Raw genomic sequence first — 57,671 nt, forward strand, 5'->3', positions numbered from 1 at the left:
TTTGAAAAATTTCAGGCGCAAAGATGGAAACCACAAAAGCAAAGATTACCGATATACCTCCTAACGTAAATGCTACCGGATATCCTCTGAGAATAAGAATGAAAATAGCAGCAAATAATAATAACGCCAAATACTCCATGGTTTACTTCTTTTTTAAAATTATTTGAAAAGATTTGAGTATTTGTGAGGTACACTGTATGAGAAGAAGCATAAATCCTAATGTAATAGAAAACTTAAGCACGTATAAAGCTGGTAAGCCACCTGCCTGAGGCGAAGCTTCTCGAACCAAAAACGAGGAAAGACTATAATACCAGGAAGAGACAATAACGACATAACACCAGGGTATCAATAAAAAGATTCCGCCAATGAGGTTTATCCACGCCCTTCCCTTTTCTGAAAGTTTGTTGTAAAAAATATCAACACGCACATGCTTATCGTATTTAAATGTATACCCTGAAGCTAATAGGAATAGCATTCCGAAAAGATAAATTTCAACTTCGATTATCCATACGTATGTGAATTTGAATACATAACGAATAATGACATCAAAACCGATCATTAGCGCTAACAAAGCAACAATCCAGCTCACTACTGTGCCTATTTTTTCAATGAGCCCATCCAAAAAAGTTATAATTCTCTGCATCTTTACGTTGTGTGATTCTCAAATTAAAGTTGAAGATACTGAAAATTATACCAAAATGAATAGGTAAAAAGACCAAAGATACGACGTTACTGTATTTGAGCTATGGTTGGTATACTGGCCTTATGGCTTCTGGCTATCGTATAAATACAGGTTCATTTTTGTTTACAGTGTGCTGCTCACTAAACGCATATCCGTCGTAGTTAAAACCTTTAAGGTCATCTAGGGTTTTAGCACTGGTGTCCATTACATATCGTACCATCATACCGCGTGCTTTTTTTGCATAAAAGCTAATGACTTTTAGTGTATCGTTTTTCCAGTCTTTAAAAACAGGTGAGATAACCGGTACTTTTAATTCTTTTTTATTGATGGCGTTAAAATATTCGTTACTCGCCAAATTGATAAACAGTTCATCATTTTCCAATTCATTATTCAAAGCAGCTGTAATTTGATTTTTCCAAAGTCGATATAAATCATCATTTCTATCTATCGCTAATTTGGTTCCCATCTCTAAACGATAAGGCTGAATAAGATCAAGGGGACGTAATAGCCCGTACATACCCGATAAAATTCTCAATGTATTTTGAAGCGTATCTAATTGATCTACTGGTAACGTATAGGCATCTAAACCGGTATACACATCTCCGTCAAACGCGTAAATTGCAGGTCTGGCATTTTTTTTGGTATGCTCTTCCTGAAAATCCTGATATCGGTTATAATTTAAATCGGCTAATTTATCACTGATACTCATCAAATCTCCGATCTCATTTTTCGACATTCGAGCTAATTTTCGATTAATTTGAGCTGCAGTATCCAAAAATTGCGGCTGGGTGCCTCTATCAGTAGGCAAATTGTCATTAAAATTTAGTGATTTTGCCGGAGATATAACTATTTTCATAAATCTGATCTTTTATTCTAGTCAAAAATACAATTGTGCTTTCATATTAGAAATGAATCGAACTATTTCTTTTCTATATTATACCAAATCTACTATAAAAAAACACAAATCTACTTGTTCATTTTCTCTTCTTCGAAGCCGTAAAATAATTACGTAGCTATGGCTATGCAATAATTTTACGGCTTCGAAGAAGAGAAAAGCAACTTCGCATCTTTTATGCCATTTTATAGTAGATTTGGTATTAGTATTAAAAAAAGTTATTTTGAGTTCGAAAAATCGTATTCCTTCATCTGTCTGGTAAAAGTTGCTTCATCTTTTAACGCTAAAAGGTTGCCATCTGGATCAAAAAATTTAGCAACGGTGCCCCAATCATGTTCTCTATAATCTATATCCAGCCCTTTAGCTTTTAGAATGTTTACCCACTTTAAAACTGAATCTACATGAATACGTAGACAGCTAAACGCTTTTTCATGATCATCGGTAAGAACTAAAAACTCATTCCTGTCTTCTTTTTCTACCATTAGATAAGTTCCAAAAAGATCAAAACAGGTCAATTCGTTATTTTTAAACAGAATATTTAACTCCAGGATATTTTGATAAAACGCAATACACTCGGTATACTTTTTTACATATAAAATATATCCTATTCGACGAACATCCATATTGAAAATTTATAGTCTAAATTATTGAAAAATAGCAACACTATATTAAAACATTTATATACAGTAACTATCGTTATATAATTTGAGATTATTTTAGGTTCAAAATAAAAAAGCCCACTCAAAAGCGAGCGGGCTGTACTAAAAAAATTAATTCGTATATATTAAATCACTTTAACATTTACTGCGTTTAATCCTTTTTTACCTTCTTTAAGGTCAAACTCAACTTCATCTCCTTCTCGAACCTCATCGATTAATCCAGAGATGTGTACAAAGTGATCTTTGTTTGATCCTTCTTCTGTAATGAATCCAAATCCTTTGGAATCATTGAAAAATTTTACTGTTCCTTTATTCATTATAAATTATTAAAAGACAAATGTACTATTAATTGTCTAGGAATCCGTATTTATTTCAAAATAAAACTTTTATTAACCTTAATTTAATACTTTGAAAAGTATAAAATTGTCTGGTTATGATCAACGCAATTCATGTTTCCAGTATATTTTGCTATCGGTTTTTGGCATAATTTCTCCATCGCTCAACACATTGTGCCATATCCTCCGGAATTTCAGTTTCAAAAAGCATTTTTTTGCCAGTAACAGGATGCTCAAAGCCTAGTGTTCTTGCATGTAGTGCCTGCCGCGGCAGTACTTTAAAACAATTTTCTACAAATTGCTTGTATTTTGTGAACGTGGTACCTTTTAGTATTTTTTCGCCTCCGTATCGCTCGTCGTTAAAAAGAGTATGACCCATGTGTTTCATATGTACTCTTATTTGGTGGGTTCTACCGGTTTCTAGTCGACAAGAAACCAGCGTGACATAACCCAAACGTTCGATTACTTTATAATGTGTTACTGCAGGTTTACCTTTCTCTGCATCCTCTCCTTCAAAAACTGTATTTTGTAATCTGTTTTTGGGATGTCTGCCTATGTTACCTATAATGGTTCCTTGGTTTTCTGTGATAACTCCCCAAACCAAAGCAACGTATTCCCGTTCACTGGTTTTATCAAAAAATTGTTTTGCCAGATGGGTCATTGCTTTTTCGGTTTTGGCAATTACCAAAAGACCGCTCGTATCTTTATCAATACGATGTACCAAACCAGGACGGTTACTACTATTATTAGGAAGATGATCAAAATGATAAATTAAAGCATTGATCAACGTACCAGAATAATTACCGTGACCAGGGTGTACTACCATTCCTGCTGGTTTGTTCACGACCAATACTACCTCATCCTCGTATACAATGTCTAACTCAATATTTTCTGGAGTAAGTAGATTCTCATATGGCGGATGAGAGAAGAGCACTTTAACTACATCATGGGGTTTGACTTTGTGGTTTGATTTTACAGGGATATCATTTACAAATACACTTCCATTTTTTGCAGCTTGCTGTATCTTATTACGGGTTGCATTTTCTACAAAATTCATTAAAAACTTATCGACACGCAAAGGTACTTGTCCGGCTCCTGCTACAAAACGATGATGCTCGTAAAGATCATCTTCCGTTTGATCAAAATCTTTACTTTCTGGATGTTCTTCCAAGACAAATTGTATTAATTAGAAAGATTTAATTTAAGTCCTTTACCATCCCCAACGACCAGATCGATCGTAGAAGTTTTCATTAACATAGAACCCGGTTCTAATTTTTTTCCTTTGTGCCTTAATTCTAAAACCTGGTCAGACATGTTAGGTTTGTAGGTAACTGTTCCTATTTTAAATCCGATAGCTTTCAATTTCGGTTCGGCTTGTCTACGTGTTTGAAGCACTACATTAGGCACTTCAATCTTTCTATACCCAGAAGGATTGAGCGTTACATATATTTTACGATTCTCTTTCACTTCACTACCTGGTACAGGATTTTGTTCAATAACAGAATACCTAGGGTAGTCTGGATTAAAACTGGCAGAATCTTGTACCTCGTACCGTAAATCTTTTTCAGAAAGAATCTTTTCTACCTGGTCCAAATTCTTTTTACTTAAACTAGGAACTACGATACGCTGATCATGATTGGTTGTACTTTCTAACCACTCTAACGCGATATACGAGAGTATAGCCAGCATCGCAATAGCTATCACCACCTGTATCAAGAATATTTTGCTATAAATAAATTTAAAAAGTCCTTTAAAAAAATCGACAACTTTATTCATAAACGTTTGCATAATTTGGACAAATATATAAAAACGGAAGGTTATACCCCTTTGTTATGAGATAAATGATATTTTTGTTAATGAAATCATCTTGACTTTTTATAATTAGTAGCAAAATGATCTTTTTTACGGAATCAAAAAAGTCAATATAAGTTCAATAAAAGCAACTTGAATGAAGAAAAATATCGCTATTTTAATGGGAGGCTATTCCAGTGAATTTGATATATCGATTCAAAGCGGAAATGTCGTATACAAACATCTGGACCGCACAAAATATAACCCTTATCGAATATATATCACAAAACAGAGTTGGTATTTTCTAGATGATCACGAACAAAAACATGTTGTTGATAAAAATGATTTCTCATTGTTACATAACGGGACTAAAGTTAACTTTGATGTTGCGTTTAATAGCATTCATGGCACCCCGGGTGAAGATGGTTTGATACAGGCTTATTTTGAACTAATAGGTATTCCTCAAACATCATGTGGATTTTACGCTGCGGCTCTTACTTTTAATAAAAGAGACTGTATAAGTACATTAAAACCCTATGGCATACCGACTGCAATCAATTACTTGTTGAATAAAGGTGATCATATAAACGTAAATGAAATTTTGGATCGAGTAGGCCTACCCTGTTTTGTAAAAGCAAATAAAGCGGGTAGTAGTTTCGGAATTTCTAAGGTTAAAAAGGCTGAAGAGCTACTTCCGGCTATCGAGCTATCTTACCAGGAAGATGATGAGATCATTATTGAGTCTTTTTTAAGCGGAACGGAAGTATCTGTAGGAGTAATCACATATAAAGGAGAGTATGTAGTGCTTCCGATTACTGAAATTGTTTCAGAAAATGAATTCTTTGATTATGAAGCCAAATATCAGGGCAAATCACAAGAAATTACTCCGGCTCGACTTACACCCGAAGACACAAAAAAAGTACAAGAACTCGCCTTACGTATATATCGAATACTCAAGATCAAGGGGTTTTCGAGAAGTGAGTATATTTTTCATAAAGGAGAACCTCATTTTATCGAAATTAACACTACACCCGGATTTAGCGAAGCTAGTATATTACCACAACAAGCATTAGCAGCTGGCATCAGTATACAGGATTTATTATCGAATACTATTGAAGAAGCTATTATAATTCAGAATTCTGAATTCTGAATTTAGATATATCATTTTAAATTCATTCCTATCTTTGCATATACACCAATCATTACTTACTCATGAGAAGAGCTGTTTTTCCCGGGTCTTTTGATCCCATTACATTAGGACATTACGATATTATTAAAAGAGGGTTAACCCTTTTTGACGAGATCATTATTGCTATAGGAATCAATGCCGATAAAAAATATATGTTCTCATTAGAAGAAAGAAAACAGTTCATCGAGAAATCCTTTATAGGTGAATACAAAATAAAGGTTATGACGTACAAAGGACTAACCGTTGATTTTTGTAAACAACAGCAGGCGAGTTTTATATTAAGAGGACTTCGAAATCCGGCAGATTTTGAATTCGAAAAAGCTATCGCACATACCAATCGTAAATTGTCTGAAATTGAAACCGTATTCTTATTAACCTCATCGGGTAAAAGTTACATCTCGTCTTCTATCGTTCGAGATGTGATTAGAAACGGAGGAGATTTTTCAGGACTAGTTCCAGATACGGTAAACATTAAATAAGCCGTGATTGATAAGGCTATTTTGCTATTGAACTGGTTTGAAATTTTTTAGGGTTACCCATCTAAGTCTCAGATACTACTTTCCGGGATATTTATGATCAGTGATAGCTTACACTTCTCTACATCTGCTCTCAAGAGGAGACTTTTGCCTCCCTTCCGTTGAAGACGATGGCACGGTAGCGACAGATGAGATAGAGCGCTGGAGTCTACGTCAAGCTGAATACTGAAACGAGTTCAGCACAGGCTTGTTTCAGCTTTTCATCTCAATGTCTGAAAATAAACGTAATGAGATCCTGAAATGAATTCAGGATGACTTCTCAGTTAAATTTTAGGTATAATAACGAACAATCAATAAAGAATTTAAACGTATGAAAGAATTACATCAATTTATAAATAATTATTTCGGAGTTACTGTTGAAGAAACGAATCAAATTTCCAGATTCTTTTTAGAACACACATTGCCAAAAGGAGAGTTTTTTGTAGAAAAAGGAAACTATTGTAATCAACTAAGCTTTATACATTCGGGGTATCTAAGAGTTTTTGCAGAGACTGAACATAAAGAAGTTACACAATGGATATCAACACCAGGATATTTTGTTACCGATCTCTCGAGCTTATTGTTTGGCACCCCTTCCCGTTTTAATATTCAGGCGTTAACAGATTGTAGTTTGTATACTATTAAACGATCAGACTATCAAAACCTTGGTAACTATATCGCCAAATGGGATACTATTGAAAAATTATTTATAGCGAAATGTTTTGTCACTTTAGAAAATCGAATTTTTCATCAATTATCCAAATCGGCAGAAGAACGTTATCAAGAACTGTTTTCTGAAAACCCTATGCTTTTTAATCAAATTCCTTTACAATACTTAGCATCAATGTTAGGTATGACTCCAGAAACTTTAAGTCGAATTCGTAAAAAAGGAACTTCTTGATATAGATCAAGTATTTCTAGTTTGTAGTATTTGAAATTTGTAGAAATAATAATGAACTCATCTTAATTTTTTCCGTTTCCTTAAAAACAAAAAGTCAAGATAGGTTCAGTAAACTACCTCGGGGTAAGCTCACGAGGCAATCGTTGAAATAATTTTTCAATTTCAAGGCAGCCTAGAGGTATTATCCAGTAAAAACATACTACTATGGAAATTAAAACTGAAATTAAAATTAAAGCCACTTCTCAAAAAGTATGGCAAATTCTTATGGATTTTGACAACTATCCGCAATGGAATCCCTTTATAAAAAAGATACACGGAGAGCCAAAAATTGGTCATACGATCAAAATAGTACTACCAGAGATGACGTTTACTCCTGTAGTCACCTCGCTTAAGATGAATAATGAATTTAAATGGTTAGGGAGTTTTTTATACAAAGGCTTGTTTGCTGGTGAACACAGATTTAAGATTGAAGATCACGGTAACGGAACTCTTACTTTTTTACATTCAGAAAAATTTAGCGGGATTTTAGTTCCTATATTCAAGAGGAAGCTGCTTACCTCTACGAAACAAGGCTTTGAAGCGATGAACAAAAAAATTAAAGAAATTGCTGAAAAATAGCGCTTTTAATTTAGCTCTAATAAAAAAAATCTCTTATCAATTCTAGTGTAGCTAGCGATTATTTAATAATTTTAAAAAACTAGAAATGATCTTATCATATGCAAATACATGAAACCGCTTTTATCGTCTCAACCTATAGATCGCATCATGAAGATGTTAGTAAAGATATTTATGCCAAAATGTGGAACAACGCTGCAACAGATGCCATTATTCACGAAATATTTGAAAAAGTATCCATATACGAGGCAATTTTGCATAGCCTAAGAAACCGTTATTTTTATGAGCGGATGAATGCTTTTTTTTCTAATCATAAGGGAGGAACATTCATTAACTTCGGATCAGGATTTAGTATGTATCAATTTTCATTAAGTAATGCTGTGGCTACCATTGAAATTGATAAAAAAGATATTATTGAGTACAAAAAACAGAAAATAGCACGTTGGATAAAAGATGGTAAATTACCAGCTCGCCAATTAGATTATGCGGCTATTAACTTCAACAAACATAGTTTTAATGACATCGTAAAAACAATAAAATCTCTTATTAAAAAAGATCCTACCTTTATTTTATTGGAAGGAGTATTATTTTTCTTGGATCTTGAAACTACCCGTATGCTGTTCGACGTATTTAAAAAGTTGCAAAAACCAGGAGATATTGTGGGTGTGGTAACATACCTACCTGAAGTTGAACATACGGCCGTATATAAACGTTTATTACATTATTTTGATAGTAATAATGACACTCATGATTCATTTCATCACCAAACTCTAGAGGAATCATATTTTCATGCCATAAGCGGATATAAAGTAATTGAAAAGATTGATGAATTTGAATTATCAAAAATTTACCTATCTGAATATGATATCCAAAGTAAATCTGAAATTCTTAATGAAACGATGTTTCTTTTAAAAAAAAATTAGAATCCAGACATCATCACTCCACAAATCCCTAATCCAACAACTAAGTAAATTCCGGCTAATATGAAAAATACTTTGCCGGCTTTACGTTGGCGATTGTAAAACAATAAAAACCCGATAAAAGAAAGAAACGCCGGTGGCCCTAGAAGTATTGCTAAAATTATATAAATTATACCGTCAAGACTTCCAGGCTCAAATAAGATTGCATCTAGTGTCATATTGTTTCGTTTCTAAGTTTTTCAAGGTACTTTTGTTTATCATCTCTGTAGAATAAATTCATGGTTTCAAAAGGAATAATTTTGTAATCTTTATTTACGATATGAACGCAAGATTTTTTTATCGCCCGTACATCAAAATTGTAGGCATCTATGAATTGCATAATTATGATTCGAAACAGATTATCATACCCTAAGTCAGGAGCATCGATCTCTGGAAGGCAACACATAATAGATTTCAAGTTTTCTGAGGCTACCGCTACCGAATTTCCGGTACTAAATAATTCTAAAACTTTACCATGCAGTTCTTGATCTTGCTCATAAACAATGGTATTCTTGCCATTATCCAATAAATCAGCAGGGTTTATATATCGGGTTAGTGGTAAAATACCATCTTCATTTTTTAAAGCATACCCCATAACCAAAGCATCTGGATTACAGGGTACAGGAATCAAATCATCGGCATTAAAAACCGGAAATTGTTCCAAAATTTTTCTTCTTACCTCGGTAAGCGTGATTCTACTGGTTTGTGCGTCAAAATCTTCAAGACGCCCAGCTATTTGTGTAGGCTGAAAAGTAACACCACGTACACATTTTTGCTTAATTGCATAAGCAAGTATATCTCCTATCTCATCATCATTAAGACCTTTTTCTAAAGTGACCACCAAAGTAGTAGAAAGATTAAACTGATTAAGGTTGGCAATGGCCAGCTTTCGAACGGTAGTTACATCTTCTCCTCTTAGCTTTTTAAGCACTTCTACTTGTAAAGAGTCAAATTGCAAATAAATCTCAAAATCTGGCATATAACCTGCCAGGCGTTCAGCAAACCTTTTATCTTTTGCAATACGAACTCCATTTGTATTCAACATAAGGTGTCGAATAGGTAATGATTTGGCATAGTCTAAAATTTCAAAGAATTGAGGGTGTACCGTAGGTTCGCCCCCACTAATTTGTACGACATCGGGTTCTTTTTCGTTTTCGACAATCGCATCCAACATTTTTTTGATTTCTTCGATAGTACGATGGCGACCGTAATGCGGAGAAGAAGAAGCATAACATGTAGGGCAGGTTAGGTTACAACGATCTGTAACTTCGATAATCGTAAGACAAGAATGTTGCTCGTGATCAGGGCATAAACCACAATCATAAGGGCAACCATAATCTGTTGTCGTATTGAATTTAAAAGGAAACTCTGATGGTTTATTATAATTCCGAAGGTTTTTATAATACGCTACATCATCTGCAATTAAGACCTTTGATCTACCATGCTCGGGACAACGTTTGAGCATAAACACCTTATCATCTTCAAAAACTATTTTGGCGTCTACTCTTTTAAGACACGTAGGGCACAAACTTAAAGTGAAATCGTAATACGTATAGTTTCTAGTTGGCATACAATGATTTTCGGATCGTTTTATGATAATAAATCCAGCATAAGATACACAAATACTGAATACTACTCAATCCGAAAATATAAAATGTATTGGGTTTTAAGAATTCTATCATGAATCGAAATGTAAAATAAAGGATCATAAAATACTGAAATAACCATCCATTTGGTAATGTTCTACTATTCTGAAGATACCTCAAAAAGACCCATAAAAGTATCAGGAAAATAATTTCGTAGAGCGCAATAGGGTGTCTTGGTAACCCATCACCAAGATCCATCGCCAGGAAAAAATCAGTTTTATTGCCGTAGGTAAATTCGTTGATCCCTGCAAAAAAACAACCTATTCGCCCGATGAGAATCCCTAGAATTATAGGAAAAGTAAATACATCGCCCGAGGATTTTTTTTCACCTATTACTTTTTTTGCTAGTTCGACCCCGAGAAGTCCGCCAAATAGCCCTCCCATAATCGTTTTTGTATTGAGTACCATCAAAAGACCATCTAGATCTGAAGAGAAAAAAGGATGCTCTAAAAACCCGAAGATTCTAGATCCTAGAAAAGCTCCAAAAATTGCACCTATTACAATCGATAATCGATTTGTACTTGAAATAGGATCATGAGTTCTTTTTTTAAGGTATACGTAATATCGAAATCCACTAAAGAAGGCAGCATATTCTAAAATGAGATGAACATTCAGTTTAACATCAAAAATGACAGGTTCAAAAGGAATATCCATACATTTTAGTACTACCAAATTATATATAAGCGTAATAGTGATACTTAAACCCGCTTTATGCATTAGAATTTCGTTATGAGGGTTGAAAATGCCATAAAACCAAGTGTTTTCTAAGTTTCAGCATAGCATCGCTACGGTGAAACTTAAAAATACAACGTAGTGCTTGGTTTTGCAGCAGTTTAAAGCCGTAATAGATTTTCTAATGCATAAAGCGGGTTAAAGATAAAAGTTTATAATGAATATCCGTAATCAATGGTATCCCACTATCTCCTTAAGCACAGTTGAGAGGTTAGTAAATCCAACGAGCTTAAAATCAGGTCTCTACTGCACACAACCATACATTAAAGTTAATTTTATAATTGATAGCGGATATTCAAAAATATATCTGAAAATATCGACTTTTCATCCTTCCGAAAAAGAAAACCTGCAATACGTTTTTTATGCTACTTTATTTACTCCATTACCTTAGCCATCACATGATATCTTGGATCATCTACATCGTGCTCTATTACGCTTGCTAATCTTGGGGATGCTTTGATCATTAATGCCTGGCATTCTTCGCTAAGGTGTTTTATTTTTACTTTTTTACCGGCTTCTTCATATTTTCCGACCAAAGCCCAAATAGCCTCCAGAGCTGAATGGTCACTTACACGAGATTCTATAAAATCAATTTCTACACGATCAGGATCATTCGCCACATCAAATTTACTGTTAAAGGCCTGTATACTTCCGAAGAAAAGAGGTCCCCAGATCTCATATACCTTAGTTCCGTCTTCTTTTGTATGCTTCCTGGCTCGAATACGCTTCGCATTTTCCCAGGAAAAAGCTAGAGCAGACATGATAACACCGGCAATTACAGCCACAGCCAAATCGAAAAACACAGTGAGAGAAGAGACTGCAACCAACACAATAGCATCGGTTAGCGGTATTTTGTTTATAATGCGAAAGCTAGACCATGCAAAAGTACCAATAACCACCATAAACATCACTCCCACTAAGGCTGCAATAGGCACCTGTTCTATCAATCCCGATGCAAAAAGAATAAACAATAATAATGTAACAGCTGCAACAATACCAGAAAGCCTTGTGCGCCCGCCTCCTTTAATATTGATGATTGATTGCCCTATCATCGCGCAACCCCCCATACCCCCAAAAAAACCGGTAATAATGTTTGCACCTCCCTGCGCTAGACATTCTCTATTTGAGTTTCCTCTGGTTTCTGTTAGTTCATCAATAAGGTTTAGGGTCATTAGGGATTCAATAAGTCCGATCGCAGCTAATATCAAGGCATATGGCCCAATAAATTTTAACGTCTCCCACGACATAGGTATTTTCTGAAATATAGCTACCTGAAATTGAGGCAAGCCACCTTTAAGTCCTTCTCCTCCACCATCTCTAATAAAACTTCCTACAGTAGCTACATCCAATTTACCAAGAATTACAATAGAAGAAACCACTACAATACCAATGAGCGCTTCCGGAAGTTTGGCGGTAGCTTTTAATTTTGGCAGTCCCCACATGATCAACATTGTAAGCAACACCAATCCCAGCATCAACCCTAATTCTGAACCTTGCATCCACACTTTATCCCCGTTTACAAACTTTTTAAACATGCCTAATTGAGAAAGAAAAATAACGATTGCCAGACCATTGACGAATCCCATCATTACGGGGTGGGGAATTAATCGTACAAATTTTCCTAATTTTAAAATTCCGGCAAGCATTTGTATCATACCCATTACAATTACTGTCGCAAAAAGATAGTACAAACCTAACTCTTCACCCTGAGCTCCCATTGCATTACCTTCAGCTACAAGGCTTACCATTACTACAGCCAAAGCACCTGTTGCACCAGAGATCATACCTGGCCGACCTCCAAAAATCGAAGTAATCAATCCGATCATAAATGCTGCATACAAACCTACCAAAGGATCAACTCCGGCAACAAATGCAAATGCTACTGCTTCTGGCACCAAAGCCAGTGCTACCGTTAATCCTGATAAAATATCATTTTTGGCATTAGCCACCCGTTTCTTAACAAACTCTGTCATAATTGCAATGTATAAGGGGGCAAAAATACGTTTATTTTGCAGTACCGCAAGTGTAAACTGTTTCTATTGTTTACAACCACATATTAGCAATTTTTAGTTTTTAAAACTTAGTATATTTGGCTATCTTATTTTTGAATCATGCCAAAACTATTATTTATCCTAAGTTTTTTATTTTTTTTCTCCTGTACCACTTCTGAAAAAAGAAATAAGAATACTATTGATTTTACAACTACTTTTGAAAAAAGTAAAGGTGTTGAAACCGCAACCTATGATGAAGTAATTACCTTTTATACATCGCTGGCAAATGTATATCCGGAAATTGATATTCAAGAAATAGGAATCACAGATAGCGGAAAGCCCTTACATCTTGTGATTTTAAATCCAGACTTGGAGTTTGACTTTGATACGATTCGAGAACATAAACAGATTATACTTATTAATAACGGTATTCATCCCGGAGAAAGTGATGGTATTGATGCTACGATGTTATTATTTAGAGACCTTGTTGAAGGGAAATTACAATTTCCTAAAAGAACGGTTCTCGCTACAATACCTGTTTATAACATAGGAGGAGCACTACATAGAAATACAGGAACAAGAACCAATCAAAATGGTCCTGTTGCGTACGGATTTAGAGGAAATGCTCGAAATTATGATTTAAATAGGGATTTTATAAAAAGTGATACCAAAAATGCACAATCGTTCGCGAAAATCTTTCATTTAATGAAACCAGATGTATTTATAGACAATCACGTAAGTAATGGGGCCGATTATCAATATACTTTAACACATCTATTTACGCAACATACTAAATTAGGAGGTGAATTAGGCAATTATCTTCATACGCAAATGCAACCACAATTAGAAAATTCTTTAAAAAATAAAAATTGGGATATTACACCCTATGTTAATGTTTGGGGTAGCACACCAGATCAAGGATGGTCACAATTTATGGATTCTCCAAGATATTCTACCGGGTATACCACACTATGGAATACGTTGGGCATGATGGTAGAAACCCATATGTTAAAACCCTATAAAAAAAGAGTACTGGGTACTTATGAACTCATGAGCTCAATGCTAGAAATTGTTGAAAACGATGGAGAACAGATACGTTCATTACGCAAAAAAGCATTCATCGCACAAAACAAACAAAAAACATATCCTATTCAATGGAAAATAGATACAACCCGATCGACGGCCCTACAATTTAAAGGGTATGAAGGTAAATTTATCGATAGTGAAATTACAGGAGCGAAACGACTAAAATACGACCAAAATCAACCCTTTGTTAAAGAAGTTGCGTATCAAAATTATGTTGTTCCGACCATGACAATAGAAATTCCGAAGGCTTATGTGATACCAAAAGGATGGTGGCACGTAATTGAGTTAATGAAACTTAATCAAATCGAATTTAATGTTTTAGAAAGAGATAGCACCATGATTGTAGAAACCTATCATATTAAAGCGTATAAAACGCGAAAAAATCCTTTTGAAGGTCATTATTTACATTATGAAACATCGGTAATTAAAAGCAACCAAAACATTTCGTTTAGAAAGGGAGATATTCTCATCACAACAAATCAACCTGGATTAAGGTACCTCTTAGAAACTCTCGAACCCGAAGCACCTGATTCATTTTTTAATTGGAATTTTTTTGACACCATTTTACAACAAAAAGAAGGATTTTCGCCATATGTTTGGGAAGATAAGGCAGCTGAGATGCTCAAAGATGATGAAGATTTAAGAAAAAGATTCGAAACCATGAAAAAGGATACCGATTTTGCTAACAATTGGTATGCACAACTGGATTGGCTGCATAAACAATCTAATCATTACGAAAAAGCACATATGCGATACCCTATATATCGTATTTTACGTTAGGTAATCGTGAGAAAAAAGTTTCTTGATATTTGCATAAGAATCGGTTAGTGCTTTTTTAGCTTTCTTTTTATCTTTCCATCGTACTTTGGTAATCCCCTCATTTTTTTGAGGCACGAGTTTGCCATCAAAAGTGGTTTTCATCTCGAACCAATAGGTCACTTTTAAACGAAACGCTCCATTTCTTTTAAATACATGGTAAGTCTTATATAAAAACTTGGTAATCTCTAAATCTGTTACGCCTGTTTCTTCTTCAACTTCTCGTTTTGCAGCCGTTTCAATATGTTCTTTTTTCTCAATCTTACCTTTTGGCAAATCCCATTTTCCGTTGCGTTTAATAAATAAAATTTCCATTTTTGTGTTATATACTTTTCCGCCTCCGGCAACAACTACAGGAAGTTTTGCATATAAATGTGCTACTAATTTATCTTCGTTCTTATGATAAAAATGATATTTTGCGTTCTCTCCTTCGCTTTCTTTGGCTAAAACATCTCTTATGATAACAGGAAAATTCACCTTTTTAATTGGGATGGTTATATACCCCTCTATAGACTTTTTTGTAGATAGAATAATAGGTGTATTATTCACAAAAACTTTATACATAAACCACAATTTAAATGTAAAAAACAATAAGTCAACATTTTATAAACTTATTTAAAAAAACTAATACGTGTTAACTTATTAGGTATAAAACTATGTTTTTAAGAAAGATAATCAAATAATCATTTATTTTTTTTCTCTTTCCCCTTGAGAATACACCTTTAACCCTATCTTTTTGAAAAATCGATTAGTTAGCCAGAATAAAATGGGTTATACCAAATCTGCTTTAAAATGGCATAAAAGATGCGAAGTTACTTTTCTCTCCTTCGAAGCCGTAAAATTATTGCATAGCACAACAGCTACGTAATTATTTTTCGATGAAGTAGGAGGGAAAATGAACAAAAAGATTTGTGTTATTTTATGGTAGATTTGGTTTTATACCAGTTCACTTATAAGGCTTCCTTTTTAAAAGGAAAAAAGTAAAATTTTAAAGCTACCCCCAGAGTTTGTGTATTCGTGTTGGCAACTGAGATATTGGGTGTAGAAAACTCAATATTTTGCAATTGATCATTAATAGATAGCGTAGTATACTTGATGGCAAAACCTAGTGAAAATTTTTCAGATTCAGTAATATATCCTTCAATGCCTAAACCGAAGGAAAAGTAACGTATATTTTTTGAGTTCTCCTGAAATTCTATTAAGCGATAAAAAGCTGCCGAATCGTCTAATTCATTGTATCCCGATTGTAGTCTATTTGATCCATAATGAAACTTAGGAAGAAACGTCCACCATATACGTTCATCTCTCTTAAAAAAGGAAAATTTTGTCCCTATTGCTATTGTAAAAGTATCAAATTGCGTTTCTAAAATTGCGACCGGAAAATTTTCAAGTTGAAACTCATTAGCATATGCTTCTTGATGTATAGATCCTAGCGTATACGCCAAGCTAATTTCTGGAGACACCCAGGTAGAGGTAAAGAATCCAACTCCTATTTCACCTTCTGTAAAAATGTTATCTTCAAATCGGGTATGTCTATATATTGACGCTTCTGCAAATAGTGCTGTTTGATCCCAGAAGTTAGTTTTGATTTCTTGAGCACCTAAAAACGCTGGGATTAGGCATAAAACAATACTATATTTATACATTACGATTATTTTTTAAATAAGACCCATCCCAGTTCAAATCCGATAATCGGGAGCGGTCTTCCACCGTCATCAACAGTGTGCTGATAACCGATACCCAATTCTACAAGAAAATTAAATCCAGAGGGATACGTGCGTTGAAAACCCCAGGCAGGTCCCACGAAATACGTATCTTCTAATCTTTCTGTACCCCCAAACAAGTCTTGATCATCGTTATACTGGAACATCAAATTTATAAAATTACCAGAGTTACCATTGGTCATTTTTCCTTTTGAAGCACGTCGCTTCAGATTATAGTAATATTTGTATTGTGCTTCTAATTTTAAAAACACACCCAGTCTAAATTGATCAAAAAACTGAAATAAAGTAGGTGACGTACCCACTTCTAACTTATAGGCGTGATCTTTGGCAATTTTTCCTTCATATGAAATGGAAGGAAAAAACAGCAAACTACCTTTTAGTAGATGATTTTCTAGAGAAGGTTGTATCTGAGTTTGTTGTTGTGCAGTAACCTCAGAAAAAATTAAGATAAAAACCAATATTGTTGAATATCTCATGTATATTTCAGAATGATTAAAAAACTATCTCTTACAAAAAGAAGCTCAAGGATAGATAAAATCGTGTAGTTATCAAAATAAATCAATACTTGCTTTAAAAAATAGGATGACTAAGATGAAACGAATAGTAATAAAATTTCAAAAATTTCTTTACCAAACGAGGATGTTTGAAATTTTTAATGTGAGAGCGTAGCGGTTACGTACGTTCTCAATTTTATAATTATCTTACTACCAAATACTTATTAAAATTTAAACGTATAAATCAATCTAGCAACGCGTTACATGTAACCCCAAATAATATCTAAAAAAATTGTAAGTCCACTATTAAAATGTATACATTTGCGCTTATGATTTTTGATAAAGATACAGCAAAAAAAACAGCTGAATTACTGTTACAAATTAATGCAATAAAATTGCAACCACAAGAACCTTTTACCTGGGCATCAGGTTGGAAATCTCCAATTTATTGTGATAATAGAGTTACGCTTTCTTATCCTGAAGTGCGCACATACTTACAACAACACCTTTCAAGTTTTATAGAAAAAAAATACGGCAAACCAGATGTGATCGCTGGTGTTGCTACAGGTGCAATCGGGATAGGCATGCTCGTAGCACAAGAGCTTGATCTCCCTTTTATCTATGTGCGACCCGAACCCAAAAAACATGGTAGAAAAAACCAGATAGAAGGTATAGAGCCCAAAGGAAAAAGTGTGGTTGTTGTAGAGGATTTAATCAGTACAGGAAAAAGCAGTTTAAATGCTGTAAAAGCACTAAAAGAAGTTGAAGCCGACGTAAAAGGCATGGTTGCCATTTTTAATTATGGTTTTGATGTAGCTCATGATAACTTTGAAACTGCAGGATTGGCACTACATACCCTTAGCAATTATGAACATCTGCTGGACCAAGCTCTTGATACAAATTATATTACCAAAGAGTGGTTAACCACACTGCAAAACTGGAGGGTTGATCCCTCTAATTGGAATACATACTAATTACTTAAAAAACTATGAATCTAGAAAGCCCTACGGTAACCGTAAATAAAAGTACCGAAGAAGTATTTGCATTTTTAACAAAAGTTGAAAATTTTGAACAATTGATGCCAGAAAGCAAACAAAAGTTTGAAAAAATTAGTGATTCTCGATTTCTTTTTCAGTTAAAAGGAATGCCAGAATTAGTACTCGATCAAAAAGATAGTACACCTACCAGTCAAGTAGTACTGGGTGCGGCAAGTGATAAGCTACCCTTTACACTAACAGCTGATATTATTGCCTTAGAAAATAATAAAAGTACAGCAAAGCTAACTTTTAATGGTGAATTTAATGCCATGATGTCGATGATGATCAAAAGTCCTATTCAAAATTTTATCAATACCCTAAGTGAAAATATCAGCAAATTATAAAGTGATGTAAAGCTTTTTAATGTAGTGGTATACATGAATTACGTCAAGACAGAGTCTTGGGAAAATTCTATTGATTAATATAGCAATTTAATCTCTTTCAAGTCAAAATCTGTGATGATTTCATCTTCTAAAAGCACCTGAAGTTTTCCTTGATCAGTGACCGATTGTATGATCCCAACAAAAGCATTGCCCGATACATCTTGAAATGTAGAAGGTTTACTTTTTCTAAACAATACGTTTTTATACTCGTTTTTCAACATCTCAAAATTAGCAACTTTCAAATGTGAAAATCTTTTTTCTAATTGGGTTACTAAAATATGTAACACTTCGTCAATGTTCAAACTTTTACCGAGAATTTGTTTTAATGATGCGGCTTGCGGAAGATTATAAAATTTTGTTTGATTGACGTTGATTCCAATACCGATAATGACGCCAATTAAACTGCCATTTTTAACTATGTTTTCTATCAGAATCCCACATATTTTTTGTTTGTCTGACAGAATGTCGTTTGGCCATTTAACAGATAATTTTTGAACACCTAGCGCCCTCAATGTATCACATACAGCTAATGAAACAGCTATCGATATATAAAATTGTTGTGCTAGCTCAAAGTTGTCGACCTTCATAAACACACTACACGTAAGGTTCTTCCCCGCTTCACTTTGCCATGTTGTACCCATTTGACCTTTACCAGAAAATTGTTCTCTAGCCAAAACACAAACTGGTGAAACTAAAGCTTTTTCCCGATTTAATTCCCTTAAAAACCGGTTTGTAGAGTCAATGGCATCAACTTTGATTATATCCATTACAAAGGTGTAAAAGTTTCATAAATGTAAGTACGATACGAACATTAAACTAATAAAAAGTAATAACTTTACACAAATTAAAAAAATGCATGACAAAAAAAGAAATCGGTACTGATCAATTAATTACTCAAATCATTAAAGGTATTGAAGAAGTTAAAGGTAGTGACATTAATATTTTAGATTTAAGAGATATCGAAAATACAGTATGTAATTACTTCGTAATCTGCAACGGAACTTCTAACACTCAAGTAAATGCAATCGTAAATTCTATTCAAAAAACCGTAAGCAAAGCGCTTAAAGATAAGCCTTGGCATATAGAGGGCAGCGAAAACGCAGAATGGGTATTAATTGATTATGTTCATGTCGTTGTACATGTCTTTCAAAAGCATATTAGAGAATTTTATGATATTGAAGGATTATGGGGAGACGCAAAAACAACAGTTATCGAGACAAATTATTAAAAGAAAACCGTAAATGGCTAAAGAGAATAAAAAAACAGAACCTAATAAAAAACCAAAATTTAGTGCATATTGGATTTATGCTGTTATTATTGTAGGTTTTTTAGTATTAAATTTTATGGGCGGAAGCGGTTTGGGATCAGCTCCTAAAACTTCTCCATCAGAATTTAAAGAATACTTAAGCAACGGAGAAGTTGATAAAGTTGTGATCATAAATCGTCGACTTGCAAAAGTTTTTCTTACTCGAGAAGCAAAATCGCTAGACAAACACAAAAGTAAAAAAGGCAATTCGATATTACCAACAAGCCCTAATGATCCTGACTACCAATTTGAATTCGGAGATTTGCAAAATTTTGAAAACGAAATTGCACAAATCAAAAAACAAAATAACCTGGAGACACAGGTGAATTATGATACCGAAAGTAATGTTTGGGGAGAAATTTTTATCACACTACTACCTTTTGCACTTATTATAGGAGTATGGATTATTATCATGCGAAGAATGAGTGGTGGCACTGGTGGCGGTGCTGGAGGACAAATTTTTAACATAGGAAAATCAAAAGCTAAACTTTTTGATCAAAATACAGAGGTTAAAGTATCTTTTGAAAATGTTGCCGGTCTCGAAGGAGCAAAAGAAGAAGTTCAAGAAATTGTGGATTTTCTAAAAAACCCAGAGAAATATACTTCGCTTGGAGGTAAAATACCTAAAGGTGCCTTGTTGGTAGGTCCTCCTGGTACAGGTAAAACCCTACTTGCCAAAGCAGTAGCTGGTGAAGCTAAAGTGCCGTTCTTTTCATTGTCTGGATCTGATTTTGTAGAAATGTTTGTAGGTGTTGGTGCATCCAGAGTACGAGATCTATTTAAACAAGCCAAAGAAAAGTCTCCGGCTATCATTTTTATAGACGAAATAGACGCTATAGGTAGAGCTCGAGGTAAAAGCAACTTTTCTGGATCTAATGATGAAAGAGAAAACACATTAAATCAGCTACTTACGGAAATGGATGGTTTTGGAACGAATACAAATGTAATCGTAATAGCAGCTACCAATAGGGCTGACGTACTGGATAAAGCATTGATGAGAGCAGGTCGATTTGATAGACAGATCTATGTAGACTTACCTGATGTGAGAGAACGTAAAGAAATCTTCGAAGTTCACTTAAAACCTTTAAAAAAGGTTGAAAACGAACTGGATACAGAGTTTCTAGCCAAACAGACACCTGGATTCTCTGGAGCAGATATTGCCAATGTATGTAATGAAGCTGCGTTGATAGCCGCTAGAAAAGGAAATAAAGCGGTAGGCAAGCAAGATTTTCTTGACGCGGTAGATAGAATTGTAGGCGGACTAGAGAAAAAGAATAAGATCATTACTCCAGAAGAAAAACGTGCAATTGCTTTTCATGAAGCGGGACATGCAACCGTAAGTTGGATGTTAGAACACGCAGCGCCATTGGTTAAAGTTACAATCGTACCAAGAGGGCAGTCTTTGGGAGCAGCCTGGTATCTACCAGAAGAACGACTTATCGTAAGACCTAATCAAATGCTTGATGAAATGTGTGCCGCACTAGGAGGTCGAGCAGCAGAAAAGGTTATTTTTGATGAAATTTCTACAGGAGCCTTAAGTGATTTAGAGAAAGTTACCAAACAGGCTCGTGCCATGGTTACTATATATGGTCTTAATGACAAAGTAGGTAACTTAACCTACTATGATTCGTCTGGCCAAAGTGAATACAATTTTACAAAACCCTATAGTGAGCAAACCAGTGAGCTTATCGATAAAGAAATTTCTAATATTGTAGAAGAACAATATCAAAGAGCAATTAAATTACTAGAGAAAAACAAAGATAAATTGACAGAACTAGCAGAGGTTCTTCTGGAAAAGGAAGTTATTTTTAAAGATAATTTAGAAAAAATATTCGGAGAACGACCTTTTGGTAAAAAAGAGGAAATTATTCCCGAACCCTCATAGACGACAATACATTTTTACTAGTACATTAAAAAATCTTAATCGAATCAGAAAATTCGGTTAAGATTTTTTTATCTTTGAGAATAAGAACACTAAGGGACTTTTTTATAGGGAACTGGTTTACATTAGTTCGTTTAAAAAGAACGGAGCAAAATATGTATATTTTGGTTCAGCAATAAAAAAGTAGATGTTCAAATAGAAAAATTGTAATTCAACAAGCATAAACCACAAAATGAGTCTATTTAGAAGAATTTTTTTTTCAAAATCTAAATCAGACCAAAAGAGTAAGGAACGCCACATAGAGGATCGTAGTAAATATATGCCCGAAATCGATTTACCGATCGATGAAAGCTTTATGATGAATTTTAAAAGGAATGGAGGTAAATTTCTATATTGCGACCAAGATGATGAAGTTTTAGATTCTTTTGACAAAATTCTTCTAGAAAACAATTGGTACGAGAAGGATGTATGCTGTTTTGATATTGGCTTAGAGCATAAATTTTCAGGTTTCAATCTCAACTTTATTAAACGCTCTTCGGGATCTTTCTTTTTTGCTACTTGCGAATATTTAATTGCAGATAGCGGTGCTATATTAGTTTCATCTAACCAATTAAGAGAAAAAAAGCTTACCGAATTACCTGATAATTTCGTCATTTTAGCATCTACCAGTCAATTGGTTAAAAGCATCGGAGAAGGCTTAAAAGGTATTAAAAATAAAAATAAAAATTCTATTCCTTCAAATATTACAACAATTAAAGACTTCGAACCGCAAAAAGAAAAGGATTTCTTAAGCTATGGAAGTAGTTCAAAAAATCTATATTTGCTGCTGTTGGAAGATTTATAATATGAAGGAACTACTTACAAGATCTCTATCGGGCTTTTTATATGTCTCTATATTATTGCTATCTATTTTTGTTTCAAAATATACATTTTTAGGGATCTTTTTGGTATTCGGAATGATTTCGGTCTACGAATTTCAGAAATTAATTCATCTAACCAACAAAAGATTATACCTGATTTTTATTGTCCTTTTTATGATTTTACATCTATTTCAGGATTTGCTCTATCTTATTATTCCGTTTTTGATACTCACTATAATTACAGAGCTATTTCTGGTAAAAGATTTGGTGACCATTCGTATTATCCCCATGTTCGAACAGCGCAAATATAGAACCAGTATTTTTTATCTTACGACTTGTATTATTTTTTTGACACTTGTCCCTAATTATTCTGGAGAATATCAACCACTTATTATTGCAGGTGCTTTTTTGATTACCTGGACAAACGATACATTTGCTTATTTGATAGGAAAGAATTTTGGCAAACATAAATTACTAGAAAGAATATCTCCAAAAAAAACAATTGAAGGTTTTATCGGAGGCTTCATCTTTTCATTACTAGCAGGTTACTTAATCGCTGTGCTATCGAATACATTATCCGTAATGATTTGGTTGATTATAAGTATAATTATGAGTATTTTTGGAACTTTGGGAGACTTAATTCAATCGAAGTTTAAAAGACAGGCGGGTGTTAAGGATAGCGGCACTATAATGCCAGGACATGGAGGAATTTACGATCGGTTAGATAGTGTTATATTCGCAAGTCCGTTTTTATATGCATTTTTACAAATTCTAAATTATGTTTCATAAAGAAGGGTATAAAATTATTTCGGTAGCTATAGTAGTATTCTTAGGAATAAATGTGGCTTCTTATGTATCTATTCAGAGTAAAGAATGGCAACTGGCCATATTTGTAATTACCTTAGTCTTCTTTATTTTGATATTACAGTTTTTTAGAAATCCAAAGAGAAAAACTGTAGTAGACGATACTACTGTTGTAGCTCCCGTAGATGGTAAAGTCGTAGTTATTGAAGAGGTGCTTGAAAATGAACATTTTAAAGACAAACGATTACAGGTATCAATTTTTATGTCTCCTATTAATGTACATGTAACTAGACATCCTATTACTGGCGAAGTGGTATTTAGCAAATATCATCCTGGTAAATACCTCGTGGCATGGCATCCCAAAGCATCAGAAGAAAATGAAAGAACCACAGTAGTGGTGCAAAATAATCTTGTGGCCATATTGTATAGACAAATAGCCGGCGCTCTTGCCAAACGAATTGTAAACTACGCCAAAGAGGGAGAAAAGGTAATTCAAGGCTCAGACAGTGGTTTTATCAAATTTGGCTCTAGAGTAGATGTATTTTTACCTATCGGCACCCAGGTAAATGTGACCCTAAATCAAAAGGTTAAGGGAGGAGAAAGTGTTATCGCTTCTGTGTAACCGCAATACATAGTTTTATCATCACATGACCGAGGAAGAATTAAATAGCACGTTTGAAGAAGCCTATAAACGAGCTTGTAATACAAAAATAGTACTCCCTCCTGATATCATGCTTCACTTTTATGCGCACTACAAACAGGCTACTCATACCGATGGTTTTTATACACCATCAGGAGATAGCGAATTAAGAAATGCCTTTAAGCTTAATGCTCTTTTTCAGATAAAAAATCTATCCCCCAAAGAAGCAAAGATGAAATACATAGAACTGGTCAATACCTATATAACCGACTAAGGAGTCTACTAATTAACTTGAAACATCTAATACCATTTCCCACTTTAAAATTACTCAAATAAAAAGCAACCAACAATCTGTACAATTTTCTCTATTTACCCTCGCAAACTATCCAAACTAGATTTTAACGTAGCGATTTTTGCCTCTGCATCTGCCTGCTTTTTTCGTTCGTTTGCAATCACTTGCTCGGGAGCATTGTTTACGAAACGCTCATTTTGTAGTTTTTTATGTACAGATTTCAAAAAACCTTCGGTGTAGGATAATTCTTCTGTAAGTTTCTTAATTTCTTCTTCAACATTAATCGCACCAGAAACGGGAATAAAATATTCATTTGATTTTATTCTAAAAGAAATAGCACCTTCTACTTTCTCGGTTACATAATTTAATGAAGAAAGATTTCCTAATTTCTGAATAATCGAATCGAAAGTCATATTGAACTCTTCGCTATTCAAAATAGATAAGTCGATTGTTTCTTTAAACGGAATATTTTTTTGTTTCCGTATCGTACGAATACCTGAAATTATCGCTGCAGCATTCTCAAATTCTTCAATAAGATGATTGTGAATAGCATCAGTTTTTGGCCAATCTGACACAATTAATGCCTCATCTTCTTTTCTATCTGCTATTTGCTGCCATATTTCTTCAGAAATAAAAGGTACAAAGGGGTGAAGAATCTTCAGATTATTTTCAAGAATTGTAATAACATCACCATAGGTCTTATGATCTATAGGATTACCGTATGAAGGTTTAACCATTTCTAATAACCAACTACAAAAATCATCCCAGATTAATTTATAGGTAGCCATTAACGCATCACTCATACGATATTTGCTATAATGGTCTTCTAGAATCAATAATACTTGTCGAAATTTAGATTGATACCATTGTATCGCCACTTTAGAAGATTGGGGTTGTTCAATATCGGTAGCAACTTCCCAACCTAAAATCAATCGAGATGCATTAAAAATTTTATTCACAAAAGCGCTACCCTGCTTACATAAGTCTTCATCAAACATTAAATCATTACCAGCAGGAGAACTGAGCAACATCCCTACTCTAATACCATCAGCACCGTATTGGCTAATTAAATCTAAAGGATCAGGAGAGTTGCCTAATGATTTAGACATTTTACGGCGTTGCTTATCCCTAACGATTCCGGTTAAATACACATGGGTAAAAGGTTTTTCTCCTCTATATTCATAGCCCGCAATGATCATTCGAGCCACCCAGAAAAACAATATTTCTGGTGCAGTCACAAGATCATTTGTAGGATAATAATAGTTTATCTCTTTATTGTTGGGCTCGAGAATACCGTTAAAAACACTTATTGGCCATAACCAGGAAGAAAACCATGTATCCAGAGCATCTTCGTCTTGAATTAGGTCCTGGTCAGTTAATGAAGTATTGCCTGTTTTTTCTTTTGCCAACGTTAGCGCTTCTGCCCTACTTGCAGCTACTACAAAATCTTCTTTTCCATCGCCGTAATAATATGCAGGAATTTGATGTCCCCACCATAACTGGCGAGAAATATTCCAATCCCTTACATTTTCCATCCAATGGCGATAGGTGTTTATAAATTTTTCAGGAACTAAATGAATCTCTTTATCCAAAACAGCATCTAGAGCAGGTTTTGCCAACTCTTTCATCTTCAAAAACCATTGATCACTTAATTTGGGTTCGATAATAGCTTTGGTGCGTTCACTAGTACCTACCTTATTCATATGGTCTTCAGTTTTTACCAAAGCTCCTATGGATTCTAATTCTTTTATAATTTCTTTACGCACTATAAATCTATCTTTCCCTTCATAATGAAGTCCGAAACTATTTAAAGTTGCATCATCATTAAAGATATCGATAACGTCTAAATTATGTTTATCACCCAGTTCTTTGTCATTAAGATCATGTGCCGGAGTTACTTTAAGGCATCCGGTACCAAATTCTAGATCTACATACTCGTCTTCAATTATTGGGATTACTCGACCAACGATAGGCACTATCGCCTTTTTTCCTTTTAAATGGTTAAATCGATCATCATTGGGGTGAATACAAATTGCAGTATCGCCCATTATCGTCTCGGGACGTGTGGTGGCAATAGTTAAGGTCTCATCCTCACCTTCAACTTTGTAGGATAAGTAATATAATTTCCCTTGTTTTTCTTCATACACTACCTCTTCATCAGACAGCGTGGTTTTTGCTTCAGGGTCCCAATTAACCATTCGATACCCTCTATAAATACGTCCTTTGTTATATAAGTCCACAAAAACCTTGATTACTGATGATGACAAATTGTCATCCATGGTGAATGCAGTTCGCTCCCAATCACAAGAGGCTCCTAACTTTTTAAGTTGCTCTAGTATAATTCCGCCATGTTTGTGAGTCCAATCCCATGCGTGTTCCAAAAATTGTTCTCGCGACAAGTCTTTTTTATCAATACCCTCGTCTTTGAGTTTGGCCACTACCTTTGCTTCTGTAGCTATAGAAGCATGATCGGTTCCAGGCACCCAGCAAGCATTGTAACCTTTCAGCCTGGCTCTACGAATTAACACATCCTGAATGGTATTATTAAGCATATGCCCCATATGCAAGACTCCTGTTACATTTGGAGGTGGAATAACGATGGTATATGCCTCTCTATCATCTACTTCAGAATGAAAATATCCATTCTTCATCCAGTAGTCATACCATTTTTCTTCTACCGATTTTGCATCATATTTTGCCGCTAAAGCCATACTTTGGTGTAATTTTTGGAAATTGAAAGGCAAAAGTAATTATTAAAGTACGAAGTATAAAGTTCGGGTGTTAGAAATTGTAATATTTCAATCTAAACCAAGGATTATGGGCTAAATATGTATGCCATGTACGCACAAAAATAGTGAGATAGTATACTTAGAACTTCTAGTTGTCGCCTACACTTCATACATCGCTTTTTGGTCGAAATTTTGAAGTTGAATAAAAAGTAGTACTTTTACAACCAACAAAAACCTACGTTATGAAAAAAATAATGATGATTCTATGTTTTGGATTTTTGGGTACAATGATACAAGCTCAAGATGCTAAAGCGAAAATAGAATTTAAAACCGAAGTTATCGATTATGGCGAAATAGCCAAAGGTAGTAATGGTATACGTCAATTTGAATTTACGAATACCGGGGATGCGCCGTTAACCATTTCAAGAGTATATTCTAGTTGTGGTTGCACTATTCCCAAAAAACCCGAAAACCCTATCGCACCGGGAGCAACCGGAGTTATAGAAGTAAAGTATGATACGAAAAGGGTGGGGCCTATTCGTAAGACTATTACAGTGTACTCTAACGCTGAACAAGCAACGAAAGCTATTAAAATAAAAGGAACGGTGCTTGACAAAAGTGTTTTAGAAAAGAAAAATTAATATGCGTACAATTACAATTTACAATCGGGATTACGAGTTCGTAATCCCGATTTTTTTTTGACCTAGCAAACTACTTTAAGGGTAAGCCTGGGGAATAATAAACCGCCCCGAGACAGAGCTGTTGGGATATCAGAATCAAGAACGTTTCGCTTCGATAATCAAGAAACTAGATCATCTTTTTGTCTCGGCTCTTGGTTTTAAAAGTATTATCATCTATTGGCTACGCTCAGGGCAGAGCCTCAGGGAAATTCTATTGATTAAACGCATTGATAATGCTCGTCAAATAACTTTTTTCAAAAAGAAGGTGTATTTTAATTCGATTCCCAATCGCTTTATGGTCATTCTAATTTTTTTACCCTCTTCAAAATAAAATAAATCATTAAGTTGTGATAATTTATACTGATACGCTTTCTTACCGTTAACTTCTAAAATTAAATCCCCTCGTTGTAACCCGACCAAGTCTGCGGGCGAATTAGGTCTCACATCAGAAATTTCATATTTAGGACGCAAAATGTAATTTGACAATTCTAATGTTTTCTCATTCACTACTCGATTAATACCCAAATAGACTCTATTTCTTTCTGTAGCCTTATAAACTACATTTTCATTATCATTTTTAATATTCGGGTCGGGCTCAATAGCATTGTAACCTACATGCTGAATAGTAAGACCGCTCATATTGTAATAAAATGGCTTATTGAAAAAGCTATTTTTTTTAAATGTAATTTGCTGATTCGGATAATCAATTGTTAAATTAAACCTTCGCAATACATTTCCACCCAAAGAACCTTCTCTTTTATCTAATGCTATACCTTGAATATATTTAGAATCGGGAAAAGCAGTGGTGACATTATTCAATACAAAATTACCAATATGTAGTTCGCTTATTTTTGATCTAGAACCATAAATATCTCCGTTAAACCCTTTCCCTAAGAAATCGGGGAAAGATGATTTAGGAATCGTAATTCCCTTTTTCTGGTCTTCAAATAACCATAAAGAAGAACCTGACCCAGAATCCAATAATAATCTTAAATCTCGCAGGGTATCTCCGGCTTTATATTGAGCAGTTAAAATCGGCCGTTTGTTTTGTTGACTGAAATTGATGTTTGTACGATAACATTTATCACATTTTTTGTAAGTATACTGGTCAGGAGTATTGATTTTTATTACTTTTTTGGTATAGTTGATGTCGAAAATAAAGTCCTTAAAAAAATCATATCCTATAATACCATGAATAGGAAAACCCATTCTAGGCGAAAAATTTATGGATTCATCAAAAACCAAAAACACACTATGCCGGGCACTTACCGCATCACCAATTTTTAATGTGTTATCCAAAGATTTAATTGCCTCTACTGGAGCTTCGTCTCCGAGTCCGCGAAGATAAATTTTGGTCGCATTCTTAAGCTCGAGAGATTCTTTGTTATCAATACTAAAAATTATAGTCGAACCTACACCCGTATCTAGTATAAACGAAAGTTCTACCCCGTTAAGTTCTACAGGAATAATGATGAGATTATTAGCGAGTTCGAATTTAATTTTATCATTTTTCTTATTCAATGGTAATGTAAAACGGGATTGCGAAAAAGTAGATAGACCAACGATCCAGAATATTACAAATAGTACACCCTTGCAAAAACGGTTAATCATTACGAAAATATCTCTTATAAAACCGAGGTAATGGTAGTTATCTGATGATTTTAAGCGCACGTCTAATCGCGTACTATTTACATCTTGATTATCGGGTAAAATGACCTTCATCACATTAAATATAGGAAAATAGTTAAAAAATCATTCTAATATGGGCTCTATTTCTTAATTATTTTAAGAAATTTACCCCTGTTTACTTTAAAAGATAAAACAATGCCTGTAGTATCCAGCAAAGGTAGAGCAATGCCCGAATCACCTATTCGAAAGTTAGTCCCCTTTGCAGAAAAAGCAATTAAAGAAGGTAAGCATATCTATCGCCTTAATATAGGTCAGCCTGATATTAAAACACCGATAGCGGCCATAGAAGCGGTGCGAAATAGTAAATTAGAGATCTTAGCATACAGCCATTCAGCAGGTTTTCTAAGTCTTAGAGAAAAACTAGTAACGTACTATACTAAACATGACATCGCTGTCTCCTCAAAAGATATTTTGGTAACCACCGGAGGTAGCGAGGCCTTACTCTTTACTATGGGAAGTATTACCGATCCAGGTGACGAGATTATAGTACCAGAACCTTTTTACGCAAATTATTACAGCTTTTCAACACAGTCTACTGTAAACGTTGTTCCTGTAATTTCTAGAATAGAAAATAACTTCGCGTTACCCGCTATTACAGAATTTGAAAAACGTATTACTTCCAAAACAAAAGCTATCTTAATTTGCAATCCAGGAAATCCTACAGGGTATCTATATACTAAAAAAGAAATACAGCAACTTGCGATACTGGCAAAGCAATATGATCTGTTTTTAATTTCTGATGAAGTCTATCGCGAATTCGTATACGATGGGTCAAAACATTATTCTATATTACAAGAAAAAGGGTTAGATGAGCACGCTATTGTAGTAGATTCTGTATCCAAAAGATATAGTATGTGTGGCGCACGAGTAGGATGTATAGTGACCAAAAATAAAAACGTTATGCAAACCGCCATGAAATTTGCACAGGCAAGACTAAGCCCCCCTACTCTCGCACAGATAGCTAGTGAGGCTGCACTATCGGCTCCAGAATCCTATTATCGTGATACAATCGCTAAATACAAGATAAGAAGAGACACGCTGGTGGCTGAACTTAAAAAAATCCCTGGAGTAAAGGTAGCTATGCCCAAAGGAGCTTTTTACTGTATTGCCGAGTTGCCCGTTAACAATGCAGAACATTTTACAGAATGGTTATTGGATACATTTCACGTCGACAATGAAACGGTAATGTTGGCACCTGCCTGCGGCTTTTATTCTAGCCCTAACACGGGAATAAACCAGGTACGAATTGCCTATGTATTACATCAAAAAGACCTTAAAAAAGCCGTTCACATTCTTAAATCTGCCTTAGAAAAATATAAAGATCGATGAAGATAGCGCATAATAAGTCTTTAAAAGAATTCAATACTTTTGGAATAGAAGTATTTGCAAATGCATTTATAACTGTTACCAGCGAATCACAACTTCATAAAATTCTGTTGGAAAAAGGGCAAGAAGAGCTATTTATCCTAAGTGGCGGAAGCAATATGCTTCTAACAAAGAATATCGATGCATTGGTATTGCACATGGCGATTCGGGGAATCGCAGTAAAACACGAATCAGAAGATACTGTCGTTGTATCTGCTTACGCAGGAGAAAATTGGCACGATTTTGTGCAATACTGTATTGAGAAAAACTATGGAGGACTTGAGAATTTATCACTCATTCCGGGTTATGTAGGTAGCGCACCGATTCAAAATATTGGCGCCTATGGTGTTGAATTGAAAGATACTTTTGTAAGTTGTGAGGCGTATGAAATTTCAACCGGAAAAAAGCGACTATTCACTAATGACGATTGTAAGTTCGGATATCGAAATTCTATTTTCAAAAATTCAATAAAAGGTCAATATATCATCACCAAAGTGAACTTCAGACTTACTAAAAAAAATCATAAATTAAATACAAGCTACGGAGCTATAGAAACCGCGCTCACCAATGCAGATATTACTTTTCCAACGATTAAAGATATTTCAGAAGCGGTTATACAAATTCGAAAAAGTAAACTTCCAGATCCTGCAGAAATAGGAAATAGTGGTAGTTTTTTCAAGAATCCGGTGGTGCCTCTTCATCACTTCTCAAAAATTAAGAAGCTGTACCCTTCAATTCCGTCCTATGTTGTAGATAAACATACCATTAAAATCCCGGCAGGCTGGTTGATTCAGCAAATCGGTTTTAAAGGAAAACGCTGGGGAGATGCAGGAATCCACGAAAAACAAGCCTTGGTTTTAGTTAATTATAATCAAGCAACCGGCAAAGAAATTCTTGAAGTGGCTAAAAAAATTCAGAATAAAGTTAAAGAAGAATTTGGTATACATCTCGAAACCGAAGTCAATATTATTTAAAACATAGTATTGATTGTCCGTTAGTATACTTAAAATTTAACTGAGAAGTCATCCTGAATTCATTTCAGGATCTCATTACGTTTATTTTCAGTACATCGAGATGAGAAGCTGAAACAAGCCTGTGCTGAACTCGTTTCAGTATTCAACTCGACGCAAACCGTTTAGGTTACATTACAGATATTCGTAAAACAGATTCAAACTTAATTGAAAATCCAAAATAGTATTCAAAAACTATATTCAAGTTGAATACTGAAACGAATAGTGAACAGCAGCTATTTTTTTATTTGATATCCTACATAGACATACATTCTTTGTATCTTTGCAATAACTAATCCCGAATTATGCATTATAAAATCTATTACGGCTTGAAATGCCTTCAAAAACAAACGCTACGCTGTATTTTTCAATTTCACCGTAGCGATGCTATGCTAAAATTGAGAAAACACTTTTTTTTATTGGCATTTCAACCCTCATTACGAAATTCTAATACATAATCCGGGTTAATAGTTCAAATCTTTATGCGATATCTTTGTAGGCTATTGATCGATTATACCAAATTTGCTATAAAATGGCAAAAATGCTATCTAAATTATTGAAGACAAATACAGAAAGATGAAGTAAGCCATAACAGTGGGGATCATACCCACCGATATGATGATATGGCGATTCCATCTGACGACTAAAAAATAAAAATATAAACTGATGAAACTTTTATTACTTACGATAGGCCTATTGTTGCTAGCTTTTGGCGGAATTGCTATAAAACTATGGGCAAAAAAAGACGGAAAATTTGCGGGTACCTGTGCAAGTCAAAGTCCTTTCCTTAATAAAGAAGGTGAATCCTGTTCTCTATGTGGTAAAACACCTGATCAATATGCTAATTGCAACGAAAAAGAACATTCTAATTAGATGCTAAACGTATTAGCTGATCATATTTATTTTGTTGAAAAAAGAAGACCCTAACCTGCTGCAAGAGCACATAAAGAAAGCCAAACAAGGAAATCAAGCCTCTTTTAACTATCTTCTTGACACGTATTGGAATGAAGTGTATTATTTTCAATTAAAAAAAACTCATAATGAGTATGAGGCCGAAGATATTACTATACAAAGCTTTTCGAGAGCTTTCGATAAGATAAATACATTTAAAGAAGACTATAATTTTAAAACCTGGCTCATACAGATTTCTAAAAATCTTCATATTGATTTATTGAGAAAAAAGAATGCTTCTATACATTCTAAAACCACAACTCAAGTTGACGAAACGGTTTACAAGATCATCGATGATAATCCGACACCCGAAGATAAATTAATTACAGAGCAAAATCTAGCTCAATTATTACTGTATATCAAACAATTAAAACCTCCTTATCAAAAGGTCATAAATCTTCGTTATTTTCAAGAATTGAGTTATAAAGAAATTGCGGAACATTTAGACGAATCGATCAATAATGTGAAAGTGAAACTTTTAAGGGCAAAGAAATTATTATCTGAGATTATTACTACTGCTAAAAAGAAAGATTAAGACCTCAAATTAAAAGCAGTAAATCTTTTGATCACACCATAGAGGGGTTCTATCCACTTATCGTGTATTTTTTTATCGTACTTTACAAATTTCTGAACTAATCCCTTGGGTGCAGATATTTCTTTTTCTATAGCGGTAATATTAATATACTTTTGGTTTTTAAGTAACCATTTCTCTACACGCTTTCGATTGTTTTGTCGTACTTTAAGACTTACCAACTCTTCATGCATGATGTTTCTTTTTGTTTGAAAATAACTTTCAAAACACGAAAAAATTTTACATTAACTTAATTTTAACCCAGATTATATATTAGAATTTCGTTGTGAGGGTTAGAATACCACGACAAAGCATCGCTTTGGGCGAGACGTAGCGTTGGAAGTGTTTTCTCAATTTCATCGTAGCACGGGAGACGGTGACATTGAAAAATACAGCGCAGCGTTTGTTTTTGAAGGTATGTCAAGCCGTAATAGATCTTATAATGCGTAATCCGGGTGTAACCTGCTGTTATACCTTTTAGCGGCGCCAAAATAAAATTGTCGTTAAGGAGAATACTAAAACAAGTTATAGATAACCTAATAGATTAAAGCTTTCTTTGTATTTTTGTGAAAAATATTCCTCGAATGGATCAAGATGTTACTACTATAGCACCACCAAAAGGAAAACCCAAATGGTTGAGGGTTAAATTACCTACAGGCAAAAAATACACTGAACTAAGAGGTTTGGTAGATAAATATGATCTACATACGATTTGTACCTCTGGAAGTTGTCCGAATATGGGAGAATGCTGGAGTGAAGGTACTGCTACATTTATGATACTTGGTAATATATGTACTCGATCCTGCGGGTTTTGTGGAGTGAAAACCGGGCGTCCTGAAACTGTAGATTGGGAAGAACCTGAAAAGGTGGCGCGTTCTATAAAAATAATGAAGATAAAACATGCCGTTGTAACTTCTGTAGATCGTGATGACCTAGCCGATGGAGGTTCGATCATCTGGGCAGAAACTATTCAGGCCATTAGAAGAATGAATCCCAATACCACATTAGAAACACTTATTCCGGATTTTCAGGGAAAAACTAAAAATATTGACAGAATCATCGCTGTAAAACCAGAGGTAGTTTCTCATAATATGGAGACTGTAAAAAGGCTTACCAGAGAGGTTAGAATACAGGCAAAATATGAACAAAGTTTGCAAGTACTTAACTACCTAAAAACTAAAGGTATCAATCGTACCAAAAGTGGTATCATGCTTGGCTTGGGAGAAAAAGAGGAAGAAGTAATTCAAACCCTTAAAGATCTGAGAGCGGTAGATCTCGATATCGTTACGATAGGTCAATACTTACAGCCTAGTAAGAAACATCTTCCTGTTAAAGAATTTATTACTCCTGATCAATTCAAAAAATACGAAGAAATCGGCTTGGATATGGGATTCAGACATGTCGAGAGCGGAGCTTTAGTCAGGTCGTCATACAAAGCTCAGAAACACTTGCAATAATCAACTTTCAAATACGATAAGCAATTAATGAGCACACCGGTAAGAATCGCTATAAATGGTTTTGGAAGAATCGGCCGAAATCTTTTTAGACTTTTAATTGATCACCCTCAAATCGAAGTTAAAGCCATAAATGATCTTGCCGATAGCAAAACATTGAAGCACCTCTTAAAATATGATAGCATTCATGGAGTGCTACCCTATGAAGTATGCCATGATGAAAATCATATTATCGTTGAAAATAATCCTGTAATTCTCACAAAGCATAGGGATCCTGAGCACTGTGACTGGAAAAAACTGAATATCGATATTGTAATTGAAGCTACAGGAAAGTTTAAAACCAGAACATTAGCAGAAAAACATTTAAAAGCCGGTGCCAAAAAAGTAATTTTATCTGCTCCTCCATTAGACGAACATATCAAAACTATCGTATTGGGGGTTAATGATCACTGTATAAATGGATCAGAAGATATCTTATCCAATGCCTCATGCACTACAAACAACGCAGCTCCTATGATCAAAGTGGTAAATGATCTCTGCGGTATCGAACAAGCCTATATAACTACTATACACAGTTATACAACCGATCAAAGCTTGCATGATCAACCTCATAGAGATTTAAGGCGTGCCAGAGCGGCAGGACAATCTATTGTTCCTACAACTACGGGAGCTGCAAAAGCACTAACCAAGATTTTTCCTAAGTTAAGTAATGTTATCGGGGGATGTGGTATACGGGTTCCTGTTCCAGACGGGTCGCTTACTGATATTACTTTCAACGTTAAAAAAGAAACCTCAATTCAAGAAATTAATCAGGCTTTTCAGCATGCATCAAATACATATCTGAAAGGCATTCTGGATTATACCGAAGACCCAATCGTTTCTATTGACATCATCGGGAATTCTCATTCGTGTGTATTTGATTCATTGATGACATCGGTAATTGGGAAAATGGTTAAAATCATTGGCTGGTATGACAACGAGATTGGATACAGTCATAGAATAATTGATTTAATTATTAACATTTGTAAGAAATAACTATATTAGTTGAGATTTTTAGAGGAAAAATGCCAACCCCAATTAGAAAGTTTATTCTTATTATTTCATTTGTTTGTTGTTGTTTCGCGTATTCTCAAACGGAAAAAGGAGGAACAAAAGACGAACAAGTAAAAGATTCTATTGAGCATTATTTGCATAAGGCCTCTTTATCAATAGACAAAGCTAAATTAGAACAAGCACTACATAACGCAATAATTGCCAAAGAGATGGCTTTGCAAAATCGTAATTTGTCCTATAGAGCTCAAACCAATACTATACTTGCCAAATTGTATCGAGAGCTTGGCGATCTTGATAAAGCCGAAGAACAAATTCTTGATGCCATAGAGATTCAGAAATCTGACAACGATAAAGCAAAACTTACAAAATCTTATATCATTTATGGTTCGATTGCAACTCAATTAGGCGACTATAAAACTGCACATGAGGTGCTAGAATCGGCTTTGGCACTGTCAAAAACTGAACATATGAAAAGTTTTGAGGGTGTTATAAAGTTAAATTTTGGATTATTAGCTCTGGCTCAAAACCAGCCTGACTTAGCCATTAAGCATTTTAATAGCGGGCTCCCAATTATAGATTCATATGGTCAATCGTATAACAAGGCAAAACTTTACACCAATAAAGCTCGTGCCCAAATAGCGCTTAACCAACCTGAAGAGGCCAAGAAAACAAATGATCTCGCCATGCAAATTGGTAATGATAAAGGATACCTCGAGGTACGATCTGAAAGCTATAAGCTATACAGCGAGATCTATGAACAACAAAAGGAATATTTAACGTCATTAAATAACTTAAAAATTCATCAAAGAATTAAGGACTCACTATTTAATGTGAATAAAGAAATAATTGCACAAGAAGCCGGGGCGAAACTTAATCTGGATCAAAACAATGTGCTTATAGAAGAACTTACTGAAGAAAATATCCAACAACTTAAATCATTAAAATTAGGCAGACTTACTACCATTTTAAGTATTGCGCTTATTACTATTTTATCTCTTTTAACCCTTTCGCTTTATAAAAACAACAATCTACGGGCACGCGCAAACGAGCTATTACAAAATAAAAATACAGAACTTATCCTGGCAAAAGAAAATGCAGAAAGAGCGAGTGAGGCCAAGGTTCAATTTCTCTCAACCATAACTCACGAACTTAGAACTCCGTTATACGCAGTAACCGGTCTTACACATTTGTTATTAGAAGAAAGTCCTACTCCTAATCAGAAAGAGCATTTAAATTCTCTAAAATTCTCAGGAGAATATTTATTGTCTTTAATAAATAATATCTTAGACCTCAATAAACTAGAAGCCAATAAGGTGGAGTTAGAAAATACATCATTTAATCTTAAAAAACGAATCAACGATGTACTTATCGCCCTAGGGAAGTCAGCCAAAGACAGAAACAACAAACTGCACTATGAGTTTGATAATTCTATCCCCGATAAGCTAAAAGGCGACCCTTTAAAAGTATCTCAAATTTTAATCAACCTTATAGGCAATTCTATTAAATTTACACAAAACGGAGATATTTGGATACGTGTCAAACCCATTGAAACTTTAGAAAATAAGATGCTTCTTAGTTTTGAAATTGAAGATAACGGTGTTGGAATCTCAGCAAAAAAACAGCAAACGATTTTTGAAAACTTCACCCAGGGATCCGTTCAAATTAATAGAAAATTTGGAGGCACTGGTCTGGGATTATCTATTGTAAAGAACTTATTGGCCATAATGGGTAGTGAAATAAAATTGGAAAGCTCTTTAGGTAAAGGATCCAAATTCTTATTTGATTTAGAATTTGAGATATTTAAAGATCAGAGTACCGATTATCTTGCCGAAGCCAAAAAGATCAATTATAGCGTTCTTGTAGACAAAAAGATTTTAGTCGTAGAAGACAATAAAATTAATCAATTGATTACCAGAAAAATTTTAGAAAAAAATAAGATTGTCTGTGATGTTGCCGATAACGGAGATATTGCAGTAAGCAAGGCAAAAGAACACTATTTTGACCTTATCCTTATGGATATACATATGCCAGGTATAAGTGGTATAGAAGCTACAAAACAAATACGTGAATTTGACAAAGAAATTCCAATTATTGCACTCACCGCTGTTACCTTAGATGATAATCTAGATGAGTTCTACGACAATGGTTTTAACGATATTATACCCAAACCCTACAAAACCGAAGAATTTTTCACTAAGCTTCACAAAGCGCTAGCAAAAAAACAAACTACCTCTTAGTTATCAACCGTTTGTCAAGCTCAAGATAACAAAGCCTTAGATCGAATCTACTTCCCCAAGTACTGGACTTATCGGTAACTTTACTAAAGGTTGTTCTCTACATATTTAAAAATCCTTGAGTTAAAACCCTCTTTATCTCCAATAAACTGTATTGTTATAGGTTGATACCATAAGTTATTGTGTGAAATGGTGTCTACCAGGCGCATATAGTCTTTTTCAGTAGTTATTATGGTTTCTGCATTTTCAAGCATCTTTAGCTCCGGTGTGGTAAATTCATGATGATCTGCAAAATTAAGATGCGTAAATAACAATCCATAGGATCGATAATAATCCAGTAACGATTTCGGATTAGCAATACCAGTAACCAAAGTAAATGTTCTATTTTTAAAAGTTTCCAAAGATCGCTTACCAGAAACCCCTATCAGCTCTTTACCGTAATTAATTGTAGTAAAAAATAAAGACTGATGAGATTTTATCCTCAATTTTTTTTGTAATCTATTTTTCTCTTGATCAGTAATTCTTACCGGACATTTTGTAACCACAATTACATCTGCACGATTTGCCCCTTGTCTAGGTTCTCTTAAATTCCCCGTAGGCAAAACAATATCATTACAGTATAAATCATAATAAGCGGTGAGCAGCATATACAACCCAGCCTTCACTTTTCTGTGCTGGTAAGCATCGTCTAATAGTATTACATCTGGTTTAGGGTGTAAAGTTCGAAGATTAGTAATTCCGTTTCGTCGATTCTCATCAACACCGACATATACATTAGGAAATTTTCTTTTAAATTGAAGTGGTTCATCTCCAACATCTTTGGCTTCTGATAAAACGTCTACCAAACGAAAACCTTTCGTTTTTCTTTTGTATCCCCGGCTAAGTATAGCTAACTGCGTCTTTTCTTGTAATAAGGTGATCAAATACTCGACCATTGGAGATTTTCCGGTTCCACCTACACTTAAATTTCCGACAGCAAGAACAGGGAAATCATATGCTACCGATTTCTTAATCCCAAGATCATATAGTGTGTTACGCAACCAAGTTACCAAGTAATATATAGGAACAACAGGAAAAAGTATCTTTCGTAAAAACTTCATGCACACAAAAGTATAAAACGTAACTTTGTTTATCTCAAAAAAAACTTTACTTTTCTATTTTACTGAAAAACGAAACACAATGCAAATAAAAGAGGTTATACAACACCTTGAAACTTTAGCTCCTACAGCGTATGCCGAGGATTTTGATAATATAGGACTTCTCGTTGGAAATGCATTAACAACCGTAACAGGCATTTTGGTCACGCTAGATACTTTAGAATCTGTAATCGATGAAGCTATTCAAAAAAACTGCAATCTTATAGTAAGCTTTCATCCTATTATATTTAAAGGATTAAAGAAATTTAATGGGGCTACGTATGTAGAACGTGTAGTCATGAAAGCTATTAAACATGATATAGCCATCTTCGCTATCCATACGGCATTGGATAATGCATTTCACGGAGTAAATGATATGATGTGTGAGCAACTAGGTCTTATGAATCGTAAAATTTTAATTCCGCAGAGCGGAACGATAAAAAAACTCACCACCTTTGCTCCTACCACAGAGGTAGAAGCACTACGAATCAAACTATTCGAAGCCGGGGCCGGAAGCATTGGGAATTACGATCATTGTAGTTTTTCTTCTGAAGGAACGGGCACTTTTAAAGCCCTTGAAAACGCTAATCCGTCAATCGGAGAAATAGGCAAAATACATTACGAAAAAGAAACTCAAATTCAGATTACTTTTCCAATTCATAAAGAAAGAAAAGTTTTAAAAGCACTTTTTGATACGCATTCTTATGAAGAAGTTGCTTACGAAATCATTACGTTGCAAAATAGCAATCAACATATCGGTATGGGAATGGTAGGAGAACTACCTGAACCGGTTGAGGAATTGGATTTTCTAAAACACATTAAAAAAACATTTAAAACAGGTTGCGTACGGCATTCAGAATTGTTAGGAAAACCTATTAAAAAAGTAGCAGTTTTAGGGGGAAGCGGTAGTTTTGCCATAAAAAATGCCCAAAACGTGGGCGCTGATTTATTCATAACCGCAGATCTTAAGTACCACCAATTTTATGAAGCAGAAAATAAAATTGTTTTGGCTGATATAGGTCATTACGAAAGCGAACAATACACAAAAAATCTAATTGTTAGCTATCTTCAAAAAAAAATCAGTAATTTTGCCATCATTTTATCGGATAAAAACACCAATCCTATTCAATATCTTTAAAATATGGCAAAGAAAGAAGTTACTGTTGAGCAAAAATTAAGAGCACTGTATGACCTGCAATTAATTGACTCTAGAGTTGATGAGATAAGAAACGTTCGAGGAGAGTTACCTCTAGAAGTTGAAGATCTTGAAGACGAAGTAGCCGGTTTAAATAAAAGATTAGAAAAGCTAAATACTGATTTAGAAACTATAGATGAAGGCATTAAAAATAAGAAAAATCTTATTGAAGAAGCTAATGCTTTAATTAAAAAATACGCCGAGCAACAAAAAAATGTTCGCAATAACAGAGAATACAATTCTTTAAATAAAGAAATTGAATTCCAGGGTTTAGAAATTCAGTTAGCAGAAAAACACATCAAAGAACACAAAGCCCAAATCGTTCAAAAAAACGAGATTATAGCGCAAACCAAAGAAAAACTTGCCGAGCGTAATGAGCATCTTTCGCATAAAAAAGGTGAACTTGACGCAATTCTGGCAGAAACTGAAAAGGAAGAGCAAGCATTACTTGCAAAATCTGAAGATTACCAAAAAGATATAGAGGATCGTTTAATTAATGCATACAAAAGAATACGAAGTAATGTGAAAAACGGTCTTGCGGTTGTTCCCATAGAACGAGGAGCTTCAGGAGGTTCCTTTTTCACCATTCCACCACAAATACAAATGGAAATCGCCTCTCGTAAAAAAATTATTACCGATGAGCATAGTGGTAGAATTTTGGTTGATCAAGAACTAGCCAAAGAAGAAAAAGAAAAGATGGAAGCGCTGTTTGCCAAATTATAGCTATTACCATCACGTACCATACAAAGTCCCAGCATTACTCTGGGGCTTTTTTGATTCTTATGCCCCTTGCCTTAGCTTTGACCAGTTTTATATTCGTTTTGATATAAGGCGACGTACTACGGGATAAAATGAATAAGAACATGAATCATATTTTTATTATAGGTTTTGTTTGGCCAGAACCTAACTCGTCTGCAGCTGGGATCAGAATGCTACAGCTTATTCACTTATTTCTATCCAAGAATTGGAAAATCACCTTTGCAAGTCCTGCAACACATACACAACATATGCTTGATTTGGATGCGCTGGGAATTACGACATGTACTATCGAAATTAATAATCCCAGCTTTGATCACCTTATCAAGAAATTACAACCAGACGTAGTTGTTTTTGATCGATTTATGATCGAAGAACAGTTTGGGTGGAGAGTAGCCAAACATTGCCCAAATACATTAAGGATACTCAATACGGAAGATCTGCATAGCCTACGAAAAACCAGGCAAGAATGTTTTAAGAAGAACAAAAAACATACTTTTACATATCTTTTCGCAAGTGATTATACGAAAAGAGAGATCGCTAGTATATATCGCTGCGATCTTTCGTTACTAATTTCTGATTTTGAAATGAAAATATTAAAAAGCACTTTCAAAATAGAAGAGCAATTACTTCATTATTTTCCTCTTTTATCTGATCCTATCACAAGTGCTATTAAAAATCACTGGCCATCGTTTGAAGAAAGAGAACACTTTATAACTATCGGGAACTTTCGTCATGATCCCAATTGGAACGCTATTTTATATCTTAAACAAACCATTTGGCCTTTGATACGAAAAGAAGTGCCTCAAGCCGAATTGCATATATACGGTGCTTACCCACCACCCAAAGCAACACAATTAGATCATAAAAATGAAGGCTTTCTAATTAAGGGTTGGGCAAAAGATGCCCGGGAAGTTGTCAAGAAATCTCGTGTTTGTCTTGCACCTTTGCGATTTGGAGCCGGAATTAAAGGGAAACTTGTTGAAGCCATGCTATGCGGAACCCCAAGTATTACCACGACTATAGGAGCAGAAGGCATACTAGGTGAAGATAGCGACTGGAGTGGTTTTATAGCTAATACTCCTGAAAAAATTGCCAAAGCCGCTATTGCACTCTACAGCAATAAAAATATGTGGCATCAATCACAACAAAACGGAATTGAGATTATTAATACTCGTTTTCAAAAAAATAAACATGAACCTATACTTATCACTAAAATTGAAGAACTACTCTCGAATCTTACCAAGCACCGAAGTCAAAATTTTATAGGCAGTATGTTGCAATTTCATACGCTGCGAAGCACTGAATTTATGTCAAGATGGATTGAGGAGAAGCACAAGTAAACTACTTCAGGGTAGTACACCTTCTGGCGGTACCAATAAATGAAAGCTCATATTAAAGTAACTTCTGACGTATAAAACAAAAAGCTCTTCCATTTGCAGGAAAAGCTAATTGTATACTCTATAAATACTTTTATTACTTATAATGCAGCGACATGCTTTGCTAATTTTGATTTCAAATTAGCTGCTTTATTTTTATGAATAACATTATTTTTTGCCAATTTATCAAGCATAGAAATAACAGTGGGAAACATAGCTTCTGCTTCTTTTTTATCGGCTTCACGTAATTTTTTGATAGCATTACGTGTTGTTTTGTGCTGATATCTATTTCTAAGACGTCTAGTCTCGTTACTTCTAATTCTTTTTAATGCTGACTTATGATTTGCCATCTCTCTACTATTAAATTTCTTACTTCAATATTTGTAGCCCGTAGGGGAATCGAACCCCTCTTACCAGGATGAAAACCTGGCGTCCTAGCCGATAGACGAACGGGCCATTTTTCTTTTTCAAGAATTGCAAAGATATAGTTTTCACCATACATCTACAAAACGTTATCTATATTCGTAGCCCGTAGGGGAATCGAACCCCTCTTACCAGGATGAAAACCTGGCGTCCTAGCCGATAGACGAACGGGCCATAATTATTTGTCTAATTGCGGATGCAAAAATACAACTATTTTTTAATGGCGCAAGCGTTATTAATTTTTTTTCTAAAACCTTAATATGCCTTCGCAAATAATACTCGATTTTTCGAAGGTTTCCCACTATAAACACAGACACCTTCTTCTTCTTTTTCGTCAAAAGGAATGCATCGAATAGTTGCTTTGGTGAGCTCCTTTATTTTTTGTTCTGTTTCGATGGTTCCGTCCCAATGTGCATGAAGAAAACCACCTTTCTTTTCTAAAATTTCTTTAAATTCATCGAACGTATTAACCTCTGTAATATGATGATCTCTAAACTGTTTTGCTTTTTGATATAAACTTTCTTGAATTTCAGGGAGTAATGATGTAACCACATCCACCACATCTGTTTTGGATACGAATTGCTTTGATAATGTATCCCGTCTGGCTAATTCTACGGTTCCTTTTTCTAAATCTTTGGGTCCTATGGCAATTCGTAAAGGAACTCCTTGTAGTTCGTATTGAGCAAACTTAGCTCCCGGTCTATGTGTATCACGATGATCATATTTTACAGATATTCCCTTGTTTTTAAAATCATCTACCAAAGCATTTGCCACTTCAGATATTTGATGTAATTGATCTTCGCCTTTGTATATAGGTACAATCACTACTTGTATTGGCGCCAAATTTGGAGGCAAAACTAATCCTTTATCATCACTATGCGTCATAATCAAAGCCCCCATAAGCCTTGTAGAAACCCCCCAAGACGTAGCCCAAACAAAATCCTGTTTTCCTTCTTTAGAAGTAAATTTTACATCAAAAGCCTTTGCAAAATTCTGACCCAAAAAATGCGAAGTCCCTGCTTGTAATGCTTTTCCATCTTGCATTAATGCTTCAATACAATATGTATCTACAGCTCCGGCAAAGCGCTCACTTTCTGTTTTTCGGCCTTGTATGACCGGTATAGCCATAAAATCTTCAACAAAATTCGCATAAATCGTATTCATTTGTTCGGTTTCTGCGATAGCTTCTGCTTTGGTTTCATGAGCAGTATGCCCTTCTTGCCATAAAAACTCTGCAGTTCTTAGAAATAAACGAGTTCTCATTTCCCAGCGTACCACATTTGCCCATTGATTGACTAAAATCGGTAAGTCTCGATACGATTGTATCCATCCTTTATAGGTATTCCAGATAATGGCTTCAGATGTTGGTCGAACTATAAGTTCTTCTTCTAGTTTGGCCTTTGGATCAACAATTAATTTTGAAGCATCTTCGGGATCTGTCATCAATCTATAATGCGTTACCACAGCACATTCCTTTGCAAATCCTTCAGCATTTTTTTCTTCAGCCTCAAATAAACTTTTAGGGACAAATAACGGAAAGTACGCATTTTGATGACCGGTTTCTTTAAACTTTCGATCTAATTCTGCCTGCATTTTCTCCCAAATAGCATAGCCATAAGGTTTGATCACCATACAACCTCTAACCGCCGAATTTTCAGCAAGATCGGCCTTGACTACTAATTCATTATACCATTTTGAATAATCTTCACTTCGTTTTGTCAAGTTCTTGCTCATAATCTGCTATTTGGCACAAATGTTGATGCTTTGTTAAATATAATTTTGTTAGCGCAAAACTAACTAAATTTGTAATGTTCAACAATAAAATAAGAAGATATGCGTCCTAAAAATTATTTTCAAAGAAACATAGCTCCCATTATAGTATGTATGGCTGCTATAGTACTGTTGACATCCTGTGGTTCTTATGAATATGTACCTTATGAAGATGGTGTTTATGGTAGAACAAGTCGCCAAAGAACTGTAGAAAGACAGCCAGATAATACAACACCTAAGAAAAAAACGAACTATTATTCTAGTTATTTCTCTGAAAAGTCATCACAAATAGATAACGTTATTGAACAAAATGAAGTTTTTACTGATGTGGACTCTTACGCTGGTGAGAACTATGATGTTGCAGACACCACATCTGTAGCTTTGAACTACGATACAGGACAACCCACCTGGGGAAGCAACCCTACTGAAGTTAACGTAAATATTTTTGACAATGGCTGGAACAACTGGGGCCCGGGATGGGGACTCGGTTGGGGTTGGAATTCAGGCTGGGGTTGGAACAACTGGGGCCCGGGATGGGGACTCGGTTGGGGATGGAACGCCGGCTGGGGATGGAACAACTGGGGCCCGGGATGGGGACTTGGTTGGGGTTGGAATGCAGGCTGGGGCTGGAACAACTGGGGTCCGGGATGGGGTAACCCATGGATTGGCAGAGGATTTTATGGCAACCACTATGGCTTTAACAGAGGATATAGAGGCTACGGACGCAATAGATATGTAGCTTATAACGGCGGAAGAAATTCATACACTACAAATAGTCGTAGTAGAACATATAGCGGCTCACGATCTAGCACGAGATCAAGAAGTTCTTCCTATTCAGGAAATAGACAAGGATATTCTAATCGCAGACGAGTATCTGCCGATGGAAGCAGAAGTAGAAGTTCTGGATATTCAAACGGCTCTTATAATTCTAGATCCAGATCTTCGTCAGTTAATAGTGGTGGATCAAACCGATATTCTGGTCCTGCAGCAAGAACAAGAAGTAACTCTTCAAGTCGCAGCCGTAGTTATTCACCTAGTTCTTCATCACGAAGTAGAGGCTCCTCTGGGTACTCTCGAGGGGGTTCATCTCGTAGTAGCGGATATTCACGCTCTAGTAGCGGAAGATCTTCATCGCGTAGTAGCGGAGGTAGAGGTGGCAGTAGAAGTCGTGGAAGAGGATAAGTCTGACTAACGTATATCATACAATTAAGGACTCTTTAAGTACTTACATTTTTAGACAATCACTCTTAGATAATCGAAATCATAGTATGAGAATAAAAACTGCATACATTTGTTTATAATTTCAATACTGTGATTAGTTAGACCCGAATTATGCATTATACACTATCTATTACGAGTTAAATCTGGAAATATTTCGCTTATATGAAAAAGCTATTACTAAGTATTGTTGTGTTATTTGCCTCATTTTTAAATGCGCAAGACATTACTGATGCTTTACGCTATTCGCAACAAGATATTTTGGGTACGGCAAGATATAGAGGCATGAGTGGTGCTTTTGGAGCCTTAGGCGGCGATCTATCGGCCATACAAATTAATCCTGCCGGTTCTGCTGTGTTTTTAAACTCTTATGGTTCTATGACGCTTTCATCTACAAGCATACATAACGATGCAGCATATAACACCACTGTTTTTTCTAATGGAGGAGTGACCAATAATTCATCAAATTTAAACTTCAATCAAGTTGGTGTTGTTATTATTTATGACCATTTTGATGAAGATTCTTCAGGAATTAATAAAATTTCTTTAGGAATAACATATGATCAGACTGCCGATAATGCAGATGAAATGTTATCTTTAGGACGAAGCAGAAATTCTATTGATCGTTTTTTTATCAATGAAGCTCAAGGCGTGCCCTTAGATTTAATCACTCGAAGAGTAGGAGAAAACTCAACAGAACTTTATTCATTTTTAGGTGAAACCGAAGGATACGGAGCTCAACAGGCCTTTTTAGGATATGAAACGTTTATTATTGAAGCCGATAATCCAGATGATCCAAACAATACATCGTATTCGTCTAACATTGGAGCCGGTCAATTTGATCAGGAGTACTATTATGAAAGTACAGGCATCAACGGAAAATTTACCCTTAACTTAGGAGCTCAGATACATCGTGATTTCTATTTTGGCATTAACCTGAATTCAAATTTTTTAAACTACGACAGAGTAACTGAATTTTTTGAAGAAAACAATAACCCAGGAAGTACTATTAACAGTGTGCTATTTACCAATAGGTTAACTACTTATGGAGTCGGTTTTTCTGCACAAATTGGAGGGATTGCAAAAATTTCACGTATGCTTCGTTTGGGAGCTTCTTATGAGACTCCCACTTGGTTTTACATTGAAGAAGAAACTACGCAACGATTAGAAACGATTAGTACTATTGATGGTAGAGCGGTAGTAAATCCAAATACTGTTAACATTTTTCCTGAATATGAGTTACGAACTCCTGCCCGATACACCGGGAGTATAGCTTTTCTCTTTGGGCAGCGAGGATTGATAAGTTTGGACTATTCGTATAAAGATTATACTTCTATTCAATTAAGCTCTGATTTTGGAGCTATCTTCTCTGATACGAATGCAAGAATTGATACGCGTTTACAAGATGTCTCAACAATTCGGATTGGTAGTGAATGGAGAAATAAAAATTGGAGTATTCGAGGTGGGTATAGCTTTGAAGAGAGTCCGTACCTAAATGATCTCATTCTAAGCGACAGGAACGGATTTTCAATCGGAGCCGGTTATCATTTTGATAAATTCAGATTTGATGTTGCCTATGATTATATCGAGCAACAGCGATTAGAGCGTTTTTATCCTAATTCTGGTTTTGATAATTTTGCAATAGTCGATACGTCTAGAGAGACTTTAACTTTTACATTAGGAATGAATTTCTAATCAATAGACTTTCCTTTGGTTATTACTTGGGTTGCAGCTAAAGAATATAAAACTTTACTTCTTCGTTCGAATAATTTTTCTTTGGTGTATACTAGTCTTATTTTTGAAATATATCAACGCTGAATGAGGTTCTCCTTTTCAAATAACAATTAAGATTTTGAAATAGAACTTTTTACTGTCCTGCTTTTAGACCCGCTTATCGTATTAGTGAAAAACTACCTGCAAAGACTCTCCTTCTCGCATTTGGATCTCGTGGCTCATTAAACTCTACTCTAAACCAGTAATCAGAAGATGGCATCATTTTTCCGTTATACGTTCCATCCCAACCTGCACCTCCTGGTCTAAGTTGTTTCAACAACTTACCATATCTATCAAATATATAAATAAGGGCAGTGGGCTGATCTTCAATATTGATTAAACTCCAAGTATCATGAAAACCATCTCCATTAGGTGTGAAGTATTTGGGATAACCTAGTATCATAAATACTTCTGAAATTCTTTCACTAGCCACACAATCTCTGTATCTAGCGATGATACGATAGTCTCCTGGTGGAACATTATCGAACACTGGAGACTCTTGATAGGGTCTGGACACTACAAAACCGGCACCTAAATCTCTCTCTAATTGGTACTCAAAATCAGTAAATCCTAAGGTTTGAATGTCTGTTGGTGTTGTAGTAATCTCTGCAGTAATTGTATAATTTCCTGCAAAAGATTCTTCGGCTATGTTCGGTGTTATGTCAATTTCGATGGCAGATACATCTACTACTGTAAGATCATCTCTTCCTACTTCTGTAGTTCCTGCCGAATCCGAATAACCAATTAATTCGTAGATACCTTGTACCCCTACTTCGATAACCGGCGTATCTGTTCTTCCTCCGATATTGGTAAAACTACCAGGATCAGAACCAATAGCTCTGGTTCTCCATTGGTACGCTATTGCACCCGGGAAACGCCCTTCTAAAGTAACAGGAAACTCCCCACACGTCGCAATGTCTTGCCCCACACCTGGCTCTAGAATGCTGCAATCGGTAGTCCCGGCATTATCTTCATCTAGATTAGTTTGCTGTAATTGTATCACTCCGTCTTCGTCAGAAAAATTGGTAATTAAAATAAAATAATATTCTCCCGACTGCGCGTTTGGAATGGTAAATGTTTCTATGAATATATTCTCTTCCGGCGTTCTTGCAAAACTACAATCGACAATATTTGTGTTATCAAGACCTAAAGGCCCGGTTGTATAAAAATCTGGATCATCTACGTTATTAACACATTCTTCTGGTCGAAGGTTTTCTCCGTCACCATTAAGATCACAACCTCGAGGTAAATCATCTTCGCAATTAATAAAGGAAGTCGTAAAAGGACCCCATGCTATAAAATCAACATCAAGTTGTCGTTCCTCCCTTTCTAAAGTATTACTTTCATTACCATCAACCCATTGCTGTATATCAAAAATCAATTCTCCTGCCTGGTCAATTCTTATGAAATACCAAGAAGAATTACGCGTACTATCCAAACAGCCAACACCCTGAAAATTGATATCTTCTCCAGTAATATTAGGAAAAGTCAATTCTTGAGAAGCATCAGAACAAAAGGGTTGTGCAGTTCTACAAGCTACATCAAAATCGAGTTGCGCCTGTATTTGATGTACAGCTAAAAATAAGTAAATGGTGCATGCTATGATTGGGGCTAGTGTCTTCATTATGGCTAATATAATAAAAATTATATGTTCTAAATAATGAGACTTCTTTTTCTAGTCATCTCAAAACAAATCTTTACTTAGTATTAGCGGTAAACTACTCTTTAAGCACGTTCTAATACGGCATAAAAAGACCTCATAAATAAATAGCCTGAATCCTAAACTAAAAACTAAGAATTCAAGCTATTTACGTCTCCAAATAGAGGCTTATATCTGGTACTTGATCGCTTATTCCATTATTAATTTTTTAGAGATCATTTTTTTTCCGTTTGACATTACAGTGATAAAGTAAAGACCTTTTTGTGTAAATGCATTTTTCGATATTTTTAGTGCTTTACTTTCTTTAATCGAAGTCGCATAGATTTCTATACCATACATGTTTGTAATTTGTAAGGTATCAAATGTATTCGTATTCAATTGGATATGAACATCTCCTGATGTATTTGGATTAGGAAACACGATAAATTCCTGTAACGGGTTTACCGGATTGTTCACTTCAAAGCTTTGATCAATCTCAAACGTTCTGGTATTGCTATTTCTCAAAGCCTTTGCCCTGAACTTTCTTAATTTTTCTATTGCCGAGTGATCCAGTTTCCAATTTTTATCATCGTAATAAGGAGATATCCAGGCAAAACTAGAAGCTATCCTACCCTTCAAATTATACTTTACCGGATCCCAGAATGGATTAGGTGACTCTAGGCAATACGCATATTCGTTAAAATTGTTATATAAAGTGCCATATGCGATCTTTTGCCATGTGCTTAGTAAGTTAGAAATATCCTGTTGATCAAAACTTGCTCCTTTTAATAAATCCCATGTTTCAGACCCGCCGTTTCGTGAAGCATGTGCCAGATTTTGCAAGGTGTGCATAGCATGTTCTATAACAACAACTCCATGAATGGCATCTCTATACGTTAGTTCGAAGGGTAAGCCATATAAAGTAGCAGGTAATTGAGAGCAATTATTGCTTCTTGAATGATCAAAAATAGTAGTAATTCCTTTAAATCCTCTTTCTTTGTTATTCACACGAAGTGCATTAAAATACGTTTCAAAAAGTTGAGTATCCTGAAGCAGTAAAGCTATTAACTGACATTGACCAAAAGAAGAGGTACCGCGATTTTTCTTGCGCTCTTCATAACGCTGATCAGGATGAGTCCACATTTTATTGGCAAGATCTCGTAACCAGGAATCAATATAATTTCGATCTCGAGATGAAATCTCATCCCTAATTGCATCATAAGATCCATAAGCCCCAAGTAGCCAGGTACGCAATGCAATATCACCCTCGTACCAATGATCTGATGATTGTGATTGAAATTTGATCCAAGTACGAACCGGGTGGTCTCTTACGATATCTTTCCACAGAGAGGTTAAAAAATTTCGGTACGCGTTCAAAGCGTTGTTTGCACCCCCATCAAATTCACCCCATTTTCTGGCCAAATAAACAGCCGCAACTGCCTCGAGGGCTTTTTCTGCTTCATAAACCCAGTCGGCATTAATGCTAATTTTTGTCATAGGGCTTTGTAAACCTTCTCTTACGAATTGATCTGCATAGCGTCGAATCTCATTAAAATCTCGAGAATTGTAAAGATCTCTGGCTTCGCACGGACTCATATAAACCCAGTACTGACGATTCTCTGACATAAATTCGGAACAATTAACAGGGCTATTTCCTGTACCCTCTACTCCAAAAACTTCTACTTCATTAAGGCTTATCCAATTCCCATTATATCCATGGGCGCCAACAACTTTAATTCTAATAAATCGTACATCGTTAGATGCGACCTGATCTGAAATAACATCACCATCCTGAGTATTATTTCTTCTATCTACCAATGTATAATAATTGTTTCCGTTCTTCGAACCTTCAACAATATACTGATAAGCCCTCTTTTTATAGGGATAAATATTTAGTTTAGAAATGGTGTAAATATTTTCAAGATCTATGGTAAGGCTTTGAGGGAAAGACTGGGCAGACCATCTGCTTTCGTCACCTAGATTACCATCGACAGCTTTGGGCGCTTTATTTCCAGATTGCTCTCGTGTAGCCGTAACAGGCTTGTTAAACGCCAGGTTTGCAGATGTAGGTGGATTTGAATCCTGATCCACGAAAGATGCATTAGTAACTTTTAAGGTACACACTTCGGTATTGATTACATAATTGTTTAGAGCCGTCACCGCTTGTTGCTCTGTACGAAATCTATAATCTTTACCTAACCGAATTTCTGCAGCCCCGGGCGGAGTTACATATATACTGTACTTATGTTGTTTTACATCTATTTCTAATCGAACGCTATACGTTTTGTTTTTTATGTAAGGGATTTCGGTATCTGCTGTGTATTGACTCCCGTTGCGCGCATCGAGCATTCCATCGGCATTAAAACGAACAATACATGCTAAGTCACTATACTTATTAGCATTACCTTTGGATAGCCCAACAACTCCGTCCATATAATTGGAGTTGGCCAACATATCCCAAGAGGCTGTAAAAGTATCTCGTTGATCCTGAAAACCATTATTTTTCCAGGAAATAGTGCTAGTACAACTTCCCGGCGTACTAATCTGTTTGTTTTTATACAATTTGAAATCGTCCCAATAGAATTTCAAACTATCACCAGCCGCTGTGACTTTGTCAATAGTGTAAAAGTCTTTTGTATACATTTTAAGCGGATTAAATTCTGTGATACCATCAGGGTTTTTGTCATCGGGATGATGAGTCCAATTTGATATATTTGCCATGGTCACCTTTTCATTATTCTCTGTAGTGAGTACTAACAAAAATCGACCTGAAGAATTATTGCCTTCTTTTATATACAATTCTAATGTAAACCAGGTATCAAGTGGCAGTGGAAATGTTGATGTGGTTTCCCAGATTTTGTCATTTCCTTCCCCCCAGCAACAAGGTCTTGACTTTATTTCTCCTGTCGACCTAAGAAACAGTTTTTTATTTCTTCCGTTTGCTTTAACGATATTCACTTTCATTCGGTAAGGAAGAATGTCTGGTTTTCCTACGTTCATCCAATCCACATCATTCCATATTTCAAAAATAGTTAGAAAATCAAATCCTTCGGGATGCTGCTGTAAAGGTCTAAAAGATGCTGAAGGCAAATATAATTTTACACTTTGGTAGAATTCTTTAATCCCCTTTTCTGAAAAATAACAATTAGCTTGCACCCTACCTCTGTCATAACTTACATTGTCACCGGTTAGCCAGTATTTTAATACCATACCCTTATTTTTGTTCGTAGGGTCTTTTACAATAACAGCTCCTCTCTTATTTTTTTGGTTCGCATCTTTATCCTGATATTGAATATTAAATGCACCTATGTTTGGATGGTTCTCTAAGTCTTTTTCCCAATCCATTTTAGGGCTTACACTAGTATCCGTGCCCTTTATATCCTCACCAGAGTAGTATGAACCAGGTTCGAAACCCGAGTGAAAAATCAGTTCTTGTGCCGAACCAAAATAAGGCAACAAAAATAAATAAACGATAATTTGTACTGTATTTTTCATAAGATTTGATATTTAGAAATGCCTATAGTATTAAGAGCATTTATAGTTTACATAACGACTCTAAAACAATAATCATGTATTCTTTGAATATTTGTTTAAGAAAACTCTTTGTTCTCTGTGTTTTTCCTTACACCAAAAAATCATGTTAAAAGATGGCCTTATTTAAGAAGTACTAAAAAGAAGCATGTGCTTCATCTATCTGGCCATCCAATCTCCGCCTACCGTAATTATACTTCCGTTCATATTACCTGAAGCTTTACTTGCCAAAAATACTACCGGTACATTAGATAGAGTTTCAAAATTCGGTATCCATTTTAATAAGTTTATTTACTTTATTCTTTGTAAAACAACAAAATCGTATCTTTGCGACCCATAAGACGACAGTATCGTTTTTAAGATATCTTGTTGTGCTCAAAAAGCATGTAAATTGACTCCGAAGCACTTTTTTAAAGTATTTCTTAATTAAATATTCTTTTTGGGATTTTCGGTAACTAAAAAATTGAAGTGTGAAAATTGACAAGGCCCTTGAAGCTATTGAAGCATTAGGTGATAACCATATAGCCACCAGCGCTACTACTCCGCTTAGAGCAGATGCTTTTAAATTAACGGATAAAGAAAAAATAGCACTAATTAAAGAAGATGTTAAGCACATCTTAGAAACATTGGGATTAGATCTTACAGATGATAGCCTTAAAGGTACCCCGCAACGAGTGGCAAAAATGTTTGTTAACGAGATTTTTTCTGGCTTACATCCCGATCGCAAACCCAACGCCTCAACGTTCAAAAACAGCTATCAATATGGTGAAATGCTAGTAGAGAAAAATATTACGGTATACTCTACCTGCGAGCATCATCTGCTTCCTATAGTAGGTAGAGCGCACGTAGCGTATATTTCTAATGGTACCGTAGTTGGGTTATCAAAAATGAACCGTATTGTAGATTACTATGCCAAACGCCCTCAGGTACAAGAACGTATGACCATGCAAATTGTACAAGATTTACAAGCCGCACTAGGTACCAAGGATGTTGCTTGTGTTATTGATGCAAAACATTTATGCGTAAATTCTAGAGGAATTAGAGATATAGAAAGCAGTACCGTAACTAGTGAATTTGGTGGTAAGTTTAAAGAACAATCTATACGAAGAGAATTTCTGGACTATATTAATCTAGACACTACATTTTAATTTATTTTTAAAATCGAAACATAGACCCGTTCTAACTTTAAATTATGGCTGCAGCTTCATTGTACAAGACACAACTCTTAAAAATCTATAATTCCATTTCAGGACAAAAAGAAACGTTTACACCTATTACAGAAGGAAATATAGGGATGTATGTATGTGGGCCTACAGTCTACAGTAATGTTCATTTAGGAAACTGCCGTACTTTCATATCTTTTGATATGGTTTTTAGATACCTTAAACATCTGGGATATAAAGTACGATATGTAAGAAATATTACTGATGCCGGGCATTTAGAAAACGATGCAGATGAAGGTGAAGATAAAGTAGCAAAAAAAGCCCGTTTGGAACAATTAGAACCTATGGAAATTGTACAGCGTTATACCTTAGACTTTCATAACGTAATGTCAAAATTTAATGCGATTCCGCCAAGTATAGAACCAACAGCTACAGGTCATATTGTAGAGCAAGTAGAGATTATTAAAACCATTATAGAAAACGGTTTTGCCTATATTTCGAATGGCTCTGTATATTTTGATGTTCAAAAATTTAATAAAACTCATGAGTACGGAAAATTAAGTGGTCGTAACCTTGAGGATATGATCGCAAACACTCGAGAACTTACGGCACAAAGCGATAAAAAGAACCCTCAGGACTTTGCACTTTGGAAAAAAGCAGAACCCCAGCATATTATGCGATGGCCATCGCCGTGGAGTGACGGTTTTCCCGGGTGGCATTTAGAATGTACGGTTATGAGTACGAAATACTTAGGGGAACGGTTTGATATTCATGGCGGCGGAATGGATTTGAAATTCCCACACCATGAATGCGAAATTGCTCAGGGTGAAGCTGCCTGTGGTCAAACCCCGGTAAACTATTGGATGCATGCGAATATGTTGACGCTTAACGGAAAAAAGATGTCGAAATCTACTGGTAATACAATCTCGCCAGAAGAATTATTTACAGGAAACAATACAGTTCTTGGCAAACCCTTTGATCCAACCATTGTTCGCTTTTTTATGATGCAAGCTCATTACAGAAGTGTTTTAGATTTTTCGAATGATGCACTCGAAGCTTCTGAAAAAGGATTTTATAAGCTGATGGATGCCCTACAAACTTTAAGCACTATAGTTGCTGATCAAAAAACTGAAGGGTTTGATGTCGAAAAGTGGCGATCTGAATGTTATGACGCGATGAACGATGACTTTAACACACCTATAGTTATAGCCAAATTGTTTGATGCTGTTAAATTTATCAATACATTGAAAGAACAAAAAGCTTCAATTTCTAAAAATGACTTAGAGCAACTTCGCGTCACTATAAATGAGTTTGTTTTCGATGTTCTGGGATTAGTGAATAGTAACGAAGTAGCATCAGACACTATTGATAAACTCTCGGGAACTGTAGAATTATTGATCAAACTAAGAGCAGAAGCCAGAGCAAATAAAGATTTTGCTACTAGCGACAAAATTAGAGACGAATTACTAGAAATCGGTATTCAACTAAAGGATAGCCGCGAAGGAACTACTTTTTCTTTAAACTAATACATATTGACTGCTAAGCAACGTATACAACGAATAACAACATTTCCGTTTATTTTGTTGGTTAAATTATACCAAAATTTAATTTCACCATTAACTCCTGCCACGTGCAGATACCAGCCTACCTGTTCTCATTATACTATTGAAGCATTACGCATTCATGGGCTATACAAAGGAGGAATTCTGGCCATCAAACGAATTTTTAGCTGTCATCCTTGGGGCGGTAGTGGGTATGATCCTGTACCCAAAAAGGAAAAGACACCCGATAGCGCATAATACCAAAATTAGGTCTTACTATGAACTTAAGTTTAGGATGAATTGAGATTCCTTTAGTCGATTTGTGATATAAATACCTATATTTACCGCTGCAAAATAATTGTATACATGATATTTTCTAAAATTATTTGGAACCCTGTAGAAGGAATCGATCTCGGTTTTTTCGTTATTCGTTTTTATAGTTTAATGTTTGTTGTTGCCTTCTCTTTGGGGTGGTATTTGATGAAAAAAATCTATATACGAGAACAGATATCCCTCGAAAAGTTAGATTCTATTTTTATATATGCTGTAGTTGCTACATTATTGGGAGCGCGGTTGGGTCATGTATTCTTTTATGACTGGGAGTATTACAAAAACAATCTTTTAGAAATCATTCTACCTGTTAGGTTTAGTCCTAAATTAGAATTTATAGGATTCCAAGGGCTTGCTAGTCACGGTGCTGCTATTGGGGTGATCATAGCTATGTATTATTACTCTAAAAACATCATACACAAACACATCCTATGGATATTAGATAGAATAGTAATTCCTGTATCATTTGGAGCTATTTTTGTGAGGCTAGGAAATTTTTTCAATTCAGAAATTATTGGTAACGAATCTGGAGATTCTCCATTTGGTGTAAAATTTGTAAGAGACGGATTGCGCAAAGCCGAAGTTGTTAAAGAAACCGGTATCAATACTATAAATGAAGCTTATGCAGCAGTAGTAAATAATCCTAAATTTGCCAACTTACTAGAGGCTGTTCCTTATCGACATCCTGCACAACTCTATGAAGCATTCGGATATATTTTTGTAGCTATTATTCTTTGGTTCATCTATTGGAAAACTGATAAAAGAAAAAATCAGGGATTTTTATTCGGAACCTTTTTAGTGTTATTATGGACGGTACGTTTTATTGTTGAATTTGTGAAAAAGAGTCAGGGTGGATTTGAAGATTCACTTGGTGATATTCTTTCTACAGGTCAATGGCTTAGTATTCCTTTTATTATTGTTGGGATATACTTAATTCTAAGATCATTAAAACGAGTAGAAACCTCTCGGTAACATCTTATAGCTACTATTGAAAAAATAATAATAGTCGAACTCAGGCTGCTACCTATTCAATGATCCAAAAGGATTCAAATCATTTCTGCGTACTACTGCTCTAAAATGTGCGCTATCGATTTCAAAATTAACTGTAAAAATCAAGATACACTTACGATTTTTCATTTTTTAAGAAAAATCACTAACAATTATAAATATCGTAAGTATTCTATAACTACGTATTAACAGTTATTTCATTAAGTAATCAATACCTTCGTTTACGAATCTAAATATTAAAATTAACAACTATGAAATTACAGAAATCTATTATTACACTGTTAGTTTTATGTTTTACTTTGGGCACATACGCTCAAAAAGACATGAAAGAGAAAAAAGACTTAAAGGAAAGAGCTATGGAAGTTAAGCAACAAATGTTAGAGAAGGACCCTTCTTTATCGGCGCTGTTTAACTCTTCGACAGGTTATGTTATATTTCCTGCTGTTGGCGAAGCTGGTTTTATCATAGGTGGTGCCTCTGGTAACGGGGTTGTATATGAAAATAACATGTTTATTGGAACTGCGGATTTAAAGCAAATCGATGTAGGTCTACAAGCAGGCGGTAAAACCTATGGTGAAGTAATTTTCTTCAAAAATCAAGATGCACTGGATACGTTCAAAAATAATAAGTTTGAATTATCAGCAGAGCTATCGGCTACTTTAATTAACGAAGGAGCAGCTAAAAAGACTAAATTCAAAAATGACGTCTTGGTTTTCGTACTTCCTAAAAAAGGACTTATGGCTGATGCTTCTGTAGGCGCACAACGATTTACGTTCGAAAAAAACACAGATACCCGAGTAAGTGATTTTTAAACGAATTTCAAACGCATAAAAAAACCA

General features: G+C 35.1%; 55 protein-coding genes and 2 tRNA genes (1 of these 57 running past the window's edge). 32 read left to right on the forward strand and 25 right to left on the reverse strand.

Features of this window, described 5'->3' with window-relative positions:
* The 7 genes from J8281_RS01170 to J8281_RS01200 form a co-directional block, all read right to left on the reverse strand.
* Positions 1–139, reverse strand: the beginning of a protein-coding gene (locus J8281_RS01170; protein ID WP_210195756.1) for a TRAP transporter large permease subunit. The gene continues 1,208 nt to the left of window position 1, outside the view; the window shows 139 of its 1,347 coding nt (coding positions 1–139); its start codon is at positions 137–139; its stop codon lies beyond the left edge, outside the window.
* Positions 140–142: 3 nt separating this feature from the next.
* Positions 143–643, reverse strand: a complete 501-nt coding sequence (locus tag J8281_RS01175) for a TRAP transporter small permease subunit (protein WP_210195757.1) — start codon at positions 641–643, stop codon at positions 143–145.
* A 133-nt stretch (positions 644–776) separates the two neighbouring features.
* Positions 777–1,538, reverse strand: a complete 762-nt coding sequence (gene yaaA, locus J8281_RS01180) for a peroxide stress protein YaaA (RefSeq protein WP_210195758.1) — start codon at positions 1,536–1,538, stop codon at positions 777–779.
* Positions 1,539–1,795: 257 nt separating this feature from the next.
* Entirely contained in the window at positions 1,796–2,200 is a 405-nt protein-coding gene (locus J8281_RS01185; RefSeq protein WP_210195759.1) for a VOC family protein, read from the reverse strand.
* A gap of 161 nt (positions 2,201–2,361) precedes the next feature.
* On the reverse strand, positions 2,362–2,553 hold the full coding sequence (locus J8281_RS01190; RefSeq protein WP_066314082.1) for a cold-shock protein: 192 nt from the start codon (positions 2,551–2,553) through the stop codon (positions 2,362–2,364).
* Positions 2,554–2,704: 151 nt separating this feature from the next.
* A complete protein-coding gene (locus J8281_RS01195; RefSeq protein ID WP_210195760.1) occupies positions 2,705–3,742 on the reverse strand; it encodes an RluA family pseudouridine synthase in 1,038 nt (345 codons plus the stop codon).
* Between the two features lie 11 nt (positions 3,743–3,753).
* Positions 3,754–4,347, reverse strand: a complete 594-nt coding sequence (locus J8281_RS01200) for a PASTA domain-containing protein (protein WP_210195761.1) — start codon at positions 4,345–4,347, stop codon at positions 3,754–3,756.
* Positions 4,348–4,519: 172 nt separating this feature from the next.
* Here J8281_RS01200 and J8281_RS01205 point away from each other — a divergent pair, with 172 nt between their 5' ends.
* The 5 genes from J8281_RS01205 (at position 4,520) to J8281_RS01225 (ending at position 8,505) form a co-directional block, all read left to right on the forward strand.
* On the forward strand, positions 4,520–5,512 hold the full coding sequence (locus J8281_RS01205) for a D-alanine--D-alanine ligase (protein ID WP_210195762.1): 993 nt from the start codon (positions 4,520–4,522) through the stop codon (positions 5,510–5,512).
* A gap of 62 nt (positions 5,513–5,574) precedes the next feature.
* Positions 5,575–6,030, forward strand: a complete 456-nt coding sequence (gene coaD, locus J8281_RS01210; protein ID WP_210195763.1) for a pantetheine-phosphate adenylyltransferase — start codon at positions 5,575–5,577, stop codon at positions 6,028–6,030.
* A gap of 367 nt (positions 6,031–6,397) precedes the next feature.
* Positions 6,398–6,967, forward strand: a complete 570-nt coding sequence (locus tag J8281_RS01215; protein WP_210195764.1) for a Crp/Fnr family transcriptional regulator — start codon at positions 6,398–6,400, stop codon at positions 6,965–6,967.
* Positions 6,968–7,171: 204 nt separating this feature from the next.
* Positions 7,172–7,585 carry an SRPBCC domain-containing protein gene (locus J8281_RS01220; RefSeq protein WP_210195765.1) on the forward strand — a complete coding sequence of 138 codons (414 nt, stop codon included), beginning with the start codon at positions 7,172–7,174 and terminating at the stop codon, positions 7,583–7,585.
* 98 nt (positions 7,586–7,683) lie between these two features.
* Positions 7,684–8,505 (forward strand): class I SAM-dependent methyltransferase, encoded by an 822-nt coding sequence (locus tag J8281_RS01225; protein ID WP_210195766.1) that lies wholly within the window; start codon positions 7,684–7,686, stop codon positions 8,503–8,505.
* Here the strand turns inward: J8281_RS01225 and J8281_RS01230 are convergent.
* From J8281_RS01230 to J8281_RS01245, 4 genes are all read right to left on the reverse strand, one after another.
* Positions 8,502–8,720 carry a hypothetical protein gene (locus tag J8281_RS01230; protein WP_210195767.1) on the reverse strand — a complete coding sequence of 73 codons (219 nt, stop codon included), beginning with the start codon at positions 8,718–8,720 and terminating at the stop codon, positions 8,502–8,504. The genes J8281_RS01225 and J8281_RS01230 overlap by 4 nt on opposite strands.
* Positions 8,717–10,111: a radical SAM protein gene (locus J8281_RS01235; protein ID WP_210195768.1), complete on the reverse strand. Its 1,395-nt coding sequence runs from the start codon at positions 10,109–10,111 to the stop codon at positions 8,717–8,719. Before J8281_RS01235 ends, J8281_RS01230 begins: the two co-directional genes overlap by 4 nt.
* A complete protein-coding gene (locus tag J8281_RS01240) occupies positions 10,101–10,904 on the reverse strand; it encodes a prolipoprotein diacylglyceryl transferase family protein (protein WP_371812566.1) in 804 nt (267 codons plus the stop codon). The genes J8281_RS01235 and J8281_RS01240 overlap by 11 nt, the downstream gene beginning before the upstream one ends.
* A gap of 389 nt (positions 10,905–11,293) precedes the next feature.
* The gene (locus J8281_RS01245) at positions 11,294–12,892 is read right to left on the reverse strand and encodes a SulP family inorganic anion transporter (protein WP_210195769.1); all 1,599 of its coding nucleotides are present in this window, start codon (positions 12,890–12,892) and stop codon (positions 11,294–11,296) included.
* A 138-nt stretch (positions 12,893–13,030) separates the two neighbouring features.
* Between J8281_RS01245 and J8281_RS01250 the strand changes: the two genes are divergently transcribed.
* Positions 13,031–14,776 carry a M14 family metallopeptidase gene (locus tag J8281_RS01250; RefSeq protein WP_210195770.1) on the forward strand — a complete coding sequence of 582 codons (1,746 nt, stop codon included), beginning with the start codon at positions 13,031–13,033 and terminating at the stop codon, positions 14,774–14,776.
* Here J8281_RS01250 and J8281_RS01255 read toward each other — a convergent pair.
* The 3 genes from J8281_RS01255 to J8281_RS01265 form a co-directional block, all read right to left on the reverse strand.
* Entirely contained in the window at positions 14,768–15,376 is a 609-nt protein-coding gene (locus J8281_RS01255; RefSeq protein WP_210195771.1) for an NUDIX hydrolase, read from the reverse strand. The two genes, J8281_RS01250 and J8281_RS01255, sit on opposite strands and share 9 nt — an antisense overlap.
* A 386-nt stretch (positions 15,377–15,762) precedes the next feature.
* Positions 15,763–16,458 (reverse strand): hypothetical protein, encoded by a 696-nt coding sequence (locus J8281_RS01260; RefSeq protein WP_210195772.1) that lies wholly within the window; start codon positions 16,456–16,458, stop codon positions 15,763–15,765.
* Between the two features lie 5 nt (positions 16,459–16,463).
* Entirely contained in the window at positions 16,464–17,012 is a 549-nt protein-coding gene (locus J8281_RS01265; protein ID WP_210195773.1) for a hypothetical protein, read from the reverse strand.
* 347 nt (positions 17,013–17,359) lie between these two features.
* On the opposite strand from J8281_RS01265, the gene pyrE reads away from it, so the two are divergent.
* Positions 17,360–18,004 carry an orotate phosphoribosyltransferase gene (gene pyrE / locus J8281_RS01270; protein ID WP_210196068.1) on the forward strand — a complete coding sequence of 215 codons (645 nt, stop codon included), beginning with the start codon at positions 17,360–17,362 and terminating at the stop codon, positions 18,002–18,004.
* Positions 18,005–18,018: 14 nt separating this feature from the next.
* Positions 18,019–18,411 carry an SRPBCC family protein gene (locus J8281_RS01275; protein ID WP_210195774.1) on the forward strand — a complete coding sequence of 131 codons (393 nt, stop codon included), beginning with the start codon at positions 18,019–18,021 and terminating at the stop codon, positions 18,409–18,411.
* 74 nt (positions 18,412–18,485) lie between these two features.
* Here J8281_RS01275 and J8281_RS01280 read toward each other — a convergent pair whose 3' ends face one another.
* On the reverse strand, positions 18,486–19,217 hold the full coding sequence (locus J8281_RS01280) for a biotin--[acetyl-CoA-carboxylase] ligase (RefSeq protein ID WP_210195775.1): 732 nt from the start codon (positions 19,215–19,217) through the stop codon (positions 18,486–18,488).
* 89 nt (positions 19,218–19,306) lie between these two features.
* On the opposite strand from J8281_RS01280, the gene rsfS reads away from it, so the two are divergent.
* From rsfS to J8281_RS01310, 6 genes are all read left to right on the forward strand, one after another.
* Positions 19,307–19,678: a ribosome silencing factor gene (rsfS, locus tag J8281_RS01285; protein ID WP_210195776.1), complete on the forward strand. Its 372-nt coding sequence runs from the start codon at positions 19,307–19,309 to the stop codon at positions 19,676–19,678.
* Between the two features lie 13 nt (positions 19,679–19,691).
* Positions 19,692–21,641, forward strand: a complete 1,950-nt coding sequence (gene ftsH / locus J8281_RS01290) for an ATP-dependent zinc metalloprotease FtsH (RefSeq protein ID WP_210195777.1) — start codon at positions 19,692–19,694, stop codon at positions 21,639–21,641.
* 229 nt (positions 21,642–21,870) lie between these two features.
* The gene (locus tag J8281_RS01295) at positions 21,871–22,482 is read left to right on the forward strand and encodes an LUD domain-containing protein (protein WP_210195778.1); all 612 of its coding nucleotides are present in this window, start codon (positions 21,871–21,873) and stop codon (positions 22,480–22,482) included.
* A gap of 1 nt (position 22,483) precedes the next feature.
* Positions 22,484–23,287 carry a phosphatidate cytidylyltransferase gene (locus J8281_RS01300; protein WP_210195779.1) on the forward strand — a complete coding sequence of 268 codons (804 nt, stop codon included), beginning with the start codon at positions 22,484–22,486 and terminating at the stop codon, positions 23,285–23,287.
* Positions 23,277–23,924 carry a phosphatidylserine decarboxylase family protein gene (locus J8281_RS01305; protein WP_210195780.1) on the forward strand — a complete coding sequence of 216 codons (648 nt, stop codon included), beginning with the start codon at positions 23,277–23,279 and terminating at the stop codon, positions 23,922–23,924. The genes J8281_RS01300 and J8281_RS01305 overlap by 11 nt, the downstream gene beginning before the upstream one ends.
* 25 nt (positions 23,925–23,949) lie before the next feature.
* The gene (locus J8281_RS01310) at positions 23,950–24,216 is read left to right on the forward strand and encodes an acyl-CoA-binding protein (RefSeq protein ID WP_210195781.1); all 267 of its coding nucleotides are present in this window, start codon (positions 23,950–23,952) and stop codon (positions 24,214–24,216) included.
* A 95-nt stretch (positions 24,217–24,311) separates the two neighbouring features.
* Here the strand turns inward: J8281_RS01310 and J8281_RS01315 are convergent, their stop codons facing one another.
* Complete coding sequence (locus tag J8281_RS01315) at positions 24,312–26,945, reverse strand: valine--tRNA ligase (RefSeq protein ID WP_210195782.1); 2,634 nt, start codon at positions 26,943–26,945, stop codon at positions 24,312–24,314.
* A 260-nt stretch (positions 26,946–27,205) separates the two neighbouring features.
* Here J8281_RS01315 and J8281_RS01320 point away from each other — a divergent pair, with 260 nt between their 5' ends.
* Positions 27,206–27,604 (forward strand): DUF1573 domain-containing protein, encoded by a 399-nt coding sequence (locus J8281_RS01320; protein WP_210195783.1) that lies wholly within the window; start codon positions 27,206–27,208, stop codon positions 27,602–27,604.
* A 279-nt stretch (positions 27,605–27,883) separates the two neighbouring features.
* Here J8281_RS01320 and J8281_RS01325 read toward each other — a convergent pair whose 3' ends face one another.
* Positions 27,884–29,365, reverse strand: a complete 1,482-nt coding sequence (locus tag J8281_RS01325) for an aspartyl protease family protein (protein WP_210195784.1) — start codon at positions 29,363–29,365, stop codon at positions 27,884–27,886.
* Between the two features lie 102 nt (positions 29,366–29,467).
* Between J8281_RS01325 and J8281_RS01330 the strand changes: the two genes are divergently transcribed.
* The 4 genes from J8281_RS01330 (at position 29,468) to J8281_RS01345 (ending at position 33,193) form a co-directional block, all read left to right on the forward strand.
* Positions 29,468–30,661: a pyridoxal phosphate-dependent aminotransferase gene (locus tag J8281_RS01330; protein WP_210195785.1), complete on the forward strand. Its 1,194-nt coding sequence runs from the start codon at positions 29,468–29,470 to the stop codon at positions 30,659–30,661.
* Positions 30,658–31,671 (forward strand): UDP-N-acetylmuramate dehydrogenase, encoded by a 1,014-nt coding sequence (murB, locus tag J8281_RS01335; protein ID WP_210195786.1) that lies wholly within the window; start codon positions 30,658–30,660, stop codon positions 31,669–31,671. The genes J8281_RS01330 and murB overlap by 4 nt, the downstream gene beginning before the upstream one ends.
* Positions 31,672–32,373: 702 nt before the next feature.
* Positions 32,374–32,580, forward strand: a complete 207-nt coding sequence (locus J8281_RS01340; RefSeq protein ID WP_210195787.1) for a membrane or secreted protein — start codon at positions 32,374–32,376, stop codon at positions 32,578–32,580.
* A gap of 34 nt (positions 32,581–32,614) precedes the next feature.
* A complete protein-coding gene (locus J8281_RS01345) occupies positions 32,615–33,193 on the forward strand; it encodes an RNA polymerase sigma factor (protein ID WP_210195788.1) in 579 nt (192 codons plus the stop codon).
* Here J8281_RS01345 and J8281_RS01350 read toward each other — a convergent pair.
* Complete coding sequence (locus tag J8281_RS01350; protein WP_210195789.1) at positions 33,190–33,423, reverse strand: hypothetical protein; 234 nt, start codon at positions 33,421–33,423, stop codon at positions 33,190–33,192. The two genes, J8281_RS01345 and J8281_RS01350, sit on opposite strands and share 4 nt — an antisense overlap.
* Positions 33,424–33,813: 390 nt before the next feature.
* Between J8281_RS01350 and lipA the strand changes: the two genes are divergently transcribed.
* The 3 genes from lipA to J8281_RS01365 are packed head-to-tail and all read left to right on the forward strand — an operon-like array spanning position 33,814 to position 37,973.
* Positions 33,814–34,686, forward strand: a complete 873-nt coding sequence (gene lipA, locus J8281_RS01355) for a lipoyl synthase (RefSeq protein ID WP_210195790.1) — start codon at positions 33,814–33,816, stop codon at positions 34,684–34,686.
* A 27-nt stretch (positions 34,687–34,713) separates the two neighbouring features.
* The gene (gene gap, locus J8281_RS01360) at positions 34,714–35,718 is read left to right on the forward strand and encodes a type I glyceraldehyde-3-phosphate dehydrogenase (RefSeq protein ID WP_210195791.1); all 1,005 of its coding nucleotides are present in this window, start codon (positions 34,714–34,716) and stop codon (positions 35,716–35,718) included.
* Between the two features lie 29 nt (positions 35,719–35,747).
* Positions 35,748–37,973 (forward strand): response regulator, encoded by a 2,226-nt coding sequence (locus J8281_RS01365; protein WP_210195792.1) that lies wholly within the window; start codon positions 35,748–35,750, stop codon positions 37,971–37,973.
* 83 nt (positions 37,974–38,056) lie between these two features.
* Here J8281_RS01365 and lpxK read toward each other — a convergent pair whose 3' ends face one another.
* Positions 38,057–39,070 (reverse strand): tetraacyldisaccharide 4'-kinase, encoded by a 1,014-nt coding sequence (gene lpxK, locus J8281_RS01370; protein WP_210195793.1) that lies wholly within the window; start codon positions 39,068–39,070, stop codon positions 38,057–38,059.
* Between the two features lie 79 nt (positions 39,071–39,149).
* On the opposite strand from lpxK, the gene J8281_RS01375 reads away from it, so the two are divergent.
* The 3 genes from J8281_RS01375 to J8281_RS01385 all read left to right on the forward strand — a co-directional run bounded on the left by J8281_RS01375 (position 39,150) and on the right by J8281_RS01385 (position 42,400).
* Positions 39,150–40,244 carry a Nif3-like dinuclear metal center hexameric protein gene (locus J8281_RS01375; protein ID WP_210195794.1) on the forward strand — a complete coding sequence of 365 codons (1,095 nt, stop codon included), beginning with the start codon at positions 39,150–39,152 and terminating at the stop codon, positions 40,242–40,244.
* A gap of 3 nt (positions 40,245–40,247) precedes the next feature.
* Positions 40,248–41,024 (forward strand): zinc ribbon domain-containing protein, encoded by a 777-nt coding sequence (locus J8281_RS01380; RefSeq protein WP_210195795.1) that lies wholly within the window; start codon positions 40,248–40,250, stop codon positions 41,022–41,024.
* 140 nt (positions 41,025–41,164) lie between these two features.
* Positions 41,165–42,400, forward strand: coding sequence for a glycosyltransferase (locus tag J8281_RS01385; RefSeq protein ID WP_246848932.1), 1,236 nt, complete (start codon positions 41,165–41,167; stop codon positions 42,398–42,400).
* A 137-nt stretch (positions 42,401–42,537) separates the two neighbouring features.
* On the opposite strand, the gene rpsT is transcribed toward J8281_RS01385, so the two are convergent.
* The 4 genes from rpsT to proS all read right to left on the reverse strand — a co-directional run bounded on the left by rpsT (position 42,538) and on the right by proS (position 44,593).
* Positions 42,538–42,786, reverse strand: coding sequence for a 30S ribosomal protein S20 (gene rpsT / locus J8281_RS01390; RefSeq protein WP_210195797.1), 249 nt, complete (start codon positions 42,784–42,786; stop codon positions 42,538–42,540).
* A gap of 34 nt (positions 42,787–42,820) precedes the next feature.
* A tRNA-Glu gene (locus J8281_RS01395) sits at positions 42,821–42,892 on the reverse strand.
* 69 nt (positions 42,893–42,961) lie between these two features.
* A tRNA-Glu gene (locus J8281_RS01400) sits at positions 42,962–43,033 on the reverse strand.
* Between the two features lie 81 nt (positions 43,034–43,114).
* Positions 43,115–44,593 (reverse strand): proline--tRNA ligase, encoded by a 1,479-nt coding sequence (gene proS / locus J8281_RS01405; RefSeq protein WP_210195798.1) that lies wholly within the window; start codon positions 44,591–44,593, stop codon positions 43,115–43,117.
* Between the two features lie 99 nt (positions 44,594–44,692).
* Between proS and J8281_RS01410 the strand changes: the two genes are divergently transcribed.
* Together J8281_RS01410 and J8281_RS01415 are read left to right on the forward strand one after the other, a co-directional pair.
* On the forward strand, positions 44,693–45,811 hold the full coding sequence (locus J8281_RS01410) for a hypothetical protein (RefSeq protein ID WP_210195799.1): 1,119 nt from the start codon (positions 44,693–44,695) through the stop codon (positions 45,809–45,811).
* Positions 45,812–46,012: 201 nt separating this feature from the next.
* A complete protein-coding gene (locus J8281_RS01415; protein ID WP_210195800.1) occupies positions 46,013–47,542 on the forward strand; it encodes an OmpP1/FadL family transporter in 1,530 nt (509 codons plus the stop codon).
* A gap of 196 nt (positions 47,543–47,738) precedes the next feature.
* On the opposite strand, the gene J8281_RS01420 is transcribed toward J8281_RS01415, so the two are convergent.
* Positions 47,739–49,244: a T9SS type B sorting domain-containing protein gene (locus tag J8281_RS01420; protein WP_210195801.1), complete on the reverse strand. Its 1,506-nt coding sequence runs from the start codon at positions 49,242–49,244 to the stop codon at positions 47,739–47,741.
* A 225-nt stretch (positions 49,245–49,469) separates the two neighbouring features.
* Positions 49,470–52,754 carry a discoidin domain-containing protein gene (locus J8281_RS01425; protein WP_210195802.1) on the reverse strand — a complete coding sequence of 1,095 codons (3,285 nt, stop codon included), beginning with the start codon at positions 52,752–52,754 and terminating at the stop codon, positions 49,470–49,472.
* Between the two features lie 506 nt (positions 52,755–53,260).
* Here J8281_RS01425 and folE point away from each other — a divergent pair.
* The 5 genes from folE (at position 53,261) to J8281_RS01450 (ending at position 57,644) form a co-directional block, all read left to right on the forward strand.
* Complete coding sequence (gene folE / locus J8281_RS01430; protein WP_210195803.1) at positions 53,261–53,938, forward strand: GTP cyclohydrolase I FolE; 678 nt, start codon at positions 53,261–53,263, stop codon at positions 53,936–53,938.
* A 44-nt stretch (positions 53,939–53,982) separates the two neighbouring features.
* On the forward strand, positions 53,983–55,479 hold the full coding sequence (gene cysS, locus J8281_RS01435) for a cysteine--tRNA ligase (protein WP_210195804.1): 1,497 nt from the start codon (positions 53,983–53,985) through the stop codon (positions 55,477–55,479).
* A 6-nt stretch (positions 55,480–55,485) separates the two neighbouring features.
* Positions 55,486–55,752, forward strand: coding sequence for a membrane protein insertion efficiency factor YidD (yidD, locus tag J8281_RS01440; protein WP_246848933.1), 267 nt, complete (start codon positions 55,486–55,488; stop codon positions 55,750–55,752).
* A gap of 108 nt (positions 55,753–55,860) precedes the next feature.
* Positions 55,861–56,796 (forward strand): prolipoprotein diacylglyceryl transferase, encoded by a 936-nt coding sequence (gene lgt / locus J8281_RS01445; RefSeq protein WP_210195805.1) that lies wholly within the window; start codon positions 55,861–55,863, stop codon positions 56,794–56,796.
* A 287-nt stretch (positions 56,797–57,083) separates the two neighbouring features.
* A complete protein-coding gene (locus J8281_RS01450; protein WP_210195806.1) occupies positions 57,084–57,644 on the forward strand; it encodes a YSC84-related protein in 561 nt (186 codons plus the stop codon).
* Positions 57,645–57,671 lie beyond the last annotated feature (27 nt).

This window comes from Aquimarina sp. U1-2 (assembly GCF_017897595.1).
Taxonomy (GTDB): Bacteria; Bacteroidota; Bacteroidia; order Flavobacteriales; family Flavobacteriaceae; genus Aquimarina.

Coding starts and splice junctions, on each gene's coding strand:
- J8281_RS01175 (WP_210195757.1), bottom strand. CDS start 643: ATGCAGAGAATTATAACTTTTTTGGATGGGCTCATTGAAAAAATAGGC.
- yaaA (WP_210195758.1), bottom strand. CDS start 1,538: ATGAAAATAGTTATATCTCCGGCAAAATCACTAAATTTTAATGACAAT.
- J8281_RS01185 (WP_210195759.1), bottom strand. CDS start 2,200: ATGGATGTTCGTCGAATAGGATATATTTTATATGTAAAAAAGTATACC.
- J8281_RS01190 (WP_066314082.1), bottom strand. CDS start 2,553: ATGAATAAAGGAACAGTAAAATTTTTCAATGATTCCAAAGGATTTGGA.
- J8281_RS01200 (WP_210195761.1), bottom strand. CDS start 4,347: ATGAATAAAGTTGTCGATTTTTTTAAAGGACTTTTTAAATTTATTTAT.
- J8281_RS01205 (WP_210195762.1), top strand. CDS start 4,520: ATGAAGAAAAATATCGCTATTTTAATGGGAGGCTATTCCAGTGAATTT.
- coaD (WP_210195763.1), top strand. CDS start 5,575: ATGAGAAGAGCTGTTTTTCCCGGGTCTTTTGATCCCATTACATTAGGA.
- J8281_RS01215 (WP_210195764.1), top strand. CDS start 6,398: ATGAAAGAATTACATCAATTTATAAATAATTATTTCGGAGTTACTGTT.
- J8281_RS01220 (WP_210195765.1), top strand. CDS start 7,172: ATGGAAATTAAAACTGAAATTAAAATTAAAGCCACTTCTCAAAAAGTA.
- J8281_RS01225 (WP_210195766.1), top strand. CDS start 7,684: ATGCAAATACATGAAACCGCTTTTATCGTCTCAACCTATAGATCGCAT.
- J8281_RS01230 (WP_210195767.1), bottom strand. CDS start 8,720: ATGACACTAGATGCAATCTTATTTGAGCCTGGAAGTCTTGACGGTATA.
- J8281_RS01235 (WP_210195768.1), bottom strand. CDS start 10,111: ATGCCAACTAGAAACTATACGTATTACGATTTCACTTTAAGTTTGTGC.
- J8281_RS01240 (WP_371812566.1), bottom strand. CDS start 10,904: ATGCATAAAGCGGGTTTAAGTATCACTATTACGCTTATATATAATTTG.
- J8281_RS01245 (WP_210195769.1), bottom strand. CDS start 12,892: ATGACAGAGTTTGTTAAGAAACGGGTGGCTAATGCCAAAAATGATATT.
- J8281_RS01250 (WP_210195770.1), top strand. CDS start 13,031: ATGCCAAAACTATTATTTATCCTAAGTTTTTTATTTTTTTTCTCCTGT.
- J8281_RS01255 (WP_210195771.1), bottom strand. CDS start 15,376: ATGTATAAAGTTTTTGTGAATAATACACCTATTATTCTATCTACAAAA.
- J8281_RS01260 (WP_210195772.1), bottom strand. CDS start 16,458: ATGTATAAATATAGTATTGTTTTATGCCTAATCCCAGCGTTTTTAGGT.
- J8281_RS01265 (WP_210195773.1), bottom strand. CDS start 17,012: ATGAGATATTCAACAATATTGGTTTTTATCTTAATTTTTTCTGAGGTT.
- pyrE (WP_210196068.1), top strand. CDS start 17,360: ATGATTTTTGATAAAGATACAGCAAAAAAAACAGCTGAATTACTGTTA.
- J8281_RS01275 (WP_210195774.1), top strand. CDS start 18,019: ATGAATCTAGAAAGCCCTACGGTAACCGTAAATAAAAGTACCGAAGAA.
- J8281_RS01280 (WP_210195775.1), bottom strand. CDS start 19,217: ATGGATATAATCAAAGTTGATGCCATTGACTCTACAAACCGGTTTTTA.
- rsfS (WP_210195776.1), top strand. CDS start 19,307: ATGACAAAAAAAGAAATCGGTACTGATCAATTAATTACTCAAATCATT.
- ftsH (WP_210195777.1), top strand. CDS start 19,692: ATGGCTAAAGAGAATAAAAAAACAGAACCTAATAAAAAACCAAAATTT.
- J8281_RS01295 (WP_210195778.1), top strand. CDS start 21,871: ATGAGTCTATTTAGAAGAATTTTTTTTTCAAAATCTAAATCAGACCAA.
- J8281_RS01300 (WP_210195779.1), top strand. CDS start 22,484: ATGAAGGAACTACTTACAAGATCTCTATCGGGCTTTTTATATGTCTCT.
- J8281_RS01305 (WP_210195780.1), top strand. CDS start 23,277: ATGTTTCATAAAGAAGGGTATAAAATTATTTCGGTAGCTATAGTAGTA.
- J8281_RS01310 (WP_210195781.1), top strand. CDS start 23,950: ATGACCGAGGAAGAATTAAATAGCACGTTTGAAGAAGCCTATAAACGA.
- J8281_RS01315 (WP_210195782.1), bottom strand. CDS start 26,945: ATGGCTTTAGCGGCAAAATATGATGCAAAATCGGTAGAAGAAAAATGG.
- J8281_RS01320 (WP_210195783.1), top strand. CDS start 27,206: ATGAAAAAAATAATGATGATTCTATGTTTTGGATTTTTGGGTACAATG.
- J8281_RS01325 (WP_210195784.1), bottom strand. CDS start 29,365: ATGAAGGTCATTTTACCCGATAATCAAGATGTAAATAGTACGCGATTA.
- J8281_RS01330 (WP_210195785.1), top strand. CDS start 29,468: ATGCCTGTAGTATCCAGCAAAGGTAGAGCAATGCCCGAATCACCTATT.
- murB (WP_210195786.1), top strand. CDS start 30,658: ATGAAGATAGCGCATAATAAGTCTTTAAAAGAATTCAATACTTTTGGA.
- J8281_RS01340 (WP_210195787.1), top strand. CDS start 32,374: ATGAAACTTTTATTACTTACGATAGGCCTATTGTTGCTAGCTTTTGGC.
- J8281_RS01350 (WP_210195789.1), bottom strand. CDS start 33,423: ATGCATGAAGAGTTGGTAAGTCTTAAAGTACGACAAAACAATCGAAAG.
- lipA (WP_210195790.1), top strand. CDS start 33,814: ATGGATCAAGATGTTACTACTATAGCACCACCAAAAGGAAAACCCAAA.
- gap (WP_210195791.1), top strand. CDS start 34,714: ATGAGCACACCGGTAAGAATCGCTATAAATGGTTTTGGAAGAATCGGC.
- J8281_RS01365 (WP_210195792.1), top strand. CDS start 35,748: ATGCCAACCCCAATTAGAAAGTTTATTCTTATTATTTCATTTGTTTGT.
- lpxK (WP_210195793.1), bottom strand. CDS start 39,070: ATGAAGTTTTTACGAAAGATACTTTTTCCTGTTGTTCCTATATATTAC.
- J8281_RS01375 (WP_210195794.1), top strand. CDS start 39,150: ATGCAAATAAAAGAGGTTATACAACACCTTGAAACTTTAGCTCCTACA.
- J8281_RS01380 (WP_210195795.1), top strand. CDS start 40,248: ATGGCAAAGAAAGAAGTTACTGTTGAGCAAAAATTAAGAGCACTGTAT.
- J8281_RS01385 (WP_246848932.1), top strand. CDS start 41,165: ATGAATCATATTTTTATTATAGGTTTTGTTTGGCCAGAACCTAACTCG.
- rpsT (WP_210195797.1), bottom strand. CDS start 42,786: ATGGCAAATCATAAGTCAGCATTAAAAAGAATTAGAAGTAACGAGACT.
- proS (WP_210195798.1), bottom strand. CDS start 44,593: ATGAGCAAGAACTTGACAAAACGAAGTGAAGATTATTCAAAATGGTAT.
- J8281_RS01410 (WP_210195799.1), top strand. CDS start 44,693: ATGCGTCCTAAAAATTATTTTCAAAGAAACATAGCTCCCATTATAGTA.
- J8281_RS01415 (WP_210195800.1), top strand. CDS start 46,013: ATGAAAAAGCTATTACTAAGTATTGTTGTGTTATTTGCCTCATTTTTA.
- J8281_RS01420 (WP_210195801.1), bottom strand. CDS start 49,244: ATGAAGACACTAGCCCCAATCATAGCATGCACCATTTACTTATTTTTA.
- J8281_RS01425 (WP_210195802.1), bottom strand. CDS start 52,754: ATGAAAAATACAGTACAAATTATCGTTTATTTATTTTTGTTGCCTTAT.
- cysS (WP_210195804.1), top strand. CDS start 53,983: ATGGCTGCAGCTTCATTGTACAAGACACAACTCTTAAAAATCTATAAT.
- lgt (WP_210195805.1), top strand. CDS start 55,861: ATGATATTTTCTAAAATTATTTGGAACCCTGTAGAAGGAATCGATCTC.
- J8281_RS01450 (WP_210195806.1), top strand. CDS start 57,084: ATGAAATTACAGAAATCTATTATTACACTGTTAGTTTTATGTTTTACT.